Source organism: Hydrogenophaga aquatica, assembly GCF_054780915.1.
In genome coordinates this window covers 1-56,786 of the sequence record NZ_BAAGVK010000004.1, presented here as the reverse complement: position 1 = coordinate 56,786, position 56,786 = coordinate 1, and the positions used below count along the sequence as shown (strand labels likewise).

The following is a 56,786-nucleotide window of genomic DNA, read 5'->3' as shown; positions in this document are numbered from 1 at the left end:
TGCAGGCCCAGCAGAGCCGAGGCGGCGATCACCGAGAAGGCGCTGAACGCTGCGATCATCACCGTGCGGCGCTTTTGCTTGTCGGAAAAGCCCTGTGTGTAGTGGATGAAGAAGGGCACGATGGCCAGCGGGTTGACGATGGCCAGCAGTGTGACGAGGGGTTTGAGGTCCATGGCGCGGATTGTGCGCGATTGGCGGCGCCTCAGCGACCCCCGGCCACGTCCAGCACGGCGCCAGTGGCGTAAGACGCCTCGTCGCCCAGCAGCCAGAGGATGGCGTTGGCGATTTCCTGCGCGGTGCCCGGGCGCTGCATGGGAATGTTCGGTGCCAGCCGCCAGGCACGGTCGGGCTGGCCGCCGCTGGCGTGGATGTCGGTGTCGATCACGCCCGGGCGCACCGCGTTCACGCGGATGCCGTCGCCCGCCACCTCGTGCGCCAGGCCCAGCGTGAAGGTGTCGATGGCGGCTTTGCTGGCCGCGTAGTCCACGTACTGGTTGGCGGAGCCCAGCTTGGCGGCCACGCTGGACACGTTGACGATGGCGCCGCCCCGCCCGCCATGGCGCGTGCTCATGCGGCGCACGGCCTCGCGCGCACACGTGAAGGCGCCGATCACATTGGTGGCGAACTGGCGCTGCCAGCGTGCCACGCTCATGTCCTCGATGCGCTGCGCGCGATCCACCACCCCCGCGTTGTTCACCAGTGCATCCAGGCGGCCCAGCGCCTCGTCCACCTGGGCGAACATGCGCAGCACCTGTGCCTCATCGGCAACATCTGCCTGCACGGCCGTGGCGCGGCCGCCGGCTTCGCGGATCTGCCGTACCACGGCCTCGGCCGCTTCGGCGTTGTTCTGGTAGTTCACGGCCACGGCGTAGCCGCGTTGGGCGGCCAGCAAGGCGGTGGCGGCGCCAATGCCGCGCGAGCCGCCGGTCACGAGCAGGATGCGTTCCATGGGTCTCCTGGAGGGTTGTTTGGCATGTGTCACACAGTGCAACGCCATTACAGCAGAATGCGGTTTTTTCTCACTCAAACGCACAACAGGAGATCAAGCATGGGCAACATGGTGGAACTCAAGTCCGCTGACGGTCAGGCCATTCCGGCTTACGTGGCTACGCCCGCAGGCCAGCCGCGCGGCGCGGTGGTGGTGCTGCAGGAAATCTTTGGCGTCAACAGCCACATCCGCTCGGTGGCGGACGGCTACGCCGCCGAAGGCTATGTGGCTGTGGCACCTTCCACGTTCCACCGGGTCAAGGCCGGTGTGGAGCTGGGCTATGCCGACAACGACATGAAAGACGGCTTCGCCCTGAAGATGGCCGTCGAAGGCCTGCCGGAGCCCGGCGTGATGGCCGACATCCAGGCCGCCATCCACGAGGCTGCCCGCCTGGGCGGCGGCCGCGTCGGCATCGTCGGTTACTGCTGGGGCGGGCTGCTCACCTGGCGCAGCGCCTGCCTGCTCGACGGGCTGGCCGCTGCGGCGCCTTACTATGGCGGCGGCATGACGTCCGACGCCGAAGCCGCGCGCGTGCCCAAGTGCCCGGTCATGGCGCACTTCGGCGACCAGGACCACTGGATTCCGCTGGAATCGGTCGAGGCCTTCAAGGCCCGCCAGCCGAAGGTGGAGGTTCACATCTACGCCGCCAACCACGGGTTCAACTGCGATCAGCGCGGCTCCTACGACGCCACCGCAGCCAAGCTGGCGCGCGAGCGCACGCTGGCGTTCTTCGCCGAACACGTGGGCTGAAGGGCCCGCTTCAGGCCTGCGCGGGGCTGGCGGGCGGGCGGGCGCGAAGCCACGCCGCCAGTGCGTCCGCAGGCAGGGCCTTGCTGTAGAGCCAGCCCTGAAAGACGTCGCAGCCGTGGCGCTGCAGGAAGTCGCGTTGCGCCGGGGTTTCCACGCCCTCGGCCACCACGTGCAGGCCCAGGTCGTGTGCCATGGACAAGGTCGCGCGGATGATGGCCTCGTCTTCCGCGTCACCAGGCACGTCCATCACGAACGAGCGGTCTATCTTCAACTTGCTCAGGGGCAGGCGCTTCAGGTAGCCCAGGCTGGAATAGCCGGTGCCAAAGTCGTCCAGCGCCAGGCTGATGCCCATGTCCGTGATCGCCTGCAGCCGCTCGATCAGGTCAGGGCCCGCCTGCACCAGCAAGCTCTCGGTGATCTCCAGCTCCAGCCGGTGTGCGGGCGCCGACATGGTGGCCAGCGCCTCGCGCAGGTGCAAAAGAAAGTTCGGTTTGTTGAACTCCATCGCCGACACGTTGACCGACACCGTGATCTGCGACAGCCATGGGGCGTCGGGGCTGCGCTCCCAGGCCTCTATCTGACGGCATGCCTCGCTCACCACCCACTGGCCGAGCGCATCGATCATGCCGGTCTCCTCCGCCACGGGGATGAAACGGGTCGGGGTGATCTCGCCCAGCTCGGGGTGATTCCAACGCAGCAGGGCTTCGACGTTGAGCACCTGCCCGGTCCGGGCATCCACCTGCGGCTGGTACTCCAGATACAGTTCGTTGGCGCCCGGGGCCAGGGCGCGCCTGAGCCCCGCTTCCACGATGAGCCGTTGCGACACGTGCTCGTGCATTTCCGGCGAGAAGAAACGCCAGTTGTTGCGGCCCGACGCCTTGACGGAATACATCGCCGTGTCCGCGTGCCTCAGCAGCGCTTCGGCCGTGTGGCCGTCGTCGGGGTACAGGGCCACGCCCAGGCTCGCCGTCACGGTGATCTCGTGCGGTTCCATCTCCACCGGGATGGACAGCGCGCGCGTGATCTTCTTGGCCACCACGGCAGCGCCGTCCCGGCCTTTCACCCAGGGCAGCAGCACCACGAACTCGTCACCGCCGATGCGCGCCAGCACGTCGCGGGAACGCAGGCAGGCCTGCATGCGTGCGGCCACTGTGCGCAGCAGGTGGTCTCCCTGGCTGTGGCCCAGGCTGTCGTTCACGTGTTTGAAGCGGTCAAGGTCCAGGAACACCACGGCCACGTTCTTGCCGTTCTGGTGCGCGGCGGCCAACGTGGCCTCTGCCTGCTCCATCCAGAACGTCCGGTTGGCCATGCCCGTGAGCGGGTCGAAGTGCGCCAGCTGGACCAGGCTGGCATTACTGCGCGCCAGCTCCTGCGTCCGCTCCTCCACCAGGCGTGCCGTTCGCCGCCCCTGCCCGGTGATGACCAGCAGGAACGCTCCCAGGAGTGCCACGGCCACCAGCCCGGTGACGGACGTGGCGAGTGCGTTGTTCTGCCCTGCCGCGCCCCAGAATGCCGGGCCTGCCTGCAGGCGCAGCACCCACTCACGGTCTCCCATCTTCAGCGGCCACAGCTTGGCCCAGCGCTGCTCTTGCGCGGTTGGCGCCGTTGCTGTCTCGCAGCCCTGCTTGCCCGCCAATCTGCGGTTGCCGGGGGGCGCCGCGGGGTCGATGAGGCACAGGCTGATGGAGTCCTCGTCAAGCTTGCCCAGCACCGCATGGATGACGTCGTCCATGCGGAACACCGCCGACACCACGCCCTTGAGCGTGCGTGTGCCTACGTTGGTCACATCCTGTGCGTCGCGTTGCTCGTACACGGCAAGGTACATCACCACGCCGCGCTGCTCCCCGGATTCCTGTACCAGCCTGATGCCTTCTGTGACCTCCGGGCGCCTGCTCTGCATCGTCGCCAGAACGGTGGCACTGGTGGCGGGCAGGACGCTCACGTCCAGCCCCAGGACCGAGCGGTTGGTTTCCAGCGGCTCCACCCAGGTCAGCGGCAGGTACCCTTCGGCGTCCCGGGCGCGGGAGGTCCTGCCCGCGCTGTCCCGGCCCTTGATCTCGATGCCGGGCATCCCCGAGCCGTCCTGGCCCTGTTCGTAGGCCAGCCGCTGTGCGTGGGGGATGTAGGGGCTCCAGCCGAAATTCTGCGTTCCTGCGTAGCGCCGCAGCCAGGGCTGCGTGGCCGATTCGAAGTCGGGCTGCGCCATGCGTGGCGCAAGCTCCATCAGCTTGCCGATCGAGACCACACTGTCCGTCTGGGCCTGCAGGCGGCGTTCCAGCCGCAGGGCCAGATCCTGGCCCGCCTTGTCGAACTGCTCCTGCAGCGCCCGCTGGTGGCTTTGGTTGAGCTGGTGGAACATGGCCCCGATCAGGGCCATGGCCACCACCATGGGCAGCGCCACGGTCTTGATGCGCGGGCGCCAGGCTTCGGCAGGCTGGCCGCAGCACACCAGCACCAGCGGGGTGAACAGCACCGCGCCCAGGGTATCACCCAGCCACCACGTCAGCCACGCGCCTGGGGCCTCCCGCCAGGGCATGGAGCCGTCAAACACCAGTGCGGGTACGGACAGGCTCGCATTCACCGCAGATCCCACCGGCAGGCAGAGGAACAGGAAGACGACCACCTGCATGGGGTGGTCCAGCGCCGATGGCATGTGCACCTGCCGGCGGGCCCAGGCTGCGGTGGCCCAGGCTTGCAGGGTGGCGCCCAAGGGCGCCATCAGAAAGACCCAGCCACCGGGCGTGAGCCCCGCCTGCCGGTGCGCCAGCCACTGCACGGCCAGTGCGCCGAGCAGAACGCCGGGGAGGACGTGGTTGCCCCGCGTCAGCACCGCGCCCACGGCCACGCCCGCCGCAATGAAGATGACCGATATGTAATCCGGCGGCACGGCGGCCTGCAGGGACACCCAGCCGCTGGCGGTGTATGCCAAGGCTGTCATAAGTATCTGAAGCAGTCGTTGGGCCAAGGTGCGGGCGTTTCCGGTCAAGTCAAATGGGCTGCACTGTATCAGTTCCCGCTTGCGTTGCGCCGACGGCCCGGCGCAGATTCATTTGCGCAGGTGCGCCAGTGGCAGGGCCCCTGCGGCCTTCACCTCGCCCAGAGAAAAGCTGGTGTGCAGGTCCTTCACGTTGGGCAGGTTGATCAAGCGCTGCAAGGCGAAGCGTGAAAAGCTGTCCAGGTCCTGCGCCACCACCTGCAGCTCGAACGTTCCCGCACCGCTGATGTAGTGGCAGGAGGTGACTTCCGGCAGCTGGCGGATCGCATCCTCCAGCACCCGCGTAGCGTCACCGGTGTTGCGCTCGGCGTCCAGCCGCACGAAGGCCAGTACGCCTAGGCCAATCTTGCGCCGGTCGATCACGGCACGGTAGCCGGTGATGAACCCAGCTTCTTCCAGCGCGCGCACCCGCCGCCAGCACGGCGCGGGTGACAGGCCCACGCGTTGCGCAAGTTCCGTGTTGGTCAGGCGGCCGTCGGCCTGCAGTTGTTCCAGGATAGCGAGGTCGAACTTGTCGAGTGTTTCCATAAATTGGCATTGTAAGAAATAGTCTTTCAAAAAACGCCAAATTCAAGACATCAAAAGCAAAGACATATCAGCACTCAGGGCATACACTTTGCTTCACAAAGTTTTCGACGATCCGGCGGCGATCCCGCGGGGTTGCTCGCGGGCCCCCGGTTCTTTTTGGCGGGCCCATTCCACCGGCTTACCCAGCCGCTCACGCAACAGTCAGTACAAGACAGGAGACATGCATCATGAACGCCCCACTGCCCGAACACATTCGCAAGGCGCTGGAAACCGTCAGCCTTGACGACAAGTACACCCTGGACCATGGCCGTGCGTTCATGAGCGGGGTGCAGGCCCTGGTGAAGCTGCCCATGCTGCAGCGCCAGCGCGACGCCCTGGTGGGCAAGAACACGGCGGGCTTCATCAGCGGTTACCGTGGCTCCCCGCTGGGCGGCTACGACCAGGCGCTGTGGAAAGCCAAGAAGCATCTGGCCGCGCAGAACATCGTCTTCCAGCCCGGCGTGAACGAGGAACTGGCCGCCACCGCGTTGTGGGGCGCGCAGCAACTGGGCTTCGCCCCGCAGGGCAGCAACCGTTTTGACGGCGTCTTCGGCATCTGGTACGGCAAGGGGCCGGGCGTGGACCGCTGCTCCGACGTCTTCAAGCACGCCAACATGGCGGGCACCACGCCCTGGGGCGGCGTCATTGCCGTGGCGGGCGACGACCACGTGGCCAAAAGCTCCACAGCCGCCCACCAGAGCGACCACATCTTCAAGGCCTGCGGCCTGCCGGTGTTCTTCCCGGCCAGCGTGCAGGAAATCCTGGACCTGGGCCTGCACGCCTGGGCCATGAGCCGCTTTGCCGGCGTGTGGGCAGGCATGAAGACCATCCAGGAGATCGTCGAATCCAGCGCCACCGCCGAGATCGATCCCGAACGCGTCAACATCGTCCTGCCTGACTTTGAAATGCCGCCCGGCGGCGTGCACATCCGCTGGCCCGACACCGCGCTGGAGCAGGAAGCCCGTCTGATGGACTACAAGTGGTACGCTGCCCTGGCCTACGTGCGTGCCAACCGGCTCAACCACAACGTTGTCGAGACGGCGCACGACCGCTATGGCGTCATTGCCAGCGGCAAGGCCTACAACGACACGCGCCAGGCCCTGGCCGACCTGGGGCTGGACGACGACACCTGCCGCCAGCTCGGCATCCGCCTGCACAAGGTGGCCGTGGTGTGGCCGCTGGAGGCCCAGACCACCCGCGAATTCGCCACCGGTCTGCGTGAAATCCTGGTGGTGGAGGAAAAGCGCCAGGTCATCGAATACCAGCTCAAGGAAGAGCTGTACAACTGGCGTTCCGACGTGCGCCCCGACGTGCTGGGCAAGTTCGACGAAGTGGGTGGCGACCACAGCGGCGGCGAATGGTCCATGCCCAACCCCAGTGCCAACCAGCTGCTGCGCGCCAACGCCGACCTGTCGCCCGCCATCATCGCGCGCGCGCTGGCGGCCCGGCTGAAGAAGCGCGGCATCCTGCCCGAAGGCAGCGACGTGGCCGCCCGGGTGGATGCCCAGCTGGCCATCCTGGACGCCAAGGAGCGCGCGCAGCAGGTGCTCAACGCCAGCGCGCCACAGGCCGACCGCCAGCCCTGGTTCTGTTCCGGCTGCCCGCACAACACCAGCACCCGCGTGCCTGAAGGTTCGCGCGCCATGGCGGGCATCGGCTGCCACTTCATGACCATCTGGATGGACCGTTCCACCAACGGCTTCACGCAGATGGGCGGGGAGGGCGTGCCCTGGGTGGGCCAGCAGCCCTTCAGCAACGAAAAGCACATGTTCGCCAACCTGGGCGACGGCACCTACTTCCACAGCGGCCTGCTGGCCATCCGGCAGAGCATTGCAGCGGGGGTCAACATCACCTACAAGCTGCTCTACAACGACGCCGTGGCCATGACCGGCGGACAGCCCGTAGGCGAACGGCCCGAGGGGCACAGCGTCATCCAGATCGCGCAGAGCCTGCAGGCCGAGGGCGTGAGCCGCATCACCATCGTCACCGACGAGCCCGAGAAGTACCACGGTGCCCACCACACCACTGTGGGCGGCGTCACGCTCAAGCTGCCCGAAGGCATCCAGGTGCAGCACCGCGACGAGCTGGACCGCGTGCAGCGCGAGTTCCGCGAGCTGCCCGGCACCACCATCATCATCTACGACCAGACCTGCGCCACCGAAAAGCGCCGCCGCCGCAAGCGCGGCACGCTGGTGGACCCGGCCAAGCGCGTCGTCATCAACGAGGCGGTGTGCGAAGGCTGTGGCGATTGCGGCGTGCAGAGCAACTGCCTGAGCGTGGAGCCGCTGGAGACCGAGTTCGGCCGCAAGCGCACCATCAACCAGAGCACCTGCAACAAGGACTACTCCTGTACCAAGGGCTTCTGCCCCAGCTTCGTCACCGTGGAAGGCGGCCAGCTGCGCAAGAAGGCCAAGGGCGCGGGCGCACCGTCTCCCTATGCCCTGGGTGAACTGCCCGAACCCGCGCTGCCCAGCGCTGCTTCGGCCTACGGCATCGTGGTGGCGGGCGTGGGCGGCACAGGCGTCATCACCATCGGCCAGCTGCTGGGCGTGGCCGCCCACATGGAAGGCAAGGGCATAGTCACGCAGGATGCTGCCGGCCTGGCGCAAAAGGGCGGCGCCACCTGGAGCCATGTGCTCATCGCCGACCGCCAGGACGACATCCTCACCACCCGCGTGAGCATGGCCGGGGCCGACCTCATCATCGGCTGCGACCCGCTCGTGGCGGCGGGCAAGGAAACCACGCTGCGCATGCTGCAGGGGCGCACCCGCGTGGCGCTCAACACCCACGCCACGCCTACGGCGGCCTTTGTGCGCAACGGCGGCTGGCAGAACCCCGCCGAGGCCTGTGTGGCCGCCATCGCGCAGGCCGTGGGCGTGCCGGGTGTGGGCACCTTTGACGCCGACGCCGTGGCCACCAAGCTCATGGGGGACACGCTTTTCATCAACCCGATGATCCTGGGCTACGCCTGGCAGAAAGGCTGGGTGCCGCTGACGCACGAGTCGCTGATGCGTGCCATCGAACTCAACGCCGTGGCTGTGGAGCAGAACAAGACTGCCTTCGAGTGGGGCCGCCAGGCCGCGCACGACTGGGCACGCGTGCAGGCGCTGCTGGCGCCGTCGCAGGTCATCGAATTCAAGCCGCGCGAAACGCTGGCCCACCTGCTGCAGCGCCGGGTGGAATTCCTCACGGCCTACCAGAACGCAGCTTACGCTCAGCGTTACGAAGCCTTCGTGCGCCGCGTGCAGGAAGCCGAGGCCCGCCAGACCGGCAAGACCACGCTGGCCGAAACAGTGGCGCGCCACCTGTTCCAGCTCATGGCCTACAAGGACGAGTACGAAGTGGCCCGCCTGTACACCGACGGTGCGTTCCAGCAGAAAGTCGCGTCCATGTTCGAAGGTAACGTGCAGCTCAAATTCCACCTGGCCCCGCCGCTGCTGGCCCGCAAGAACGACCGTGGCGAGCTGCTCAAGCAGACCTATGGGCCCTGGATGATGAAGGCCTTCGGCCTGCTGGCCAAGCTCAAGGGCCTGCGCGGCACGGCGTTCGACGTCTTCGGCCGCACCGAGGAGCGCCGTACCGAGCGCGCCCTGATCGGTGAGTACCAGGACATGATCGAGGAACTGCTGCTCAGCCTGAGTGCAGACAACCACGCTCTGGCGCTGGACATTGCGCGAGTGCCCGAGCAGATCAAGGGCTTTGGCCACGTGAAGGAACGCAACCTGCGTGCCGCGCGCGAGCGCTGGCAGGCACTGCTGGCGCGCTGGCGCCAGCCTGACGCGCCTCAGGGCGCGCGCCAGGCGGCCTGAGCGCCATGCGAGGGGTGCCGGAGCAATTCGAACACGCCACCGACGTGGCCGAGTTCGCCCCGGTGCCGCACCGCGAGGGCGTGGAGTTGTACCGCGCCCGCATCGTGCGCCACGCGTTCGAGCCTCACACGCACGACGGTTTCGGCCTCGGGGCCATCGAGGCCGGCGTGGAGCGCTTCCGTTATGGCGGTGCCGAGCACCTGGCTGCGCCGGGTGCGCTGGTCACGATGAACCCGGGTGAGCCGCACACCGGCCGCGCCGAGACGCAGGAGGGCTGGCGCTACCACATGGTCTACGTGGCGCCGGACACCTGGGCCGAACTGGCGGGCGGAAGTGGCCACTGGTTCCCCGACGCCGTGCGTCACCACAGCGGGCGTGCCCAGCGTGTGGCCGGGTTGTTGCGGGCCCTGTGGCTGGCCGACGAACCGCTGGCCTTCGACAGCCTGATGGCAGAGTTGGCCGCAGCCTTCGCTCCCGACATGCGCCAGGGGCGCCCCAGCGGTCAGGTGGCGGCGGTGCGCCTGACCGGCGTGCTGGACTTCATGCGCGAGCACCACGCCCAGCGCCTCACGCTGGACAATCTGGCCGCCGTGGCCGGGCTCAGCCCCTTTCACTTCCTGCGGGTCTTCCGGGCGCAGCACGGCGTCACCCCGCAGCAGATGCTGATGGCCTGCCGCCTGGCACAGGCCAAGCGCCTGCTGGCCCGCGGCGAGCCGCCCGCCGACGTTGCCGCCGCCACCGGCCTGACCGACCAGGCCCACCTCACCCGCGCCTTTCGCGTTCGCTACGGCGTCACGCCCGGCCGCTACCAAAGCCAGCTGGGTTTGCGTCCGCGCTGAGTCGCAAGCACCACACCGCAATCTCGTACAAGACGGACGCTGCCCGCAGGCCCTAGACTTGCGCCTTTTGCGCGAGAGCGGAGTAAATCATGTGGTTGGGTGTGGCGTTCGCCCTGGCGGCGGGCTTGATGTGGGGTCTGGTGTTCGTGGCGCCCCTGATCCTGCCGGAATACCCGGCGGCCTTGCAGTCGGTGGCGCGCTACCTGGCGTTCGGCCTGCTGTGCATTCCCCTGGCCTGGCCGGACCGGCACGCGCTGCGCCAGCTCACCCGCGCCGACTGGCTGGAAGCCTTCAAGCTTGCCGCCGTGGGCAACCTCATGTACTACCTGCTGCTGGCCAGTTCCATCCAGCGCACCGGCGGGCCGCTCACCACCATGCTCATCGGGACACTGCCCGTGGTCATCGCCATTTCTGCCAACCTGCGCAACGCCCGCCGCGACGGGCACCTGCCCTGGCAGCGCCTGACGCCTTCCCTCGCCCTCATCGGGCTGGGCATCGGCCTGGTCAACCATGCCGAGATGGCCATGCTGACCACGCGGGAGGGCTTTGACCTGGGCAGCTACGCCATCGGGGCGCTGCTCGGGGTGGGTGCCGTGGTCTGCTGGACCTGGTACCCCTTGCGCAACGCCGACTGGCTGCGCCACCACCCTGGCCGCAGCCCACGCGCCTGGGCCACCGCCCAGGGCCTGGCCACCTTGCCGATGGCCTTGGCGGGCTACGTGTTGCTGTGGGCGGTGATGGCACTGCGCGGCGACCCGTTCAGCATGCCCTTCGGCCCCCGCCCCGAGCTGTTCGTCGCGCTCATGGTCTCGGTCGGGCTGCTCGCGTCGTGGCTGGGCACGCTGTGCTGGAACGAGTCCAGTCAGCGTCTTCCCACCGCACTGGCCGGGCAACTGATCGTCTTCGAAACCCTGGCCGCACTGGCCTATGCCTTCATCTGGCGGGGGCAGTGGCCCGAGGCGACGACGCTGGCCGGCATCGCCCTGCTGGTGGCAGGGGTTCTTTGGGCGGTGCGGATCAAGCCGGTTCCCGTGGTTGCCGAGGGGCATCCGAACTGAAGCGCTCAGCCGTTTAGAATGTCCGGTTACCAAGCGCCCGCATGGACGGGCGCGCATGACAACCCCTAGACAGGAACGAGAGACCGTGTTCATTTCCAACGCATACGCCCAAGCCGCCGCTGGCGGCGACACCTCCTCCACCCTGATGAGCCTGCTGCCGCTGGTTCTGATGTTCGTGGTGCTGTATTTCGTCATGATCCGCCCCCAGATGAAACGCCAGAAAGAGCACAAGGCGATGGTCGAGGCGCTGGCCAAGGGTGACGAAGTGGTGACGGCCGGCGGTTTGCTGGGCAAGGTGTCCAAGGTCGGTGAAAGCTACATCGGCGTGGAACTTGCCGATGGCGTCGAAGTCCAGCTGCAACGCACGGCCGTCGTGCAGGTGTTGCCCAAGGGCACCATCAAGTAAGTCCTGACCCGAGAGTCATCCCGGGCATGTGATCGGCTGGGCCAGTGGCCCGGCCGTTTGGTTTTTATTGCGGAGCCTTTCGCTCATGAACCGTTACCCGCTGTGGAAGTACGTGACCATCGTGGTCGCGCTGCTGATTGCCGCTATTTACACCCTGCCCAACTTCTTCGGCGAGGCGCCAGCGGTTCAGGTTTCGTCGGGCAAGGCGACGGTGCGTGTTGACGCAGCCACCGTCACGCGGGTGGAAGAGGCGCTTGCTGCGCAGAACATCACGCCCGCGGCCGTCCAGTTCGACGGCCAGTCGGTCAAGGTCCGCTTCGACTCCACCGACACCCAGATCCAGGCTCGCGACGCCATCGACCACGCCCTCAACCCGGACCGTGCCGATCCGTCGCATGTGGTGGCGCTCAACCTGCTCCCGCGCACCCCGGCCTGGCTGCAGGCCTTCCATGCCAAGCCCATGTACCTGGGCCTGGACCTGCGCGGCGGTGTGCACTTCCTGCTGCAGGTGGACATGCCGGGTGCGCTCGACAAGCGTGCCGAGATCATCGCCAGCGACCTGCGGGGCGCGCTGCGCGACAAGAACATCCGCCATGGCGGTATTCGCCGGGAAGGGCAGTCCGTCGAGTTGCGCTTCCGCGACGCGGCGGCCCAGCAGGCGGCCGACAAGCTCCTGGCCGAGCAGTTCCCCGATCTGATCGTGGTGCCTTCCGAGCAGTCGGGCGAGTTCAAGCTTGCCGCTTCGTTGCGCCCCGAGGCGGCCCGCCGCATCCAGGAGCAGGCGCTCAAGCAGAACATCACCACCCTCAACAACCGCATCAACGAGCTGGGTGTCGCCGAACCGGTGATCCAGCAGCAGGGGCTGGACCGCATCGTCGTGCAGCTGCCTGGCGTTCAGGACACCGCCAAGGCCAAGGACATCCTGGGGCGCACCGCCACACTGGAGGTGCGCATGGTCGACGAAAGCGCCGAAGGCCAGGCCGCCGAGCGAGGCGCCGGCCCGGTGCCCTTCGGTTCGGAGCGGCACCTGGACCGCAACGGTCAGCCGGTCATCACCAAGCGCGAGGTCGTCCTCACGGGCGAAAACCTGACGGACGCGCAGGCGGGCTTCGACAACCAGACGCAGGAAGCCGCCGTGCACCTGACGCTCGATGCCAAGGGCGCGCGCATCTTCCGCGACGTCACGCGTGAGAACGTCGGCAAGCGCATGGCCATCCTGCTGTTCGAAAAGGGCAAGGGCGAAGTGGTCACGGCACCCGTCATCCGCACCGAGATCGGTGGGGGCCGGGTGCAGATTTCCGGCCGCATGACGACGTCCGAGGCCAACGACACCGCGCTGCTGCTGCGCGCCGGTTCGTTGGCGGCCCCCATGGAAATCGTGGAGGAGCGCACCATCGGCCCGAGCCTGGGTGCCGAGAACATCAAGATGGGCTTTGACAGCGTCACCTGGGGCTTCATCGCCGTGGTGGTCTTCATGTGCGTGTACTACATGATGTTCGGCGTGTTCTCCAGCCTGGCCCTGGGCTTCAACCTGATGCTGCTGGTGGCGGTGCTTTCGATGCTGCAGGCCACGTTGACGCTGCCCGGCATGGCCGCGATGGCGCTGGCGCTGGGCATGGCCATCGACGCCAACGTGCTGATCAATGAACGGGTGCGCGAAGAGCTGCGCAACGGCAGTGCCCCGCAGACGGCCATCAACGCCGGTTACGACCATGCGTGGGGAACCATCCTCGACTCCAACATCACGTCGCTGCTGGCGGGTCTGGCACTGCTGGCGTTCGGCTCCGGCCCGGTTCGCGGTTTCGCCGTGGTGCACTGCCTGGGTATTCTCACCAGCATGTTCTCGGCGGTCTTCTTCTCGCGCGGCCTCGTCAACTTCTGGTACGGCCGCCAGAAAAAGCTGAAATCCGTGTCCATCGGCACGGTGTGGGCGCAAGGTCAGAAAACGCTGGCCAAAGACTGAACGGGAGAGGCAACATGGAGTTTTTCCGCATCAAAAAAGACATCCCGTTCATGCGGCACGCGCTGCTGCTGAACGCCATTTCCTTCATCACCTTCCTGGCCGCGGTGTTCTTCCTGGTCACGCGGGGGCTGAACCTGTCGGTGGAGTTCACCGGCGGCACCGTGATGGAGGTGTCCTACGAGCAGCCCGCCGATCTGGAGGCGGTGCGCAAGGTCATCAGCGGCCTGGGCTACACCGAGGTGCCGGTGCAGAACTTTGGCACGTCCCGCGACGTGCTGATGCGGCTCCCCCTGGCAGAGGGGCAGACCTCCGGGCAACAGAGCGAAACCGTGCTGGCGGCGCTCAAGGCGCAGAACCCGGCGGTCGAGCTGCGCCGCACGGAATTTGTCGGCCCGCAGGTCGGCAAGGAGCTGATGGAGGACGGCCTCAAGGCGCTGGCCTTCGTGATCGGCGGGATCATGGTCTACCTGGCCTTCCGCTTCGAGTGGAAGTACGCGGTGGCCGCCATCATCGCCAACCTGCACGACGTCATCATCATCCTCGGCTTCTTCGCCTTCTTCCAGTGGGAGTTCTCGCTGGCGGTGCTGGCGGCGGTGCTGGCTGTGCTGGGGTACTCGGTCAACGAATCGGTGGTGATCTTCGATCGCATCCGTGAAACCTTCCGGCGGCAGCGCAAGATGACCACCGTCGAGGTGATCGACCGTGCCATCACCTCCACCATGAGCCGGACCGTGATCACCCACGGGTCCACCGAGGTGATGGTGCTGTCCATGCTGCTGTTCGGCGGCCCCACGCTGCACTACTTTGCGCTGGCGCTGACCATCGGCATCCTGTTCGGCATCTATTCCTCGGTGTTCGTGGCAGCAGCGGTTGCCATGTGGCTGGGCATCCGCCGGGAGGACCTGGTCAAGGCGCCCAAGAAGACGGAAGACCCTGACGACCCCAACGCAGGCGCAGCCATCTGACGGCTGGCATGACGGCCGCGGCCTTGCCTGCGGCCGGGGGGCGCTGCACCGTTGGTTGCAGGGCTCCGGTGGCATACTCGTCAGGTGGAAACCGGCATACAGACTCCTCGCGGCACGGCCCGGCAGGCGCGGCAGGTTTTCCTGCGCCAAGTCACGGCTGGCCTGCCGCAGGTTGCCGCTCAGCTCCATGAATACCTGGCCGCCCAGCTGGACCTGACGGGCACGATGGCCGAGGTTCAGGAGCGGCGCGACCTGTACCAGCTTTTCCAGAAGCAGCGTGACCCCTGGCTGGCCGGGGCGCAGCGCCGTCTGGACAGCTTGCTCCACGCGCCCGTGGAAGCCACCGTGCAGCGCCAGCAGGCCCTGAGCGAGGACGAGCTGGTGCTCGTGGAAGAGGCCGCCGTCGAGACCCAGATTCTGGCGGCCCGCGCGGCGCTGGCTGCCATCGACAAAGGCAGCGGCGAATTCAACGACCTGCGCCTGCGCCTGCAACACTTGGAAGGAACGACGGAACTCGACAAAGGCGATGCGGTGCAGGCCTTGCGTGTGGCCGAGGCCGTGGTGGATGCCTGGCTGGAGGCGGGTTTCTCGCGCGAGCACTGGGAGTCCTGCCAGGCGGTTCTGCTCCCGCCGTTTGCCTTGGCGGTGGCCGACGCCTACCAGGAGGCGAACCGCTTCCTGCTGGAGCACGGCGTGCTGCCCGAGATCGACCTGCGCGGCCTGGTCAGACGGACGCCAAGCCTTTTGACGGCCCGCCAGGTGTCTCAGGGCCAGACCGTGCCTGAGGGCGCGCCGGGCACACAGGCCGTGGCTGGGGCAGGGCATGTGCCTGGCGCCAGCGGCGGCGTATCCCAGGCCGTGCCCGGCAGCCGCCTCATGCGGTTGCTGAGCGAGCGTGTGCCTGCTGCCGCCCATTGGGCCGGGACGGCCGCCCATGACGGCGAGCCCCTGCCCGCAGTGGTCACCGACTGGGCCGTGCTGGAGGCTGCCTTGCGGGCGCTGCCGCCCGTGGACTGGACTTCACTGGAAGCCGGTGCCGCAGGGCTGCATGCGCAGACGCGCGCCTTGAAGGAGCGGGTTGGTTCGGACCAGGAGAAGGCGGTCATCGAGATCGTGGCGCTCATTTTCGACAGCATCCTGACCGAGGAGCGCATACCCCCCAGCCTGCGGGTGTGGTTTGCCCGGCTGCAGATGCCGGTGCTGCGCCACGCCATGAGCGACCCGGGCTTTCTGGCATCTGAGCAACACCCGGCGCGTCTGCTGATCGACCGCATGGGTTCGTGCGTCATGGGCTTCGATCCGGCGATTTCCCTGGCGCCCCTGGAGCAGGAAATCAAGCGCATCGTGCAAGTCATCGAGCAGTACCCCGAGACGGGGCGCCGCGTCTTTGAACTCATGTACAAGGAGTTTCAGGTCTTTTTGGGTGAGCATCTCAGCCAGTCCCAGGGCCTGCGCAAGATCGCAGATGTCGCTCAGCAGCTGGAACAGAAAGAGGCGCTGACGGTCCAGTACACCATCGAGTTGCGCAAGTTGCTGGGGCAGGCGCCCTTGAGGGACGCCCTGCGAGACTTTTTCTACCATGTGTGGGCCGAGGTCATGGCGCAGGCCGCCGTCACCTATGGCGCGGGCGATCCGCGCGCGCAGCGCCTTCAGCAGGCCTCTGGCGACCTGCTGTGGGCCGCCAGTGCCAAGTCCACGCGCCATGAGCGCGCGCAGGTCATCGCCCGGGTGCCCGCGCTGCTGGCTGTGCTGCGCGACGGCATGGCCTTGCTGGGCTACGACAAGGCCCGGCAGGATGCGGCGCTCAAGCCGGTGAACGACACGCTGGCCGACGCCTTCATGTCACGCACCGCCGTGGTTGACCCCGGCTGGATCGGCACCATCACGCAGACCCTGGCTGGGGTGGAGGATCTGCTGCCCGCGCAAGATGCCGAAGACCTGCCGCTGAATCGCGACAGCCTGGAGCTGATCACGGGGGCCGACGCCTCGTCCATCACCGTGCTGCCCGACACCGGGGCCGCCGTGCGCCAGGAAACCCGGGCGCAGGTGCGCGGGCTGCCGCTGGGCGGGTGGTTCCGTCTGGAGCACAACGGCCAGGCCGTGTCGGCCCAGTTGGCATGGCAAAGCCCGCGCAAGCAGCTCTACCTGTTCGCCACGGCCGCCCAACATGCCTTTCTGATGCAGCAGGGGCGGGTTGCGCAGTACCTCCAGGCCGGGCTGTTACGCCCTGTGGAAGGTGAAGGGTTGTTCGAGCGCGCCACGCGCAGTGCCATCGAGAAGCTCGACGCCAACCCCGAGCGGCTGCTCTCCTGATTCAACCGAGGTTGCAGCGCTGGAAAAGCCCGCCGGGCAGCCGTTGCACCTGGCCGGCCAGTTCCAGTTCCAGCAGCCGGGCCTGCAGGGCCGCCGTGTCCAGTCCTGTCCGCGCCTGCAGGGCATCCAGGCCCGCCGGGTCGTAGCCCAGGGCCTGCAGCACGCCGTCCTGCTCGGGCGGCCGTGGCTCGGCGGTGTCTGCGTCCTTCGGCGGCATGGCCAGGCGCAGGTCTTCCAGAATGTCCTGGGCCGACTCCACCAGCTTGGCGCCCTGGCGGATGAGCGCATGGCAGCCGCGCGATTGCGGCGCGTGGATGGAGCCTGGGATGGCAAATACCTCGCGCCCCTGCTCGATGGCCAGCCGCGCCGTGATCAGCGAGCCCGATTGCAGCGCGGCTTCCACCACCAGGGTGCCCAGCGACATCCCGGCGATGATGCGGTTGCGTTTGGGAAAGTTGGGGGCCAGCGGCGGCGTGCCCAGCGGGTATTCGCTGATCAACGCGCCCTGTTCGGCAATGCGGTGAGCCAAGGCCAGGTGGCGCCTGGGGTAGACGCGGTCCAGCCCCGTGCCCACCACGGCGATCGTCTGGCCGTTGCCTTCCAGCGCGCCCAGGTGTGCGGCGCCGTCAACCCCCAGCGCCAGGCCCGACACGACGCACACACCGGCTTCGGCCAGCGCCCGGGCGAAGCGCTGCGCGTTTTCCTGGCCCTGCGGCGTCGGGTTGCGGCTGCCCACCACGGCGATCCGCCGTGGATGGCTCAGGCACGCCTTCTGTCCCAGCAGGTGCAGCAGCAGCGGGGGGTCTTCGGTCTGCAACAGTTCGGCCGGGTAGGCCGGGTCGCCCAGGGTCAGCAGGTGATGCCGGGGCGATGCGTCCAGCCAGCGCCGGGTGGTGTCGCACAGCGCGGTCCAGCCCTCAGGCTCCTGTTGGAGCGTCTGCGCCAGTTTGTGGCCAACCACCGCCGCCAGTGCGTCGGTGGATTGGCTGAAGATGGCATCGGGAAGGCCAAAGGCTGCCAGCAGCTGGCGGGCAGCGCGGTTGCCCACGCCAGGCGTGAGCATCAGGCGCAGCCAGGCGCCCAGTTCGGCATCGCGCATGCAGGAAGACGCTTCAGGGGTTGACGAAGCGGTCACCCACCTTCACGCCATCGGCAATTTGCAGCACCAGGGCGTAGGACATGCTGTCAAAGGTCCGGAAGACCATCATCAGGCCGTTGCGCTCCCCGGGCAGGTGCAGGTTGGGGCGTGCGCCGTCGGTGGTGTCGGGCACCACGTTGGCGTCCCGCAGGATGGCGAGCACATGGCCGCGCTCCAGGCCATCCTTGGCCCCACGGTTGATGATGACCACCTGGTTCTGACCAGCGAACTGCACGGCGTTGCCGTGGACCTTGACGATCTGGCCGTTCTGCGGCGAGCCAGGTTTGTGCGGGATGTAGGTGGGCACATCGCGCTGGGGCTCGGGCAGCAGGCGGTCGCCAACGCGCATTTCTTCCTTGGCCAGGACGATGTCGATGGTTGCGGGAACGATCGTCTGGGTGGCCTTGCCGTCGGCGCCGGCGGTCTGGCGCAACTCTTCGGGGCGGGCCAGTTCGGCCTTGCCCACGAACTGTGCTTCGTAACCCAGCAGCTCGCCCGTGGAGGGGTCCTTCAGCGGGTCTGCTTCGCGGTAGACGCGGAACTGGCGCGGCTGGCCCTTGTCCATGCTCAGGACCACACCTTGCAGGTTGTCGCCGTTGCCGTACTGGCCGCGCGCATAGGCACGGTCCCCGCGGCTGAGCAGCACACGGTTTTCCTGGGTCGCGGCGATGCGGGGGGCGCGGTCGTGCACCGGCCCGTCCACCAGCATGGAGTCTGTCAGGAAGGGGTCGATGACGTGCAGCGGGATGGGGGCGATGGCTGTGTCGGCCAGGCTCTCCGAGCGCACGCGCGGAGACAGCTTGACCGTGGGCACCCCGCCTGCGGCGCCCGCGCCGCCGAGCGACAGGTAGGCGCGGTCACCCACCTTGGTGAGGACCAGGACCTGCCCAGGGAAGATGAGGTGGGGGTTGCGGATCTGTTGCAGGTTCATGCCCCACAGTTCCGGCCAACGCCACGGGCGCTGGAGGAAGATGCCCGAGATGCCCCAGAGCGTGTCGCCGCGTTTGACCGTGTAGGCGTCCGGGGCGTTGGGGGCCAGTTCGCTCAGCGGCACGCCTTTTTCGGCCACCTGCTGCGCGGTGCTGCGTTGGCCAGACGTGACAGGGTAGTTCGGCGTGGTCTGGGCTGCCACGGCCAGGCAGGCCAGGGCCACGGTGCCCAGCAGGCCCGCCCGCAGAGCGCGCAGGGCGGGGAGGGTGGGGAGGGTGGGGCGCAGGTGGGCGCGAGCGTGCGGCTGAACTGCCTGGGGAGCGGTGGAAGGTGTGGTCATGGACATCTCGTCTCGTTGGCTCCGGAACCTGTCGCGCCGGGATGGGCGTGGTCGCACGCTCCCCCTCCCTGGCCGGACGTTGCTTGAAATGAACGTCTGGACATTTTGCGTTTAAGCCCCAGCTATGGCAATGATATCGTCTCCGTCACCGTGCTGGATAGCTCGAAAGTGGCGAAAATAGCGACATGGGCCGGAACACCCCTTCCGCATGCCCGCCAGACAGACCCAATCCATGACCTCCAGCGACCTTCTGCCCATCCTCCGTTACCCCGATCCCCGCCTGCACACGGTGGCCCGTCCGATTGCCGTCGTGGACGACCGCGTCCGCGCCATCATTCCGCGCATGCTGGCCACCATGTACGCCGCTCAGGGCATTGGCCTCGCCGCCACGCAGGTGGACATCCACGAGCGGCTGATCGTCATTGACGTGAGCGAGGAGCGCGACCAGCCTCTGGTGCTCATCAACCCCGAGCTGGAATGGGCCAGCGACGAAAAGCGCAAGGGCGAGGAGGGCTGCCTCTCCGTGCCCGGCATCTACGACGGCGTGGAGCGCTCCACGGCCGTGCGCGTGCGTGCGCTCGACGGCGACGGCAAGAGCCGCGTGATCGAGGCCGAGGGCCTGCTGGCCGTGTGCATCCAGCACGAGATGGACCACCTCATGGGCAAGGTGTTCGTGGAATACCTGTCTCCGCTCAAGCGCAACCGCATCAAGACCAAGCTGCTCAAGGCCGAGCGCGATCTGCAGCGCGCCTGAGGAGCCGGTCATGCGAGTGGTTTTTGCCGGCACGCCGGAATTCGCGGCGGTGGCCCTGGACGCGCTGGGCCGCGCCGGGTTCACCATTCCCCTGGTTCTGACCCAGCCCGACCGCCCTGCCGGCCGGGGCATGAAGCTGCAGGCTTCGCCCGTGAAGCAATGGGCGCAAGCCCATGGCGTGCCGGTGGCGCAGCCGCGCAGCCTGCGGCTGGACGGCAAGTTTCCCGAAGATGCCGAGGCGGCGCGCCAGGCATTGCTGGACGCGCAGGCCGACGTCATGGTGGTGGCGGCCTACGGCCTCATCCTGCCGCGCTGGGTGCTGGACCTGCCCCGGCTGGGCTGCCTGAACATCCACGCCTCGCTGCTGCCGCGCTGGCGCGGTGCAGCGCCCATTCATCGCGCCATCGAGGCCGGTGACGCGCAGACCGGCGTGACCATCATGCAGATGGACGAAGGCCTGGACACGGGCGACATGCTGCTTGAGGAGCGTGTGCACATCGGTCCCCACGAAACCACGGGCCAGTTGCATGACCGCCTGGCAGCGCTGGGCGGGCGGCTCATCGTGGAGGCGCTGGAGCTGGCCGCATGCGGCGGCCTGACGCGCCAGCCGCAACCGGCTGAAGGCATCACCTACGCCCACAAGATCGACAAGGCCGAGGCCCGCATCGACTGGGCCCTGGATGCGGCCCTGCTGGCGCGCCGGGTGCGGGCGTTCGACCCTTTCCCCGGTGCCGTGACTTCGGCGAACGGTGAAGCCGTCAAGGTGTGGGCGGCACAGGCCGAGGGCGACGCCCCGCCCGCCGCAGGCACCGCGCCCGGCACTGTGCTGGAGGCGGGCCCGCAGGGCCTGCGGGTGCAGGCGGGCCGGGGTGTGTTGCGCCTGACCGAACTGCAGCGTGCCGGGGGCAAGCGTTTGCCGGTGGCCGACTTCCTGCGGGGCGCCAACGCGCCCGCCGCTGGCGTGTGCATGGGACAGGAACCGGGTGAGGGCGCATGTTCCTGAAAGCGGCTTACCGGCGCCTGCCCGAATTCCGCGAGGGCATGCTTGACCAGGGCAGCGTGGCCACGGGCATTGCCGCCTGGGGGCTGATGACCGGTGTGGCCATGGTCAAGTCGGGCATGAGTGCCTTCGAGGCCGTGGCCATGACCCTGCTGGTGTACGCGGGCAGCGCCCAGCTCACGGCAGTGCCCCTGATCGCGTCCGGTGCCCCGCTGTGGGTCATCCTGGCCGCTGCGTTCTGCGTCAACCTGCGTTTCGTGGTGTTCTCGGCGCACCTGCGGCCCTACCTGCGGCACCTGCCCTGGCGCGAACGCGTGATCACCGGTTACGTCACGGGTGACCTGAGCTACGTGTTCTTTGCCAAGCGTTACCCGCACCCGGGCCAGACACCCGACGAGCAGCTGCGCCAGGAGGCCTACCTGGCGGGCAACTGCGCCATCAACTACGGTTTCTGGATGGTGGCCAGCCTTGTCGGCATTGCGCTGGCGAACGTGATTCCGCCCGAGTGGGGGCTGGGGTTTGCCGGCATCCTGGCGCTGCTGGGCGTGGGCTGTTCGCTGGCCACGTCGCGCCTGCGGGTGCTGTCTGCGGGCGTGGCGGGGGCCGCCGCCGTGGTGGCGTGGGCCTTGCCGCTCAAGCTCAATATTCTGGTGGCGATCGCGTCAGCCGTTGCGGTGTGCCTGGTGGCCGAAGCCCATGGCCCGCGCTGGCTGCGCGGCGCGCCCATTCCGCCAGTGAGGCACCATGATTGACACAGATCCCTGGACGCTGCTGACCATCGTCGCGCTGGCGGTGGTGACCGTGATCACCCGCAGCTTCTTCCTGTTTTCCGACAAGCCCTGGCACATGCCTCACTGGGCCGAGCGGGGGCTGCAGTATGCGCCGATTGCGGCGCTGGCTGCCGTGGTGCTGCCCGAGATTTTCACCGACCACGGCCAGTGGATACGCACCTGGCAGGACGCGCGTCTGTTCTCTGCCGCAGCTGGCGCGGCGTGGTTCTTCTGGCGTGGCGGGGTGCTGGGAACCATCGTCTGCGGTATGGCGGTCTACCTGCCGCTGCGCCTGGGCCTGGGCTGGTAAGGCCCCTTGCCTTAGTGGCGGTGCTGCCCGGCCCAGCGGGTCAAGGCTGCCAGCAGCAGGTCTTTCTGTACGGGCTTGGACAGGAATTCGTTGACACCGGCGTTGGTGGCGCGTTCTTCAGCGTCGTTCATCACGTCGGCAGTCAATGCCACGATGGGAATGCGGGCCCGGTCACCCGGCAACGCGCGGATCAGTTCGGTGCTGGTCAGACCGTCCATCTCGGGCATGTGAATGTCCATGAACACCAGGTCGAAGTCCTGTTGCTGAACCAGTTCGTAGGCCTGCCGGCCGTTCTCCGCGAACGTGACCGCGTGCCCCAGCTTGTTGAGCAGTGCGCCCATGAACTTCCGGTTGACCGGGTGGTCTTCCGCGACCAGAACGGACCACTCCACGCTTTCCGCATGCCGAGTGGAGGGAGGCTGGATGGCAGCGGTGGATGGGGGCGATGGTGTGGCCGCCGCCGACGGTGGCGGCACCATCTGTGACGGGATGGCCTGGGGCACGGACTGCACCGCTGACACTGGCGTCGGCAATTCCAGCGTGAAGGTTGAGCCCTTGCCCAGCGTGCTTTGCACGGTGATGTCGCCACCCATCAGCCGCGCAAGCGTGCGGGAAATCTCCAGCCCCAGCCCACTGCCGCCGAAGCGCCGGGTGGCCGAACCGTCCACCTGGTGGAAGCGCTGGAACAGCTGGGCCTGCATCTGCTCGTCCAGGCCGATGCCGGTGTCCTCGACGGCCACGGTCCAGTGTGCTGTGTCGCCTTCCCGGACCCAGCCCACCTGCATGCTGACGGTGCCGTGTTCGGTGAACTTGACGGCGTTGCTCAGCAGGTTGAACAGAATCTGCCGCGTGCGAGTTGGGTCGGCCATGACCAGGCCCGGCGAATCGGCCGGCCATTTCAGCTGCATCGCGAGCTTCTTGCGCTGGCCCACCGGCGCCATCACGGCGTGAACCTCGCCGATCAGCCGCAACATGTCCACGGGTTCAGGCTGTATGGTCATCTTGCCGGCCTCCAGGGCCGACATGTCAAGAATGTCGTTGAGCAGGTTGAGCAGGTGCCTGGCGGAGTCGCGGGCCGTCAGCACATGGTCTCTCTGCTGGGGAGTCAGGGGCGACTCTTCCAGCACGTCGAGCATGCCCAGCAGCCCGTTGAAGGGGGTTCGCAGCTCATGGCTCATGTTGGCCAGGAAGCGGCTCTTCCCGCGGTTTGCGCTGTCCGCCTGGGTCTTCGCTTCCCGCAGTGCCTCGTTCAGCAGCTCCAGTTCGCGCTGTTCTCGCTGCTGGCGCCGGTGACGCTGCAGCAGACCGGTGGCCGCCAGCATCAGACCAAGCACCTGGGCCGCCACCAGCCAGGTGATGAGCCGGCTCTGTTCGTGGACAACGGTGACCTGTTGTTCAATCAGCCCGCTGACCAGTTGGTTCGATGCAAAGGAAAGTGCCTGGACTTCGGGGCCAAGGTCGTACAGGGCTTCAAGTATGCCCGCGAGCTCATTGAGGTGCTGCTGTGGCGTGCTCATGGCCGCATCCGTGCGCGCGACCATGGCTTCCAGGCGAGGCAGCAATTTGATGTATTCGGGTCGCTCACGCAGCCGGGAGGTACTGGGGCTGTCGCGCAACAGGTCTACCCGGCTGAGCAGGATGTCGTAGCGCAGTCCCAGTTGTTCCCAATCGGGTTCGTTGCGTGTTTGCAGCGCCTGCCCCAGTTCCGAGCGGAAGCGCAGAAACTCCCGTTCGAACTGGAAGGTCAGCGCGGTGATGGAGTCCGCCCGCAGGAGGCGTGCCGTTTCCTCCACGGACCGTGCCTGGCGCAGGAATACCGTCAGCATGGCCGCCAGGCCCACGGCCATCAGCGCAGTGGTGAGCGACAACCAGAGCAAGAAGCGGCGGTTGCCGGGGTTGTTGCGCATGGGTTGTCAGTCGATGTCGAGGCTCTTGAGCTGCCAGATCGAGCGTTCGTAATAGACGTTGGAACGCAATTCCCTGCGGCTGTCGAAGGGGTAGACGATGAACAGCGGTCCACGGGTGCGAATCGGAATCGGCTGGTCGTTCATGCGGTGGGCCAGCACCATGTCGAAACGCCTGGCGTCTTCAATGGGGATGGTGATGCGGTAGTCGTTGAGCGCGACCGCCCTGAGTTGGCTGCCCTGCGCCTTGACGGCCGCCAGCACGTCGCGCAGCAGCGGACCGGTGAATTTGATGGTGCCGTTGTCCCAGGGGGTCTGGGTGGTGAAGCTGTGCTGCGGCAGGGCTTCCAGCATGGCCAGGTCGAACTGCGCCTGGCGCTCGGCATTGGTTTCGCCGATGTTGCCGGTGATGGTGAGAATGACCCTTCCCTGGGGCGCATCCAATGCATATGCTGAAAACTGCACTCCGGCCCATGCGCATAGGCTGGCAGTGATTGCGATGAACGCTTTGCGTCGGGTGTTCATTATCACTTATCGCCTTTAAAGCAGTTGTTGAGAGCGATCAATGATATTCGATGCGATTGGCGGGGAACAGCCCCTGAATGGCACCGCCTATCCATTGGGCGTGGCTGCCTGTCCGGCCCGTTGGGCGAACTCTTCGCGCAGTGCGCGCAGCTTGGCCCGAGGGTCCTCCTTCGCGGTGGTTTTGTCCAGCCCCATTTCCTCGATGAAGCGGCTGGGCTGCCCAGGCACCATTTCGCGGCCCTTCTTGCGGCGCTTGAGCCAGCTCACCACCAAGGTGTGCTGCGCGCGGGTGATGCCCACGTACATCAGGCGGCGCTCTTCCTGGATGCGCAGTGCCAGCGCGTCGGCGTTGTCGTCCTCGTCTGGCTTGAAGGGCAGCAGGCCCTCGTTCACCCCGGCAAGCACCACGTGCGGCCACTCCAGCCCCTTGGAGGCATGCAGGGTGGACAGGGTCACCACGTCCTGGTCCTGTTCGCGCTCCGAGATGGTGGAGATGAGTGCAATGGTCTGCGCCACTTCCAGCATGGTCTTGGGTTCGCGCTCGGTGGTGATACCGCCGGTGTCATCGATCTGGCCGCCGCAGCGCTGAGCCACCCAGTCGCAGAAGTCCATGACGTTGCCCCAGCGGGCGGCGGCCACCTTGTCGCTTTCTTCGCTGTCGAGCAGGAATTGCTCGTAGCCAATGTCCTTGAGCCAGTCGGTGAGGAAGGCTTTGGCGGCCTCGTGGCCCGTGGTGTGGCGGGCGCGGTGTTCCAGGTCGTTCACGTAGCGGCCGAATTCGTGCAGGCCGTGCAGGGCGCGCTGCGGCAGGGCTGCGGGCAGCGAGTGCGAAAACAGTGCCTCGAACAGGCTGAGTTTGTACTGCGTGGCGAAGGCGCCGAGCGAGGCCAGCGTCTGGTGGCCAATGCCGCGCTTGGGCGTGGTGACGGCGCGCAGGAAGGCGGGGTCGTCGTCGTTGTTGACGAGCAGGCGCAGCCAGGCGCAGAGGTCCTTGATCTCGGCGCGGTCGAAGAAGCTGGTGCCGCCCGAGACCTTGTAGGGGATCTGCGCCTTGCGCAGGGCGGTTTCCAGTGCACGCGCCTGGTGGTTGGCGCGGTAGAGGATGGCGAAGTCCTTGAACGCCTTGTACTTGGCGCCGCTGGTGCCCGCCGCCACCGAACCGGCGCGGATGCTCTGGATGCGCGCCACGGCACGTTCGGCTTCGTGGTCCTCGTTGTCGCAGGCCTGCACGCGCACGGGCTCGCCCTCGCCCAGCTCGCTCCACAGCGTTTTGGGAAAGAGCTTGGGGTTGGGGCCGATGACGTTGTTGGCCGCGCGCAGGATGGCGCTGGTGGAACGGTAGTTCTGCTCCAGCTTCACCACCTTGAGGGCAGGGAAGTCCTGTGGCAGCCGTTTGAGGTTGTCGAGCGTGGCGCCACGCCAGCCGTAGATGGACTGGTCGTCGTCGCCCACGGCGGTGAAACGCCCGTTTTCGCCCACCAGCAGCTTGAGCAGCTCGTACTGGGTGGCGTTGGTGTCCTGGTACTCGTCCACCAGCACGTGGCCGAGCTTCTTCTGCCACTTGGCGCGCACCTCCTCGTGCTGTTGCAGCAGCTTCAGGGGCAGGGCGATCAGATCGTCAAAGTCCACGCTCTGGTAGGCGCTCAGGCGTTCCTGGTACTTGGCCATCACCAGGGCAATCACGCGCTCGTTCTCGTCGCGAGCCTGGGCCAGGGCCTGCTCGGCGGTCAGCCCGGCGCCCTTCCAGCCGCTGATGGTCCATTGCCAGCCGCGCGCGGTGGCCGCGTCGGTGGTGCCGCCGCAGTCCTTGAGGATGGAGGTGATGTCGTCGCTGTCCAGAATGGAGAACTGGCTCTTGAGGCCGAGCACCGCGCCGTCTTCACGCAGCAGGCGCACGCCCAGGGAGTGGAAGGTGCAGATCAGCACGTCCTTGGCAGGCTTGCCCACCAGCTGGCGGGCGCGCTCGCGCATTTCGGCGGCGGCCTTGTTGGTGAAGGTGATGGCGGCAATGCGGTTGGCCACCAGACCCGCCTGGATGAGGCGGGCGATCTTGTGGGTGATGACGCGCGTCTTGCCGGAACCCGCGCCCGCCAGCACCAGGCAGGGGCCGGCCAGGTGGTTCACGGCTTCGAGCTGGGCAAAGTTCAGACCGGCGGACATGTCGTGTCGGGGACGGGGCGCAAAGCGGTCGATGATAACGGGTGAGAGAATCGCGGGCGTGCTGAATATTCTGCTCGTCACTTTCCCTTTCTTCGCCCTGGTGCTAGGCGGTTTCGTTGCCGCCCGCCGCCGCATGCTGCCGCTGGAGGCCATTCCTGGTCTCAACAGCTTCGTGCTGTATTTCGCGCTGCCGGCCATGCTTTACCGTTTCGGCTCCACCACGCCCATCGCCCAGTTGCTGGACGCGTCGGTGTTCGGCGTGTACCTGCTGTGCGCGCTCATCATGGTGGGGTTTGCGATTGCCATGACCAAAGGGGGGCGCATCGGCTGGAACGACGCCTCCATGGGCGCGCTGGTGGCTGCCTTCCCGAACACCGGCTTCATGGGCGTGCCGCTGCTGGCGGCGCTGCTGGGCCCGCAGAGCGCGGGGCCGGTGATCGTGCTCATCGTGGTGGACATGGTGGTCACCAGTTCGCTGTGCATTGCCCTGTCGCGGCTGGACGGGGGCGAGGGTGGTGCTGCCGCCGCGGCGGGCAAGGCACTCAGCGGTGTGGTGCGCAACCCCATGCCCTGGGCCATCATCCTGGGGGCGGCGGCCTCGGCGCTGCAGTTCACCTTGCCGGTGCCCATCGAGAAAACCGTCTGGCTGCTGGCCGACGCGGCGTCACCCGTGGCGCTTTTCACCATTGGCGCGGTGCTGGCGCGCTCGCAGATGCAGGCCGACCACCCCATGCCACTGAGCGATTACGTGCCGGTGGCGGTAATGAAACTGGTGCTGCACCCGGTGCTGGTGCTGCTGGCGGGCTCGGCCGCCATCCAGCTGGGGGTGCCGTTGAATCCGTTTGCGCTGACGGTGATGGTGCTGGTGGCGGCGCTGCCCAGCGCCAGCAACGTCTCGCTGCTGGCGGAGCGTTTCGGGGCGGACAACGGCCGCATCGCGCGCATCATCCTGGTGTCCACGGCGTTGGCGTTTTTCTCGTTCTCGGGGGCAGTGGCGCTGCTGCGCTGATAGCCAGTTTTGGCAAACGCGTGCGTTTGCGGTATTCGCGCTACACCACCACCGGTTTGGCACGGGCTTGTGCCACCATCAGGGCATGGACGGTGCCCAGGTTCCTGACCGCATTCCGCCACGCCCAACCTGGGGGTGGCTGTTTGGCTTCGTGCGTCCGCGCAGCCGGGCCATGGTGCTGGTGCTGGGGTTGTCGCTGCTGGCGTCCGGTCTGGTGCTGGTTCAGCCTATCCTGGTCAAACACCTGATCGACGATGGCCTGATTGCACGCAACCAGACGGTTTTGTGGACCACCGTGCTCCTGATGTTGGGCGTGGGGCTGGCGGCCACGCTGTTGGCCGGTCTGAACCGCTACCTGCACACCCGGCTGTCGGCTGCGGTGCTGTTTGACCTGCGGCGGGACGTATTCGACCATTTGCAGAAGCTGTCACCGTCCGCGTTGAGTCGTTGGCGCACAGGGGACGTGCTGTCGCGGCTGGACGGCGATGTGTCAGAGATACAGCGGTTTGCCGTGGACAGCTTGTTTGCCCTGCTGACGAACATTCTTGGGTTGCTGGGGGCGTTGGCTTGGCTGGTTTGGTTGTCTTGGGAGCTGGCGCTGATGGTTCTGGTGTTGTTGCCGCTGGAGTGGTGGTGGCTTTACCGCTTGCGGCCCAGGGTCGCCGAGCGCACCCGTGAATTGCGGGAGCGGGGCAGCGATGTTTCCAGTTTCTTCGTGGAAGTGTTGCCGGTCTTGAAGTTTGTGCAGGCCAGCGGGCAGGAGGCCCGCGAGGCGCGCCGGCTTGATCGCGTGCACGGACACTACCTGTCGGCCTTGCTGCGCCTGCAGGTTCTGGAGTTCGTGACCCACGCAGTCCCTGGGCAGTTGACGGCGTGGACGAGGGCTCTGTCCTTCCTGGTCGGAGGTCTGTGGGTCATCGACGGCCAGTGGGCGCTGGGGTCGCTGGTGGCCTTCTCTACCTACCTGGGCATGGCCAGTGGCCCGCTCAACAGTTTGCTGGGCTGGTATGTGGGCTTGCAGAAAGTGCGTGTCAGCCTGGACCGGGTGGCCACCCTGCGACAGGAGCCCGTCACGGTGGTCGACGCTGCCGATGCGCGGCCTTTGCCGTCACCCGTCAGGGGTGAGTTTCGCCTCGACGGCGTTCGCTTCAGCCACCCCGGACGGGAAGGAATGGTATTGGACGGTGTGAGCGTGTGCATACCTGCAGGCCGGAAAGCCGTCATATCGGGTGCGTCAGGCGTGGGCAAGAGCACGTTGATCGACCTGCTGTTGCGGCACAGCGACCCCGACGCGGGAGCCGTCCTGCTGGACGGGGTGGATTTGCGCCGCTTGCGCCTGAAGGACTTGCGGCAGTCCGTGGCGGTGGTGAGTCAGGACATCGTGTTGTTTCGGGCCTCCTTGCGGGACAACGTGCGCTACGCACGCCCGCAAGCCGACGACGAACAGGTGGCAAAGGCGGTGGAGCGCGCTGGCTTGACAGCCTGGGTGAACAGCCTGCCTGAAGGCCTGGACACTTGGTTGGGTGAGCGTGGGCAGACAGCATCGGGGGGGCAGCGGCAGCGCATCGCCATTGCCCGGGCACTGCTCCAGAACCCTGCCGTGTTGATACTGGATGAGGCCACCAGTGCGCTGGATGATGCCCTGGAGGCCGAGGTGCTCGCACAGATCGAAGACGCTTTCGGTGACAGGACCCGTATCGTTGTCAGTCACCGCAACAGTGCCTGGACGGGGGCCGCGTTGCGCCTTCATCTGGAGCGTGGTCAACTGACAGTGCACACAGGCACCTTGGAGGAGGCGCATGGCTGAAGGCGTCTTGGTCCGCGTGGGTGTCGTGGACAGCGGCTACCCCATGCACCTGGCTGACCGCGTGCTGCATTCACGCGTGTTTGTGCAGGACGGAGTGGGGCGCGATGTACAGGGGCACGGTTCGCGGGTCATGGATGCGATTGCCCTGCAGGCCCCCTGCGCCCGCTTCTGCGTGGCGCAGGTGTTTGGCGCGCAACTGCGCACCGACGGCGACACCGTGGCGAACGCACTTCACTGGGTGATCGATCAGGGCGCGGCTGTGGTCAACCTGAGCCTCGGTGTGCGGCAGGACTATCCGGCCCTGCGCGCGGTCTGTGAGCGCGCCCTGGCGCAAGGTTGTGTGCTGCTGGCTTCTGCACCAGCGCGGGGTGGGGCGGTGTTTCCAGCCAGTTATCCCGGTGTTATCCGCGTGATGGGCGATGCCCGTTGTGGCCCAGGCCAGCATTCCGCGCTGGGTTTGCCTCATGCCGATTTTGGCGCCTGCGTCCTGCCACCGGACGGTGACAGGCGTCACGCGGGGGCAAGCATGGCCAGCGCTCACCTGGCCGGGCGTGTGGCAGCTTGGTGTGCTGCAGGTTTGACGCCACGGCTTGACGCGGTGTGGCAAGCCCTGGTGAATCAGGCCGACTTCCGTGGCCCGGAAAGGCGGACCGGCTGATGGAGCAGGAGCGTCCCATCGTGGTGTTGGGGGCCGGACCTGCCGGGGTGGCCGCGGCGCTGGGACTGCAGCGCCTGGGCCATGCGGTGACAGTGGTCGGCGTGCCCAGGTCGTTTGACGCGATCGAAGGCGTCTCGGATCGGGTGGTGGCGGGTTTGCAGAGCGTGGGCATCCGGGTCGCCTTGGATGCCATCCAGGTTCCTTCACCCAGGCAAGCCGAATGGGCAGACAAACAGACGGCGGTGAACCGCGAGCGTCTGGTGGACCGCACCCGGTTCGATGCCCTGCTGTGGGCCGAGTTGCCGTCTCACGGCATTGAGCGCTGGGCAGCACGCGTGACGCGGTGGCAACGCGCCAGCGGGGGGCACGAGCTTGTGTTGCAGCCGGCCGACGGGGGCCCAGCCATGGTCGTGCGCGCCGGGTTTGTGGTGGAGGCGCGGGGGCGGCAGGCCCCGCACCCGCCCGAAGGGGTGTTGCGCGGGCCCGAAACCGTGGCCTTGCTGTGCCACAGCCAGGGCGTGGCTGGTGGCCCGCCCGGTAGTGCGGTGGTCAGCCTGGAGGACGGCTGGGCCTGGATGGCCCGTTTGCCCAGCGGGGCAACCAGTTGGCAGTGGACCATTGACCCGGATGCCACCCGGTTTCCACCCCGTGCAGATTTGACTCACTGGGTGTTGGAGCGGCTGGCGCCGATCGCACGGGCCCGCGGGTTTGGCGTGCATGCCGGGGCTGCATGGCGTACCCATGCGCGTACCAGCACTGCGTGGATGGCGCCGGAAGTGTGTGGCGACGACTGGATAAGGGTGGGAGACGCCGCCATGGCGGCCGACCCGTTGTCCGGCAACGGCATGTTCCAGTCCTTGTCGTCTGCCCTGCAGGCGCCCATGGTGGTTCATACCCTGTTGCGCCATCCGGGCGACGCTGCCGTGGCCCGGCGTTTCCACCAGGAGCGGGTGGCGGGGCTGTTTGACCGGTTCGCCCGCATCGGCCGCGACTTTTACGCGCAGGAAAGTCGCTGGCCCGAGTCGCCGTTCTGGGCCAAACGGCGAAGTTGGCCGGATACTCTGCCCGCCCATGCACCTAATGGGCTGGCCAGGCCTCAGGTGGCGTGGCGGCCAGTGATCGACCGGGACCGTATCCGCCTGGCGGAGGTGGTGGTCACCGAGGCGCAACCGCTGGGGGTCTGGCACGTGGATGGGATGCTTGCCGCAGACGCGTGGCGTGCGGTGCAGGGAGCATCGGATGCCCCCGCTGCCATCGCAGCGATCTGCCACTGTTCGCTGTCGCGCGCGCAGGCTGTCCTGGACTGGATGCGGGCACAGGGATGGCTGCCCTTGCCCTGACTCAGTGGGACAACGCCGAACGCAGGGTCTGCGACGGCAATTCGCCAAACAGCGATTTGTATTCCGACGCAAAGCGCGACGGGTGCCAGAAACCTCAACGCGCGGCGATGTCCGCGAGAGCGGTCTGGTCGTCGGTCTGGCGCCGGATGTCCCGGCGCGCACCGTTGAGGCGCATGGTCCGCAGGTAACGGGCCGGGTTGGTGCCCAGCACGTCCTGGAAGGCGTACTGCAAGGTACGCCGGGATACCCGGATGTGGGCGCACAGGTCGCTGACGGTGATGGGCGCGTCGATGTGTTCGCCCATGTAGTCGCGCGCCTTGTTGACGACGTACTGCCGGCAACTGGCCGTCAGGTCCTTGCCTACGGTTTCGGCTGGTCCGCACAGGTTGAGCAGGGTGCTGTGCAGGCTTTCAGTCAGGCAGTGCCGCAGGGTTGGGTGGTTCAGCATGTCGGGTGTGTGGCGCAGGCTGCTCAGCAGGCTCCGCAGCAGGCCGGCCAGATCGTCTGACGGGCGTTGTGGCAACAGACCATTGTCCACACAGGCACCGGGGGGCGGCAATTCACCCACGCGTTCACAGTACTCCCCAAACGCCTGCAAGTCGACAGAAACGGCAGTCACCTCAATCTGCAGTGGGGTGCGAAAGTGGAACTCCTTGCCGCCGCGAAGGAAAAAATAGTGACCTTGCTTGAGAGGCAGGCCGCAGAAATAGCCGTTGCTGTCGCTGCCCTGCACGGCGGCCACCGTCATGCAGCCGGATTGTGGCTGCCCGTACTGTTGGATGACTTGATTGGATCGTTCGCAGAACAGCTCGATACCGTCAAACCGGTAGGACTCGAAATGTCCGTCGAACGCACCGCTGCTCATCTGCTCGTAACACTGGCCCCAGCCTGCAAGACACGCAGCCTGTTCGTCCGCATCATGGGTGTCGCTCACCCGAATCGAGACCTGAGGGGCGTCCAACGGTCGCGGTGTGGCAAATCCAGTGAAACGGTTCATGGTCGGGCAGAAAGCGAAGCCATCGAGGGCGGGCACTGAAACGGGGCGGGGGTCAGGGAGCGTTGTCCGATCTGCAAAAAACATGCCGCCGCCCGAAGGCCGTAGCGTTTGCCAAAAATGGCTATGGCGCCATCGGGATTCTCCCTAGCATGAAACCGTGCCGCTGAGGAGCGGTTCGTTGCCATGAGGAGAATCCATGACGCCATTTGCCCGACTCAGGGGGCAACTCGTTCCGCTGGCGGTGTTCGCATCGCTCGCGGGCATGTTTGCCCATAGCGCCGCCGCGCAGTCCGCGACGGAGATCATTGACACCAAGTGCATGACCTGCCACACCAGCCAGGCAGGGCAGATCAACCGCTTCCAGCATCGAAAGTCGCCCGAAGGGTGGCTGATGACGGTCACACGCATGCGGGTGGTGCACGGCGCACCTTTGTCGTCCGACGAGGTGCGCACCGTGGTCAAGCATCTGGCCGACACCCAGGGGCTGGCCCCGGCGGAAACGCAAGGCGCGCGTTACGCCATGGAGCGGCGCATGAATACCATCGAGAGCCACAAGACCGAACTTTTCGGCCAGATGTGCGCGCGCTGCCACTCCGGTGCCCGGGTGGAGTTGCAGCGCCGCCCGCTTGCCGAGTGGGAGCACCTGGTGCATTTCCATGTGGGGCAATACCCCACGATCGAATACCAGGCCATGGCCCGTGACCGTGACTGGGTCAACATTGCGTTCAAGGAGATGGTGCCGTGGCTGGCCAAGCAGTACCCCTACGAATCCAAGGCCTGGGCTGACTGGAAGGCCAAGCCTGCGGTAAGCCCGGTGGGTACCTGGAGCTTCGCGGGCCGCTGGCCCGGTAGGGGCGACTATGCCGGACAGATGGAGGTGAAGGCCGGTCCGGTACCGGACCGGTACGATTTGTCCGTGCAAGCCAGCTTTGCCGACGGCACGCCCCTTTCGGGTATGGGGCAGGCCATCGTCTACACTGGTTTTGAATGGCGTGCCGACCTGGAGTTGGGGGGCGTCAAGATGCGGCAGGTGCTGGCCCTGGACGGTGACCGTCTCAGCGGCCGCCTTTTCGAGCGCGAGCACGATGAGAACGGCGGGGACCTGACCGCGGCACGCCAGGGCGGCGCAGCGCAGGTGGTGGGGTTGCAGCCCGCCCACATCCGCGTGGGTGAAACGGCCACACTGCGCATCGTCGGCGCGGGGCTGGATGGTCCACTGACCCTGCCCAAGGGCCTGACGCTGGTGGAAGCCGTGTCGCGCGACAGCCAGCAATGGGTGCTCAAGGTGGCCGCCGCCAAGTCGGCCGCGCGAGGGGTGAAAGCCCTGGCGGTAGGACAGGCTGCGCCAGTGCCGCTGGCTGTGTTTGACCGCGTCGACTACGTCACCGTGACGCCCGGCTATGCCATTGGCCGCGTGGGTGGCAATGGCGGCTCCACGCCGGTGGTGCACGGCCGGTTCGAAGCCATCGCCCACTCGGCCGGGCCCGATCGCAAGCGGGGCACCAAGGACGACTACGCGATCGGCCCCGTGCCTGCCCAGTGGTCGGTGGAACCGTTCGACGACACCGCGAAGCATGACCGTGACGTGGAGTTCGCTGGTGCCATGAACGCCGATACAGGGGTATTCACCCCAGGCGGAGCCGGGCCCAACCCCCTGCGCCGCATGAGCACCAACAACGCCGGCAACCTCAACGCCGTCGCCAAGGTGAAGGATGGCGCCCGTACCCTGGTGGGCAAAGGCCACTTCATCGTGACCGTGCAGCGCTGGAACAACCCGCCCTTGCCCTGAAGAACGCACCAAGGAGCACACCATGAGTGACACACTGACCTTGCGTGAACACAACCTGCACCGGGTGCGGGTGGGTGAGCGCACCATGATGTTGCACATCCCCACCAACGCGCTGTACGGTATCGACGAGTTGACCGACACCGTGCTGGAGCGGGTACGCACGCAGTCCATCAACGCCGACCAGCTGGTGCAGCAACTGCGCGGGCGGTTCGACGAGCAGGACCTGCGCGAGACCGTCGGAGAACTGCTGACGCTGGACCTGTTGAGCGATGGCCGCCCTGCACCGGTGGCCAAGCCGGTATCCACCCTGGGCAACTTGGCCATCAACACGGTGGTGCTGAACGTCAACACCGGCTGCAATCTCAGTTGCACCTATTGCTACAAGGAAGACCTGGACACCCCCGACAAGGGGCGGCGCATGTCGCTGGAGACGGCGCAGCAGTCGATTGAGCTGATGCTGGCCGAGTCACCGGACGAGCAACGCTTCAGTGTGGTGTTCTTCGGTGGCGAGCCCTTGTCCAACTACAGGCTGATCCGCCAGGTGGTGGAGTTCTGTGAGGCCCGCTTCGCCCAGCTGGGCAAGAAGGTGGACTTCGTGATGACGACCAACGCCACCCTGCTGACAGACGAGATCGTGGACTGGCTGGACGAGCACCGCTTCGGCCTCTCCATCAGCATGGACGGTCCGCAGGCGATCCACGACCGCAACCGGCGCACTGTAGGTGGCAAAGGCACCTACCGTACCGTGAGCGACAAGGCTCGCAAGCTGTTGGCACGTTACACGTCGCGGCCCATCGGCGCGCGCGTCACGCTCACCCACGGGACCACCGAGGTCGAGCGTATCTGGGACCACCTGTTCAACGAACTGGGTTTTGCCGAGGTCGGCTTTGCGCCCGTGACGTCGGGCGACATCGACACCTTCAACCTCACGCCGGAGGAATTGCAGGCGGTGTTCGACGGCTTCAAAAAACTGGGGGAGCGTTACCTCAACGAGGCGCTTCAAGGCCGCACCACCGGGTTTTCCAATCTGCACCAACTCATCACCGATCTGCACGAAGGCCAGCGCAAGGCGCTGCCCTGTGGTGCGGGGTTGAAGATGCTGGCGGTGGACCACAGCGGCGGGCTCAACCTGTGCCACCGGTTCACTGGCTCGTCCCTGCCGACCTTTGGCGACGTTCGGGCAGGGATAGAGAAACAAGCCTTGGGCGAGTTCCTTGACCAGCGGCTGGACCGTACCGGCACGGGCTGCGAGACCTGCCGCATACGCAACTTCTGCGCTGGCGGCTGTTACCACGAGAGCTACGCCCGCTACCAGGACCCGATCCACCCAACCTACCACTACTGCAACCTGATGCGCGACTGGGTGGACTTCGGCATCGGCGTGTACAGCCAGATCATGGCGAACAACCCCTCTTTCATCGACCGATTCATCTCTCCGCGAAAGGTGCACTGAAATGAAACACCTACAAGCCATCAACCAGAAGGCCCAGCTGCTGGACCAGGCGGCCGAACAGAACAAGGTCGAAGACGTTGTAGCCATGCAGAGCGTGGCGGGTTGCACGAGCACGTTCGACCCCGGCTGGGAGGTCGATGCCTTCGGCGGCGTCGCATCGCTGTGTCAACCGATGGAGGCCGACCTGTATGGCTGCGCCGATCCCTGCTGGTGGCCGGCCCAGGTGCCCGACACCATGAACACCTACCCGGACTGGAACAAAAACGCCCACAGCACCCGCGACGACTGGCGCAACCTGGGCACCGTCTTTCCCAAAGACTGACACAGACACGGAGTTTTCCCATGAAGAATACTTTTGCGCTTGCATGGTGCGGCCTGGCTTTGGCCCTGGCCGCCCCAACCCTGGCCGGTGCCGCGCCGCTGAACGCCGACAAACCCTTGGTGAAGGGGGATGAGTACTACGTGGTGGGCAACTACCCCGACAACCTCCACGTGCTGGACCTGAAGACCGATACGCTCTACAAGACCTGTGCCGTGCCAGGTACGGTGGGGCCGGCGACCTTGGTGATGTCGCCCGACAAGGCCGTGGCATACCTGGTCACCAACCGCTTCGATCAGGTCCACGGCATTGAGCTTGACACCTGCAAGGTGGTGTTCCAGGCTGCCATGTCGCAGCAGAGCACCGAGCGGGCCAAAGCCCTTTTCGCGCTGGCGCTGAGCAACGACAGCAAGCAGCTCTACGTGATCCAGACTCCCACCACTCTTAACGCTGACCACTACCGCATCGGAGAGCCGCGGCTGGCGGTGTACGACGCACGGGCAGGGGAAGGCGCGAAACCGGTGCGCACGCTGCCTGCACCGCGCCAGGTCTCGGTCATGGCGACGGGGCACGACGGATCGTTGTACATGGTGGGGCCGGACATCTACAAGTACGACCCGCAGACAGGTCAGCACACCGTAGCCATCGCATCGCGCAACTGGAAGCGGCCGCGTTATGCGCCGCCCGACGTGCTGAGCGTCTGGCCGATGAAGAACACCAACGACGACCTGACCATCCTTTACACCACGGCCAAGTTCAAGGGCAAGTCCGACGACCCGGCCACGGCAGACTGGATATACGGATTCTTCAATGTCAACCTGCGCACAGGCCAGACCGAGACGCGCGATTTCGGGCCGCTGACCGAGATTTACTTCACCGGGGTCCGTTCACCCAAGGATCCGAACCTGATCTACGGTGTCCTGAACCGGTTGGCGAAGTACGACATCAAGCAGAAGAAGCTGCTCGCCGCGGCCGAGATTCCCTACTCCTTCTACACCGTCTCGATGAACCGGGACGGCAGCAAGGTGTACCTCGGCGGTACCTGGAACAGCGTGGCGGTGTACGACGCCGGAAACCTCAAGCCGTTGACGATGGTGAACCTGCCCGGTGGAGACATGGGGGCGGCATCGCCGCAGGTGTTCACCCGCTGAATGGCGGCTGACGAACAACAACAGTATCCAGGAGACAAACCATGATCGCTGAAGCCCCCCGTCTGGGCATTGTGCCAAGCGGCGGACTCGCCCACGTGAGGGGAGCGGCGGATGTGCCGCTGTCCTTGCTGACCGTTGATGGCCTGTTGCGAGAGGCCGCCCGCCAGTGGCCAGACCGCTTGGCGGCAGTGTTCCGCGCCAGTGGAACACGCTGGACCTGGCGGGAGTTTGACAACGAGGTTGGCGCTTTCGCAGCCGGCTTGCAGGCCCTCGGGCTGCGCAAAGGGGACCGGCTGGGCATCTGGTCCCCCAACCGGGCAGAGTGGCTCTTGACCCAGTTTGCCACAGCCCGGCTGGGGGTGATCCTGGTTAACATCAACCCCGCCTATCGCCAGTCGGAACTGGAGCATGCGTTGCGTGTCTCCGGTTGCCGGGCGATCGTGCTGGCGGAGCGGCTGAAAACGTCTGACTACCTGCAGTTGCTGAAAGGATTGGTGCCCGAGCTGGACAAGGCCGAGCCAGGCGCGCTTCTGGCCACTCGTCTGCCCGACTTGCGGGTGGTTATCCGTATGGGGGCAGCCCCCTCCACGGGGATGTGCAATTTCGATACGGTGCTGGCGCAGGGCCGGGCCACGGCGGCCTTGCACATACCGGTCATGGATTGTCACGACCCCATCAACATCCAGTTCACCAGCGGGACCACCGGCAGCCCCAAGGGGGCCACGCTGACGCACCACAACATCGTCAACAACGCACGGTTTGTGGCGCGGGCCATGCGTTTCACCGAGCAGGACGTGTTGTGCATCCCAGTCCCGCTCTACCACTGCTTTGGCATGGTGCTATCGGTTCTGGCGTGCGTGGCGACCGGGGCGGCCATGGTATTCCCCGGCGAAGCCTTTGATCCGGTGGACACGTTGTCCGCCGTTCAGGAGGAGCGCTGCACCGCCCTGCACGGTGTGCCCACGATGTTCATTGCCGAGTTGGATCACCCCGAATTTGACCGTTTTGATCTGTCCACCTTGCGGACCGGGATCATGGCCGGCTCCCCCTGTCCCATCGAAACCATGAAACGTGTTGTGGCCGAAATGCACATGTCAGAGGTCACGATCGCCTACGGGATGACGGAAACCAGCCCCGTGTCGTTCCAGAGTTCGGCCGACGATCCGCTGGCGCGCCGGGTGACCACGGTGGGTCAGGTTCAGCCCCACCTGGAGGTCAAGCTGGTCGATCCGGAAGGACGCACGGTGGCGGTGGGTGAGAAGGGGGAGCTTTGCACCCGGGGTTATGCGGTCATGCGGGGCTACTGGGGGGATCCGTTGCGTACCGGCGAGGCCGTGCGCGATGGCTGGATGCATACCGGCGATCTGGCGGTGATCGATGCCGACGGGTACTGCAACATCGTTGGGCGGGTCAAGGACATGGTGATACGCGGGGGCGAAAATCTTTATCCCAGAGAGATCGAAGAGTTCCTGTTCAGGCATCCCAAGGTGCAATCTGTCCAAGTGTTCGGCGTGCCCGATGCGAGGTACGGCGAGGAATTGTGTGCCTGGATCATCGTCAAGCCCGGCATGGCATGCACGGAAGCCGAGGTTCGCGAATTCTGCCGCGATCAGATCGCGCACTACAAGGTGCCACGACACATCCGCTTCGTGCAGGAGATGCCCATGACGGTGACCGGCAAGGTGCAGAAATTCGTGATGCGGGAGCAAATGATGCGGGAGCTAGGCGTAGCCACGGCGGCGACGGCTTAGCAGAGTCCTGTGGGCCGATCCCGGCGTTCAGATCGCCAGCGGGTCCACGTCGATGGCCCATCGGATCACCCCACGGGTCTCGGGGAGCCCACGCAGGCTGTGCAGCGTGTCCTGCCAGGCGGCCAGGAAGGCCTGCAGAGCGGGGCGCGAGGTGCTTTCCACCAGCATCTGGGCGCGTTCCACATTGGCTACCCGCTGGATGGCCATGGGCACAGCGGGGTACAGCGTCAGCTGTTCACGCCCCGGCAGACCGTCGCCCGCCTGTGCCGCCAGGGTCAGCAGGGCTTGTGCGGCTTCCTGCGTGCGAGCCTCGGCGCGTACCAGAGCCTGGTAGGCGTAGGGCGGCATCTGGGCGGTTTCCCGTTCGCTCAGTTGCTGCTCGGCAAATGCCGGATAGTCGTGCCGGGCCAGGGCTGCGAACAGCGGGTGCTGGGGGTACCAGGTCTGCACCCACAGTTCCACACTGCTGCCTTGTTCGGCAACGAAGGCGGCGTCGCGGCCCGCCCGCCCTGCGGCCTGCAGCAACAACGAAAACAGGCGCTCCGGGGCACGGTAGTCGCTGGCGAACAGTCCGCTGTCGGTGTTCACGCTCGCTACCAGGGTGATGCGGCGAAAGTCATGGCCTTTGGCAATCATCTGCGTGCCCACCAGCACGTCCACTTCGCCCGCGTGCATGTCGGCCAGGCGGCTTTCCAGGCTGCCCTTGGCCCGGGTGGTGTCGGCGTCGATGCGTGCCACGCGTACCGGGCTGCCATCGGGGCGGCGCGCATCGGCCAGCAGGCCTGCAAGCTGCTCCTCGATCTGCTCGGTGCCGCGCCCCATGGGGGTGATGTCCAGGTTGCCGCATTCCGGGCAGGCGCGCGGCACGCGCGTGGTGTGGCCGCAGTGGTGGCAGCGCAGCGTGCGGTCGATCTTGTGAAAGACGGTGTGTGCGCTGCAATGCGGGCAATTGCTTTTCCAGCCGCAGTCGTGGCAGGCCAGCACGGGCGCGTAGCCCCGGCGGTTGAGCAGCACCATGCTCTGCTCGCCGCGCGCGGCGCGGTCGGCCATGGCCTGAACGAGTGCGGGCGCCAGCACGGTGTGCTTGGGCTGGTGGTTCATGTCCACCAGGCGCAGCCGCGGCCAGGCGCCGCCACCCACGCGCTGCGGCATGGTCAGGCGCAGGTAGCGGCCTTGCTGGGCGGCGTGCCAGCTTTCCAGTGAGGGTGTGGCCGAGCCCAGCAATACCTGGCAGGGGCCGTTGTCGGCGCCCAGGTGGGCGCGGTAGACGGCCAGGTCACGGGCTGAATATCGGGCACCCTCCTGGCTCTTGTAGCTGGGGTCGTGCTCCTCGTCCACCACGATCAGGCGCAGCCTTGGCAGGCTGGCCAGCACGGCCATGCGGGTGCCCAGCACAATGCGCGCCTGACCCAGGTGGGCTGCCAGCCAGCTGCTCAAACGTTGCGCAGGGGTGAGCCCGCTGTGCAGGGACACCACGCTGCCCGCCGGGAAGCGTTCGGCGAAGCGGGCCTCCAGTTGCGGCGTCAGGTTGATCTCGGGCACCATCACCAGCGCCTGAGCCTGCGGGTCGCGGGCCAGCATGTCCTGCACGGCGCGCAGGTAAACCTCGGTCTTGCCGCTGCCCGTGGCGCCGAAAAGCAGCACAGGCTTGCCAGCTTGCTCCAGCTTGTTCAGCGCATCTGCCTGTTCCGGGCTCAACGCCGGGCCTTGGGGCAACGCGGTGGTCGCCGTTTCAGTGGGCTTGCGCTTCTTCAGGCGGCGTTGCAGTTGTTCGCCGTTGAGTTCACGCAACTGGGGCGGCAGCGCCGCCAGGGCCAGTTCACCCAGGCTGCGCTGGTAGTAGCGCGCAGCAAAGGCGACAAGCTGGCGCCAGCGCTGGTCCAGGGGGGGCAACTCTTGGAACACCTGCTGCACCGGGCGCGCCAGTGCCTGCAGCTCTGGCGACGGCGGTTCAGCGGGGGCGTCCCAGACCATTCCAAGAACCTCGCGCGAGCCCAGCGGCACACGCACCAAGGTGCCCGGCGCAAGCGGCCGCTCACTCCAATAACCCAGTGTCGGTCCCAGCCCGCTGTGTGCTGGCGTGGTCACGACCACCTCGGTCCAGTGGCGCGGGTTTGCCAGCGTTTCCTCAGTCATTGTTGTGGAAATCCGGGTAAGTCATTGATTTGTAAAAAAATATGACACTTGCTCAGATTTTCTGTGGATAACTTTGTTGATAGTCTTTGAATCCGCCGCGCAAGGCCTTGAAAATCAAGGCCTTGATTGGCTTGCCTAGAAAATGAGCAGTTGTCATTGTTCAATGAAATCAATGACTTGCAATGTATTTCCGTAGCCGGTGCGTCCACATATGCGAAAAATCGCCATGCTGCGGTGCATTCAAAGAAATGTGCATAAGATGCACCTGTCAAGCGCCGGCACGCCTGTTTTTTGTGCTAGGCGCCCCGTGTTGGAGGGCGCTTCGCGAGGCTTGTTGCACCGTCACCGTGCGTTCTGGCGCAGTTGGCGGGAATGGGCGTGCACGGTGTCCACCAGCACCTGCACGTTCTCGGGCGGGGTGTGCTGGCTGATGCCATGGCCCAGGTTGAAGATGTGCGTCGGCCCGGACGTGCCGCGGTCTGTGTGCGGGGTGCCGAAACTGTCCAGCACGCGCCGCGCCTCGGCGGCCACCTGTTCGGCCGGGGCGAACAGCACGTTGGGGTCCAGGTTGCCTTGCAACGCCTTGCCCGGGCCGCCAGCCACGCCGCCCACCTGGGCACGCGCCTTGGCCAGGTTGACGGTCCAGTCCAGCCCCAGCACGTCGCAGTCCAGGCCGGCCATGTCGTCCAGCCACAGGCCGCCGCCCTTGGTGAAAACGATGCGCGGGATGACCTTGCCGTCGTGCTCGCGCGGCAGCTGGGCCAGCACGCGGCGCGTGTAGGCCAGGCTGAAGTCCTGGAAGTTGCCATCCGCCAGCACGCCGCCCCAGCTGTCGAACACCATCACTGCCTGGGCGCCGGCTTCGATCTGGGTGCGCAGGTACAGGGCCACGGCATCGGCGTTGATTTCCAGCACGCGGTGCATCAGGTCGGGGCGGCTGTACATCAGGGTCTTGACGTGGCGGTAGTCATCGGAGCCGCCGCCTTCGACCATGTAGCAGGCCAGCGTCCAGGGGCTGCCGGAGAACCCGATCAGCGGCACGCGCCCGTTGAGTGCCCGGCGGATGGAAGTCACCGCGTCGAACACGTAGCGCAGCTTGTCCATGTCGGGCACGGCCAGGGCGGCCACGTCGGTTTCGGTGCGGACCGTTTTTTCGAACTTGGGCCCCTCGCCTAGGGCGAAGCTGAGGCCCAGGCCCATGGCATCGGGTACGGTGAGGATGTCGGAGAACAGGATGGCCGCGTCCAGCGCGTAGCGGTCCAGTGGCTGCAGCGTCACCTCGGTGGCGTAATCCACGTTGGTGGCCAGTCCCATGAAACTGCCCGCCTTGGCGCGGGTGGCGCGGTATTCGGGCAGGTAACGCCCCGCCTGGCGCATCAGCCACAGGGGGGTGTAGTCGGTGGCCTGGCGCAGGCAGGCGCGCAGGAAGGTGTCGTTCTGCAGGGGTGCGAAGCTCATGGGGGTATCTTTCGAAATCTTCTGAACCCCCGGATTATCCCGCCACGGCCGGTTGCCCGGCCCAGGCGGCCGCTGGCTCAAACCTTGTATTTGATCGAGCAGCCGTAGGCCTGGCTGCCGGAACGGCTCAGCGGCTTGCCTGCCAGCAGCTCGTCCAACCCTTGCCGCACGTAGTTCGTGGCCCTTTCAATGTCGCCGACACGGGCCGAGGCGATGCTGTCGATCGCTCCTGCGTAGACCAGAAGGCCCTGCGCATCAATCAGGTACATGTGGGGTGTCACCCTGGCCGCGTAGCGGCGCCCGACGGTGCCGTCCGTGTCAAGCAACGTGGCCGTCGGCATGCCTTGCCGTTCGGTCATCCAGCGGCCCAGGGCGGCAGGTTCGAGGTAATCGGCACTGGTCTCGTCGGTGGAGTTGATGGCCAGCCAGGCTACGCCGCGCGCGGTGTAGTCGCGTTGCAGGGCCTGCATGTTGCCCTGGTAGTGCTTGCGCACGAACGGGCAGCCTGGGTTCACCCATTCCAGCACCACCGGCTTGCCCTTGAAATCCGACAGGCTCACCGCGCGCCCGGCGGTGTCCCTGAGCGTGAAGCCGGGCGCGGGCTGGCCAGGCGTGCCCGCGCGGGCGGGCGTCAGCCACATCATGGCCGGAGCAAGAAGGACGCCCGCACTCAACCGGGTCCATTCACGTCGTTTCATGTGCGCTTCTCCAATCCGTCGGTTGTTGGCTGGAGTCCGCCGGCGTCAGAGTCCGGCAATGGCTCCCCGAACCTCCTCCACCGTGAGGATTTCCGTCAGCACCACTGGCGGATATCCCTTTCTGTAGATGGCGTATGTGGGCACGCCATTGCGGTTCAGCCCGGCAAGGGCCTGCGTGACGGCGGGGTCGCGCCGTGTCCAGTCTGCCCGGAGCAAGGCCAGGTTCTTGGCGGCGGCATCCCGAAGAACCGCCGCGTCGGACAGGGTTGTGCGCTTGTTGTATTGGCAGGTGACGCACCAGGCCGCGGTGAAGTCCACGAGCACCGGCTGGCCGCCAGCCAGCAGGGTCTCCTGGCGTTGCGGCGTCCAGGCTTCCCATTCCAAACCGCTGACGCCGGTGGGCGTGCTGCCCGCCACGGCGTCCTGTTGCCGCGTTACGTTGGGGCCGATGGACCACAGCAGCCAGGCGAGCGCAGCGACCGACAGCGCACCCAGGATCGCGCGGGTCCGTCCGTGGCGGCCTAGTGCCCAGATGGTCAAGGCCAGTGCCACGAGCAGCATCAGCAGCGCAGCGGCGCCGTCGATGCCGCTTTGCTGGCCCAGCACCCACAGCAGCCACACCACGGTGGCAAACATCGGGAAGGCCATGAGCTGCCGGAAGGTTTCCATCCACGCGCCAGGCCGGGGCAGCGCCCGGGCAAAGGCCGGTATCCAGCTGGCGGCCAGGTAGGGCAGCGCCATGCCCAGCCCCAGCGCGGCGAACACGGCCAGTGCCTGTCCCGGGGGCAGCGCCACGGCCAGACCGAGCGACGCCCCCATGAACGGCGCGGTGCAGGGTGATGCCACTGCGGTGGCCAGCACACCGGTGAGGAAGGCGTCCGCCACGGGGTGGCGCAACTGGAGTCCGGCCAGCGAGCCGGGCAGCAGCGTGCCAAATTCGAACAGGCCAGCCAGATTCAGCCCGATGACCGTGAAGAGCACGGCCAGCGCGGCCACGATGGCTGGGTTTTGCAGCTGGAAGCCCCAGCCCAGCTGCTCGCCAGCGGCGCGCAGCGCCAGCAGGACCCCACCCAGCGCCATGAACGACAGGACGACACCGGCCGTATAGGCAAGCCCGCTGGCGCGGTGCGTGGCATGCTGGCCGCCCTGGCGGGCAAAGGCAAGTACCTTGATGGCCAGCACCGGAAACACGCAGGGCATCAGGTTGAGAATGATGCCCCCAGCGAGCGCGCCCAGCACGGCGATCCACAGCGAAAGCGGGCTGGTGGCCGGTGCATTTGCGGCCCGCTCGGCATTGCGTGCCAGCGCCGCAGTCAGCGCATCCGAGGCTCCCATGGGCGCCGCCGCCACGGCAGGCCAGCCGCCGGGAACCGGCACCGTCATGGCCACGCCGGCCAGTCCCGGGCCCTCGCCGGGCGGGTTGGCGGGCGTCACCACCAGTGCAACGTTTGCCGGACTGTCGCTGCGCTGCGGTGACAACGGGATGCTGGCACGCCACGTGTTGCCCGCCCACTCCTGCTGCCAGGCAGCCCCCGGGACGATCAAGCCCACGGCTTCAGGGAAAAACTCCAACGCCCGGCCCCGCCAGTCTGCGGGGAGGCCCTGCAGGCTCACGCTCAGCCGGTCTCCTTCGGCGGACAGCGTGCTCTGGCCGGCGGGAACGGCCTTGGGTGCGGCGCCCCGCGCTGCTTCAAAAGCCTGCGCATGCAGGGCAAAAGACCCATCCACCGGCAAACGCAGTTTCAGGTTGGCCTCTTCCGGAATGCACTCCTTGCGGCAGATCAGCCAGGTGGCATACAGGCTGATGTCCAGGTGTGTTCCCCGGAAATCCGGCCCCACGGTGACGGGGATGGGCAGCAGCACCGTGCCGTCATAGCCATAGTTGGCCAGTTCACCCAGCGGGAACTTGCGCGGCGTGGGCCAGACGATGTTGCCCGTCTGCAGCCCCTGCGGCAGCTGCCACTGCAGTTCCGTGGGTAGGCCCGAGTCGCCGGGGTTCTTCCAGTAGGAGTGCCAATCCGGTGCGTGCTCAATCTGCAGGCCAAGCCACAGCGGTTTGCCCGGGGCCACGCCTTCCGGCGCATGAACCAGCAGCTCGGCACGCGACTGCTCGCTGCGGGCCACGGCACCGGAGGCCGCGGTCTGGGCCTGGGCGGTCATGCTCAGCGCGAGGAAGGCCCACAACAGCCAGGAAGCAAGGGAGGATCGCATGTTGGAGGGGAGAGGGGGTATCGTGAATCAGACGATGCGAAGGGCCGCAAAGTTCCAGCATGCGATTTTGGCCGATCCTGGGTGATAGAAAAAATCTATGCCAAACAAGGGGTCTAAGGTCTTTTCAAATCTGCTTCGTGTGTGAAAAATGGGCTGCTTCTGTGGCGAACGCGAAGGAGGGCTGCGGCATGCTGATGTGGGACAAGGCATTGGATGGCTGGGTCGATCACCTGCGGCACAAAGTGAATCTGCCGCTGCGTGTTCGCTGGCACACCAGCGGCGCCGAGGACACGGCGCATTCGTGGATGCTGGGGGCGTTTGAACATCCCCTGGTGGAGGTTGATGTGCGGGACGCTTCTGCCCTGCCGGCCTTGTTGAGTCCGTCGCTCGACAGCCTGGGCGAGGCCTACGTAGAAGGACGCATCGACGTGCGCGGGGACATCGGCGACATCCTTGACATGGCCCACCACATGGCCGAACTGGGCGAAGCCGACACGGGCGGGGCGCTCAAGCGTCTGGTGCAAACCTTCACCCACAGCCGCAAGACCGACCAGCAGGCCATTCAGTACCACTACGACGTCTCCAACGAGTTCTACGCGGAGTGGCTGGACCCAGCGATGGTGTATTCCTGTGCGTATTTCGAGAACGGTGACGAACCCCTGGCCGAGGCGCAGCGCAAGAAGGTCGATCACATCCTGGCCAAGATCCAGTTGCGGCCCGGGCAGCGGCTGCTTGACATCGGGTGCGGCTGGGGGGCGCTGGTCATGCGCGCTGCGCAGAAGTTCGGCGCGCGCTGCGTCGGCATCACGCTGTCGCAGAACCAGTTCGACCTGGCCAGCGAGCGCGTGCGCGCCGCAGGCCTGCAAGACCAGGTCGAGATCCGCCTGCAGGACTACCGTGATGTCACTGGTCCGTTCGACCGTGTCACCAGCGTCGGCATGTTCGAGCACGTCGGGCTCAAACATCTTGCGGACTACTTCCGCATCATCCACGGCCTGCTCACGCCCGATGGCTGGTGCCTGAACCACGGCATCACATCCACCGACGCGCGTGACGGCGAAACCACCCATGGCGGCGGGCGCTTCATTGACAAATACGTCTTCCCGCAAGGGGAGCTGCCCCACATCGGCACCGTGCTGCGCACCATGCAGGAAGGCGGGTTGGAGGCCTTCGACGTGGAGAGCCTGCGCCGCCACTACGCCCGCACGCTGCGCTGCTGGAGCGACACCTTCGAGGCGCGCGCCGAACGTCTGAAGGCCCTGGTGGACGAACGCCGGTGGCGCATCTGGCGGGTCTATCTGGCGGGTTGTGCCTGGGCGTTCGAGCACGACCAGATATCGCTTTTCCAGGTGCTGTGCCGCCGTGCCGGCCGTTCGTCCGAGGAGCTGCCCTGGTCGCGCCGCTGGCTCTACGCAGGCCGCTAAGATGCGCTCATGACAGCGTCCACCTCCCTGCCCCGCTGGGGCGACCTCTGTACCACCGATTTCGCTGCGCTCGACCCCGGGCGCACCGTGGCCGTGCTGCCCGTGGCCGCCACGGAACAGCATGGCCCGCACCTGCCGCTGTCGGTTGACGCCGACCTGGTGGATGGCGTGCTGGCCGCCGCAGGCGCCCACATGGGCGAAGGCTGGCCTGTTTACGTTCTCCCCACGCAGGCCGTGGGGCTCAGCACCGAACATGAACGTTTCGCGGGCACGCTCACGCTGCGGCCCGAGACGCTGATCCGCCTCTGGTGCGACATCGGCGAGTCCGTGGCCCGCGCGGGTGTGCGCAAGCTGCTCATCTTCAACAGCCATGGCGGGCATGCCGGCATCATGGACGTGGTGGGGCGTGAACTGCGTGCCCGTTGCGACCTGCTGGTGTACAGCGCCAGCTGGTTCAACCTGCCTTTGCCGGACGAGCAGGGGCAAGACCTCAACCTGCTTTTCAGCGCAGACGAACACCGTTTCGGCATCCACGCCGGGCAGGTGGAAACTTCCATGATGCTGGCCTTGCGTCCGCATGCCGTGCGCATGGACCGGGCACGCGACTTCCCTTCAACGTCCCGTGACCGGGCGGGGAGCTGGCCCATCCTGGGCAATGGCCGCAGCGCCAAGCTGGCCTGGCAGATGCAGGACTACCACCCCGCAGGCGCTGTGGGCAATGCCGTGGCTGCCGATGCCGAGGTCGGGCAGGCGCTGGTGACGGCTGCTGGCCGGTCGCTGGCTGCGTTGCTGCGTGAAATCTGCCAGTTGCCGCTGTCTACCCTGGTGGACAAGCCAGACTTCTCCTGAGCGCCGCCATCCCGCTGGTGCGGTGGGCGTCCTCGCGGCTGGGCGGCTCAGGCGTGGGTGACCCAGTCCGCCAGATCTGCGCGTGCCAGGTGCGGCAACGCGTTGAAGCTCACCAGCGTGTGGCGCTTGGGGTTGTAGTCCACCTCGGTCACCGAGGTGTTGCGCATGCGCAGGTTCAGCTCAATGGTCGTTTCCGGCGAGGTGCCCAGCAGTTGCCCCACCACGGTGGAAATCGGCCCGCCGCTGGAGACGATCAGCACATTGCCCTGGTGGTGTGCCCGCACGTGGTCCAGGGCGGAAGTCACGCCCGCCACGAAGCCTTCGTAACTGGGCATGCCACGCGGGGTCAGCACGCCGGCCATCCACTGGCGCAAGGCGTCGCGCAGCAGGCGGAAGTGCTGGCGGTAGCCCTCCGGGGTGGTGGGCGGCTCGCTGGGGCGGGTGTGCAGCGCGTCGATCAGCGCGGCGCTGTCGTATTCGTTCAAACCCGGCCAGGCCAGTGGCTCGGCGCTCCATCCCATGCCTTTTGACAGACCCTCCCAGGTCTGCACGTGGCGCCGCAGCGTGCCGGTGATCACCGCCTCGAAGCGCAGGCCGTGCTCGCGGAAGTGCTCGCCCAGGCGCTCGCTCTGGCGCGCGCCCAGCGGGCTGAGCTGGTCATAGTCGTCCGCGCCGAACGAGGCCTGGCCGTGGCGCACGAGGTAAAGCGTTCCCATGGCGGGCGATTGTCCCGGCAGGCAAGCCGGGCAGCAGTCACCGCCGTGACCTCTTCGTCAGCGTCCGGCGTGTGGCGTCAGCACATCTGCGAACACGGCGGCATCCACGTTGCCCCCGCTCAGCGCGATGGCCACGGTCAGGCCTTGCAGCTGTTCGCGTTCCTTCATCGCTGCAGCCAAGCTGGCGGCTCCCGCACCTTCGGCCACGTTGTGCGTGTCCTGGTACAGCGCACGCATGGCCTGGGCGACTTCCGCGTCGCTCACCTGCACCAGGTGGTCCAGCCCTTGCGACAGAACGGCCAGCGCGTCTGCATCCGCCCGGCGGCAGGCCATGCCGTCGGCGAGCGCGGTGCTCACCGGCGCGTCCACCACACGGCCTGCGGCCAGCGAGTCGGCGTAGGTGGTGGCGTGCGAGCTGATCACACCGACAATGCGCGCGCGGTGCCCCAACGCCCGTTTGGCGGCAATCGCCGCGCATGCGCCAGAGCCCTGCCCGATGGGCACGTAGATCACATCCGCGTCAGGCACCGCCAGCATCAGCTCCCGCCAGTAGGTGGCCACGCCGGTGACCAGGTCGGGGTGAAAGCTCGGCACCATGTGGGCGCCTGTGGCCTCGGCCAGGGCCAGGGCATGTTCTCGGCTGGCCTGGAAGTCGTCGCCGTGTTCCACCAGCTCCACGCCCAAGGCCTGCATGGCCGCGTTCTTTTCGATGGAGTTGCCACGCGGCACGACGATGGTGCAGTGCACACCATGGGCGCGCGCCGCCCAGCCTATGCTCTGGCCATGGTTGCCCCGCGTTGCGCTGATCACCCGTTGTGGCAACTGGCCCTGGCTGGCCAGCCGGTGGAAGTAGTTCAACCCGCCGCGTATCTTGAAGGCGCCCACGGGCGTGTGGTTCTCGTGCTTGATCCAGCAGCGGGTGCCCAGTCGCTGTTCGATCAGCGGCCAGCGGTACTGTGGCGTGGCCTGGAATGCCTGGTAAACCACCCGCGCTGCGGCTTCGATGTCGGCCAGGGCCGGCAGCGCCGGGGCCGTCACAGGTGCACCTCGCCCTGGATACAGGTGACGGCATCTCCGCCGATCCAGAGGGTCCCGGTGCCGTCACGTTCAACGTGCACGCGCCCGGCCCGCCCCAGTGCGGTGCCCTGGGCCGCGACGTAGCGCTCGGGCGCCAGACCGGCGCCGATGAGCCACTGCGCCAGCGCGGCGTTGAGGCTGCCTGTCACCGGGTCTTCCGCCAGGCCGTTGTTGCCCGGGAAGAAGGCTCGCACCTCGAAGGCGGTGTCGTGCCCAGGTGTTTGGGGTGCCACCACGCCCACTTCCATGCCCGCCAGCAGCGCCGGGTCTGGGCGCAGCGAGCGCACGCGGTCTGCATCACCCAGCATCACCGACTGCCAGCCCGGGCCGTTGTCGCACCACGCGTGTGCCACGATCTCATCGCGCTGCAGTCCCAGGCCTTGTGCAATGCGCTGTACGCTGTCTTCATCCAGCGGGCCGCTGCGGCGCAGGGGCGGTGCGGCAAACGCCAGGCGCGTGTGCCCGTCTGCCACGGTCTGGCGGATGGACACCAGGCCCACGCCGCACTCCTGCACCACGGTTCCCGCGGCGCGTGGGCGGCCACCCGAGCGCAGCCAGGCGTGGCAGGTGCCCAGCGTGGGGTGGCCGGCGAATGGCAGTTCACGCCCCGGGCAGAAGATGCGCACACGGTAGTCCGCGCCCGCCGCGTGTCCTTCGGCCGTAGGCGGCAGCACAAAGGTGCATTCCGACAGGTTGGTCCAGTCGGTGAAGCGCTGCATTTCCTCCGTGCTCAGGCCGGTGCCGTCGAGCACCACTGCCAGCGGGTTGCCCTGGCAAGCGGTGCCGGTGAACACGTCCACCTGCTGGAAGGGGCGTGCGCGGCTCATCGTGTTTTCTCCAGCCGCTCGCGCACGGCCTGTGCCAGTGCGGCCACGCCAGTGTGAATCTGGTCAGCCGTGGCGGTCACGAAGGACAGGCGCAGCGTGCGCGGGTCAGCATGACCGGCGTAGAAGGCGGCACCGGGCACAAAAGCCACGCCCTTTTCAACGGCGTGCGGCAGCAGTTCGATGGCGTTCATGCCTTCGGGCAGGCGTGCCCACAGGAACATGCCCCCATCGGGCCGGTTCCAGGTCACGCCCAGCCCCCGCATTTCGTGGTCCAGCGCCTGCAACATGGCATCGCGCTGGGCTCGGTACAGGGCACGGATGGTGGGTACGTGCCGGTCCAGGAAGCCGTCCTTCAGCACCTCGGCCACCATGCGCTGGTTGAAGCTGGGGGTGTGCAGGTCGGCCGCCTGCTTGGCCTGCAGCAGCTTGGGGTACAGCGCGGGTGGCGCCACCAGAAAGCCCAGGCGCAGCCCGGGGGCCAGCACTTTCGAGAACGAGCCCAGGTACACGCAGCCTTCGGGGTGGCGGGCGGTCAGCGGCGCAGGCGGCGGGGTGTCGAACCACAGGTCGCCGTAGGGGTTGTCCTCCACAATGGGCAGACCCAGCCGCTGCGCCTCGGCGCTCAGGGCGGCACGGCGCCCTTCGCTCATGGTGCGGCCGGTCGGGTTCTGGAAGTTGGGCAACAGGTACATGAAGCGGGGGAAGTCCTTGGCCGGGTCCAGGTCCAGTTGCAGCAGGCGGCGGCGTTCCGGCGCCTCGGGCGCGTCTGCGGCATCGCCATCGGCGCCCAGCGCGTGCAGCAGGTCGCGCAGGTCCGGGCCTTCGTCGTCGCTGGATACGCTCACCACCTCGGGTTCCATCGGCGCAAAAGCCTGCAACGCGCCCAGGTAGGTGGGGGTCTCCACCAGCACACGGCTGCCCGGGTCGATCAGCACCTTGGCCACCAGGTCCAGGCCCTGTTGCGAGCCGGTCGTGATCAGCACGTTCGCCGGGTCCACGCTCCAAGGCAACATGGCTGCCACCTGCTCGCGCAGCGTGACCAGCCCCTCGCTGGCGGCGTACTGCAGGGCTGCGCGGCCATCGTCGCGCAGCACCTTGGTGCAGGCCTCGGCGAACACCTCCACGGGGAAGGTCTTGGGCGACGGCAATCCGCCCGCGAAGCTGATGATGCCGGGGCGCTCCGTCACTTTCAGGATCTCGCGGATCACCGACGGGTTCATCTTGTGCGCGCGTTGGGCCAGGGTCCAGTCCATGGTTCAGTTCTTTCCTTGTGTGGTGGTTTGTATCGAGGTGCGTTTGCCCAGCAGCACCGTCAGGGTCACGGCCAGGCCAAATGTCAGGGTGGCGGCGTCGAGCGTTTCGCCCAGCAGCGGCGCCGCGAATGTCAGGCTCAGGAAGGGTTGCAGCAGCTGCACCTGGCTCACGCGCACCGCGCCGCCGAGGGCCAGGCCGCGGTACCAGGCGAAGAAGCCCAGCCACATCGAGAACACGGCCACGTAGGCGAATGCCAGCCAGCTGGCTGCCGCCACGTCAGCCGTTGACACAGGCTGGTACCAGAGGGACAGCGGCAGTGTCACCGGCAGGGTCATCAGCAGCACCCAGCAGATCACCTGCTCGGCACCCAGCCGGGGTGTCAGGCGCGCCCCGCCCACGTACCCCAGTGCGGCGCTTGCCATCGCCACCAGCAGCCAGGCATCGGCCCCGCTCAGGTGCAGGCCTCCCGCTTGCCAGGCCATGAAGGTCAGCACCAGGGTCGTGCCCAGCAGGCTCAGCAACCAGAAAACCGGGCTGGGCCGCTGGCGCAGCCAAACGGTGGCCACGCAGGCGGTGGCCAGCGGCAGCAGGCCCGTCACCACCGCCGCGTGGGTGCTGGGCACCTCGCGCAGCGCCATCGCCAGCCCCAGGGGAAAGCCCAGTACCACCCCCAGCGCGGTGAACGCCAGCAGCGCCCACTCGGCAGGCCGCGGAACGTTCAACCGCCCCCGGCTGCGCAGCCAGGCCAGGTACAGCAAAGACAGGCAGCCCGCCACCGCCGCGCGCCCGAAAGTGACGAAGCTGGGGTGCAGCTGTGGCGCCGCGCTGTCGCCCACGGCCAGCCGTGTCATGGGCAGCGTCAGGGCGAAGATCGTCACGCCCAGCAGGCCCAGCCACAGGCCGCGCGTGGTCTGGTCCCTGGGCGGCGCAAGTGCCGGGGCGTTGGCCAGGCTCATGGGCTTCCCGTCCTGCCCAGGCCGGACACCAGCATCCACAGCGCCGTGAGCACCAGCGCCAGGGCCATGCCCCGGTTGAACCAGCGCAGGCGCTTGCCGCTGGGCTGGCCATTCACCAGTGGCCCAGCCAGCCAGCCGCGCAGCACAGACCCGATCAGCGCATAGGTCAGGTTGCTTGCAAACGCGTAAATCATCAGCACCGGCATGACCAGCCAGAAGCGCTGCAAGGCGTCCGGCTGGCCGGCAATCCATCCGGCAACGATGGACAGGGCCAGCATCCAGGCCTTGATGTTGAGGAACTGCAGGCCCACCCCGCGGACGAAGGTCACGTTCAGACTGGCTGGGTTAGCGTTGGAAAGTGTGCTGCTGCCCGCCAGGCGCCAGGCAAGCCACAACAGGTAGGCCACGCCGCCCGCCAGGATGGCGCCGCGCAGCAAGGGCATGGCCAGCACCAGCACACCCACGCCCGCTGCGCACAGCGTCAGCAGCAGGGTCCAGCCCACCGGCACGGCACACACGAAGCGCAGCGCCCGGCGCAGCCCGAAGTTGGCGGCCAGCGCTGTGGACAGCGTCGTGTTCGGCCCGGGCGTGAAGCTCGAGGCCGTGGCCAGCGTCAGCAGGGCGCCGAATTCACTGGCGTCCATGGCTTGCCCTCGCGGTGAAAAACGTGGTCATGTCATCAATATAGAGGTCAAAATCAATACACATGCAGTACAGTTAATCCGTTCACTGCATGAACTGTATGGTTCTTTCTGGCCACACACCAGTCACCTTGGCATCCATGACCGAACGTTCCTCATTTGCTGTCCCGCTCTCCGACAACGATGTGTCCGCGACGGCGGGCGCGCTCACCCGGGGTGGCGGGGTGCCCCTGGCGCAGCAACTGGCAGACCGCTTTGCCATACGCATCCGCGACCGCCTGCTGGCGCCCGGCACGCGCCTGCCCAGCGTCAGGCAGTGCGCCACACTGCACGGGCTGAGCCCATCCACCGTCGTGGCGGCCTACGATCAGCTTCTGGCACGCGGCCTGATCGAGGCGCGCCGCAACCGCGGTTTTTTTGTCCGTGAGCGCTCCGGTGCTTCCTCGGCGCACCAGCCGCCCCTGTCAGAGCGGGGTGGCGGCAACACCCCCAGGCCGCAAGCTCCGGTCAACGCCGCCGCCCTTATCCGCGGCATGTTTCACGGCTCTGACGACCGGCCGCAGCCCTGCATGGGTGTGCTGCCCCCGGACTGGCTGGCCTCCAGCTTCATGCCGGCTGCGCTGCGCCGCGTCACGGCCTCGCGCGCACTCACCGACGCATCCTTGCGCTATGGCGACCCCAAAGGGGATCCCCACTTGCGGCGCATACTGGCTGGACGGCTCCAGTCGCTAGGCTTGCCGGTGGACGACGAGCAGGTCATCACCACCGTGGGTGCCACACACGCGCTGGACATCATCAGCCGCACACTTCTGCGGCCAGGTGACTCGGTGATGGTCGAGGAGCCAGGCTGGGCGGTGGAGTTCGCCCGGCTCCAGGCGTTGGGCATGCGTCTGTTGCCCGTCCCGCGCGGGCCTGCCGGTCCCGATCTGGAAATCATGGCCCGCTATTGCGAGGCACACGCCCCCAAGCTGTTCGTCAGCGTCAGCGTGCTGCACAACCCCACGGGCTTCAGTCTTTCTCCCGCCAGTGCCCACCGGGTGCTCCAGCTGGCGCAGCGGCACGGCTTCTACGTGGTGGAAGACGACACCTACAGTCACATCGCAGCCGAACACGCCACACGCATGTGCATGCTAGACGGTTTGCAGCACACGTTCTACGTCAGCGGTTTTGCCAAGATACTCGCGCCCAACTGGCGTGTCGGCTACCTCGCGGCACCCGCTGCCTGGGTGGAGCGGCTGCTTGACACCAAGTTGCTGTCCACCCTCACCACGCCCAGCCTCATGGAGCGCGCGCTTGCCCTCTGCATTGAACAGGGCCAGCTGCGCCGCCATGCGGAGCGCATACGTGCGCGCCTCGATACGGCCCGCCAGCGCAGCGTGAAGCTGGCGCAGGCATCGGGCTGCCATTTCGTGTCTGAGCCTGCCGGCCTTTTTGGCTGGGTGGACACTGGCGTCGACACCGAGGTCCTTGCGCAGCGCCTGTTGGACGAAGGCATCCTCATCGCCCCGGGCACGTTGTTCCACGCCCATCGCACGCCCAGCACCCTGATGCGCATCAATTTCGCCACCACGCAATCGGCAGATTTCTGGCGTGCGCTCGACAAGGCCCGCCGGGCCATGGACTGAGCGGCCTAGCCCAGCTGGCTCAGGGCTTCCCAGCGCTCCAGCGCTTCCATCAGGGCCTCTTCAATCTCGCCATGCCGTGTGGCCAGTGCGGCTGCCTTGGCCGGGTCGGAGCCATAGAGCGTTCCGTCGGCCAGCGCTTCGTCAATCGTCTTCTGTTCGGCTTCCAGGGCCTCTATGCGCTGCGGCAACGCCTCCAGCTCACGTTGTTCTTTGTAGCTGAGCTTGCGCTTCGCATTGGCGGCGGGGCTCGCGGGGGGCGCCGCTGGTTTCTGGCTTTCGGCAGGCGCAAGCGGTTTCATCGCGGGCGTGCTGGTGTTTTGTTCCCGCAGCTCACGCGCGCGTGCCGCCTGGGTTTGCCAGTCCAGCACGCCGCCCTCGTATTCGCGCCACAGGCCGTTGCCTTCAAACACCAGCGTGCTCGTCACCACGTTGTCCAGGAAGCGCCGGTCGTGGCTCACCAGAAACACCGTGCCCTGGTACTCCGCCAACAGGGTCTCCAGCAACTCCAGCGTTTCAATGTCCAGGTCGTTGGTCGGCTCGTCCAGCACCAGCACGTTGGCCGGACGGGCAAACAGGCGGGCCAGCAGCAACCGGTTGCGCTCGCCACCCGAAAGGGACTTGACTGGCGAATGCGCGCGTGCCGGCGAGAACAGAAAGTCTCCCAGGTAACTTCTCACGTGGGTGCGCCGGCCATTGATCTCGATCCATTCGCTGCCAGGGCTGATGAAGTCTTCCAGCGTGGCGTCCAGGTCAAGCTGTTCGCGCAACTGGTCGAAGTAGGCCACCTGCAGTTGCGTGCCTCGCCGAACGGTACCCTCGTCGGGTGCCAATTCGCCCAGAATCAGCTTGAGCAGCGTGGTCTTGCCCGCCCCGTTCGGGCCGATCAGCCCGATCTTGTCGCCGCGCAACACCGTCGTGGTCAGCTGCCGCACCACCTCCTTGCGTTGCGGGCCTTCGCCAAAGGTCTTGCTGACCTGGGTCAGCTCGGCCACCAGCTTGCCACTGGACAGACTGCCGTCTACCTCCATGCGGACCTTGCCCACCACGTCCCGCCGTGCGGCTCGCTGCGCACGCAACTGCTTCAACCTCTCAATCCGGGCCTGGGCGCGCGTGCGGCGTGCCTCCACGCCCTTACGGATCCAGACTTCTTCCTGTGCCAGCAGTTTGTCCGCCTTCGCCTGGACGACCGCTTCCTGTGCCAACTGCTCTTCCTTCAGCACCTGGTAGCGCGAAAAATTGCCGAGGAAGCTGTTCAGCCTGCCTCGGTCCAGCTCCACCATCCTGGTCGCCACGGCGTCCAGAAACGCCCGGTCGTGGCTGATCACCACGACGCTGCCCTTGAACGTGGTCAGCAGTTCCTCCAGCCAGCCTATGGCTTCCAGGTCCAGATGGTTGGTCGGCTCATCCAGCAGCAGCACGTCCGGTTGCCTCACCAGTGCCTGTGCCAGCGCCACACGCTTGGCCGTCCCACCGGACAAACCCTGTACCGTCGCGCTGGCGTCCAGGCGCAGGCGCTCCAGTGTCTCGCTGACCCGCTGCTCCCATGTCCATCCGTCCAGTGCGTCAATGCGGCTGTGCAAAGAATCCAGATCGACGTTCCCTTGCGGGTGTTGGTACTGGTCCAGCAGCGCGCGCACGTCCGCCAGTCCTTCGGCCACGGCTTCGAACACCGTATGGCTGCTGTCCAGGTTCGCCTCCTGCGCCACGTAGGCGGTCTTCAGCCCGGTCTGGCGCTGCAGCAAGCCGTCGTCAGGCCGCTCCAGTTCCGCCAGGATGCGCAGCAGCGAGGACTTGCCCGTTCCATTGCGTCCAATCAATCCCACCCGTTCACGGGCCTCCAGCGCAAAGTCGCAGTGGTCGAGCAGCGGAACGTGTCCATAGGCCAAGCAGGCCTGTTGTAGAGTCAGAAGAGCCATGTTGCCGTGATTATCCCGGGTGTCGGTGCCGAACCCCGGCTCTATCTGCAACCGGGCTCTCTATCTATCTCTATATATAGAAGGGGGGCGCTTCTTGCGGGCGCACCTTCGCTCGGCTGCCGCCGCACACAAGGCAAGCTTGGCTGCAGCGGGGCTGTCCTCGGCGCTGCGCAAAATTTCTTCGTGATTTTTGACTTTGAGGTGGAAACCGGTATATACTTCAAGGCTCAGCTGATGACG

Annotated in this window: 46 protein-coding genes (1 of these 46 running past the window's edge); 25 read left to right on the top strand and 21 right to left on the bottom strand. The window is 66.7% G+C overall.

Annotated elements, in window-relative coordinates; translation table 11 throughout:
• Nucleotides 1-173, bottom strand: the start of a protein-coding gene (locus tag ACYVHH_RS04340) for a MarC family protein (RefSeq protein ID WP_460563852.1). The gene continues 448 nt to the left of window position 1, outside the view; only the first 173 of its 621 coding nucleotides appear in the window; it begins with the start codon at nt 171-173; its stop codon lies off the left edge, out of view.
• 29 nt (nt 174-202) lie between these two features.
• The gene (locus ACYVHH_RS04335; RefSeq protein WP_460563851.1) at nt 203-949 is read right to left on the bottom strand and encodes an SDR family oxidoreductase; all 747 of its coding nucleotides are present in this window, start codon (nt 947-949) and stop codon (nt 203-205) included.
• Nucleotides 950-1,048: 99 nt separating this feature from the next.
• Here ACYVHH_RS04335 and ACYVHH_RS04330 point away from each other — a divergent pair, with 99 nt between their 5' ends.
• Nucleotides 1,049-1,738, top strand: a complete 690-nt coding sequence (locus tag ACYVHH_RS04330; RefSeq protein WP_460563850.1) for a dienelactone hydrolase family protein — start codon at nt 1,049-1,051, stop codon at nt 1,736-1,738.
• A 10-nt stretch (nt 1,739-1,748) separates the two neighbouring features.
• Here ACYVHH_RS04330 and ACYVHH_RS04325 read toward each other — a convergent pair whose 3' ends face one another.
• Together ACYVHH_RS04325 and ACYVHH_RS04320 are read right to left on the bottom strand one after the other, a co-directional pair.
• On the bottom strand, nt 1,749-4,676 hold the full coding sequence (locus tag ACYVHH_RS04325; protein WP_460563849.1) for a putative bifunctional diguanylate cyclase/phosphodiesterase: 2,928 nt from the start codon (nt 4,674-4,676) through the stop codon (nt 1,749-1,751).
• A gap of 108 nt (nt 4,677-4,784) precedes the next feature.
• A complete protein-coding gene (locus ACYVHH_RS04320) occupies nt 4,785-5,261 on the bottom strand; it encodes an Lrp/AsnC family transcriptional regulator (RefSeq protein WP_460563848.1) in 477 nt (158 codons plus the stop codon).
• 227 nt (nt 5,262-5,488) lie between these two features.
• Here ACYVHH_RS04320 and ACYVHH_RS04315 point away from each other — a divergent pair, with 227 nt between their 5' ends.
• The 7 genes from ACYVHH_RS04315 (at nt 5,489) to ACYVHH_RS04285 (ending at nt 16,653) form a co-directional block, all read left to right on the top strand.
• On the top strand, nt 5,489-9,109 hold the full coding sequence (locus ACYVHH_RS04315; RefSeq protein ID WP_460563847.1) for an indolepyruvate ferredoxin oxidoreductase family protein: 3,621 nt from the start codon (nt 5,489-5,491) through the stop codon (nt 9,107-9,109).
• 5 nt (nt 9,110-9,114) lie between these two features.
• Nucleotides 9,115-9,948 carry an AraC family transcriptional regulator gene (locus ACYVHH_RS04310; RefSeq protein WP_460563846.1) on the top strand — a complete coding sequence of 278 codons (834 nt, stop codon included), beginning with the start codon at nt 9,115-9,117 and terminating at the stop codon, nt 9,946-9,948.
• An 89-nt stretch (nt 9,949-10,037) separates the two neighbouring features.
• Complete coding sequence (locus ACYVHH_RS04305) at nt 10,038-11,006, top strand: DMT family transporter (protein WP_460563845.1); 969 nt, start codon at nt 10,038-10,040, stop codon at nt 11,004-11,006.
• Between the two features lie 85 nt (nt 11,007-11,091).
• On the top strand, nt 11,092-11,412 hold the full coding sequence (gene yajC, locus ACYVHH_RS04300; protein WP_460563896.1) for a preprotein translocase subunit YajC: 321 nt from the start codon (nt 11,092-11,094) through the stop codon (nt 11,410-11,412).
• Nucleotides 11,413-11,497: 85 nt separating this feature from the next.
• Nucleotides 11,498-13,375: a protein translocase subunit SecD gene (secD, locus tag ACYVHH_RS04295; RefSeq protein ID WP_460563844.1), complete on the top strand. Its 1,878-nt coding sequence runs from the start codon at nt 11,498-11,500 to the stop codon at nt 13,373-13,375.
• Between the two features lie 14 nt (nt 13,376-13,389).
• Nucleotides 13,390-14,340, top strand: coding sequence for a protein translocase subunit SecF (secF, locus tag ACYVHH_RS04290; RefSeq protein ID WP_460563843.1), 951 nt, complete (start codon nt 13,390-13,392; stop codon nt 14,338-14,340).
• An 84-nt stretch (nt 14,341-14,424) separates the two neighbouring features.
• Entirely contained in the window at nt 14,425-16,653 is a 2,229-nt protein-coding gene (locus ACYVHH_RS04285; protein ID WP_460563842.1) for a DUF1631 family protein, read from the top strand.
• Between the two features lies 1 nt (nt 16,654).
• On the opposite strand, the gene dprA is transcribed toward ACYVHH_RS04285, so the two are convergent.
• Nucleotides 16,655-17,752 (bottom strand): DNA-processing protein DprA, encoded by a 1,098-nt coding sequence (dprA, locus tag ACYVHH_RS04280; RefSeq protein ID WP_460563841.1) that lies wholly within the window; start codon nt 17,750-17,752, stop codon nt 16,655-16,657.
• Between the two features lie 13 nt (nt 17,753-17,765).
• Entirely contained in the window at nt 17,766-19,061 is a 1,296-nt protein-coding gene (locus ACYVHH_RS04275) for a LysM peptidoglycan-binding domain-containing protein (protein ID WP_460563840.1), read from the bottom strand.
• Nucleotides 19,062-19,293: 232 nt separating this feature from the next.
• On the opposite strand from ACYVHH_RS04275, the gene def reads away from it, so the two are divergent.
• Genes def through ACYVHH_RS04255 form a run of 4 tightly spaced genes read left to right on the top strand, consistent with a single transcriptional unit; the run spans nt 19,294 to nt 21,895 of the window.
• Nucleotides 19,294-19,815, top strand: coding sequence for a peptide deformylase (gene def, locus ACYVHH_RS04270; protein ID WP_460563839.1), 522 nt, complete (start codon nt 19,294-19,296; stop codon nt 19,813-19,815).
• 10 nt (nt 19,816-19,825) lie between these two features.
• Complete coding sequence (fmt, locus tag ACYVHH_RS04265; protein WP_460563838.1) at nt 19,826-20,818, top strand: methionyl-tRNA formyltransferase; 993 nt, start codon at nt 19,826-19,828, stop codon at nt 20,816-20,818.
• The gene (locus tag ACYVHH_RS04260) at nt 20,809-21,567 is read left to right on the top strand and encodes an AzlC family ABC transporter permease (RefSeq protein ID WP_460563837.1); all 759 of its coding nucleotides are present in this window, start codon (nt 20,809-20,811) and stop codon (nt 21,565-21,567) included. Before fmt ends, ACYVHH_RS04260 begins: the two co-directional genes overlap by 10 nt.
• Nucleotides 21,560-21,895: an AzlD domain-containing protein gene (locus ACYVHH_RS04255; RefSeq protein ID WP_460563836.1), complete on the top strand. Its 336-nt coding sequence runs from the start codon at nt 21,560-21,562 to the stop codon at nt 21,893-21,895. The genes ACYVHH_RS04260 and ACYVHH_RS04255 overlap by 8 nt, the downstream gene beginning before the upstream one ends.
• An 11-nt stretch (nt 21,896-21,906) precedes the next feature.
• On the opposite strand, the gene ACYVHH_RS04250 is transcribed toward ACYVHH_RS04255, so the two are convergent.
• From ACYVHH_RS04250 to ACYVHH_RS04240, 3 genes are all read right to left on the bottom strand, one after another.
• Nucleotides 21,907-23,802: an ATP-binding protein gene (locus ACYVHH_RS04250; protein WP_460563835.1), complete on the bottom strand. Its 1,896-nt coding sequence runs from the start codon at nt 23,800-23,802 to the stop codon at nt 21,907-21,909.
• 6 nt (nt 23,803-23,808) lie between these two features.
• Nucleotides 23,809-24,243 (bottom strand): putative pterin-binding protein, encoded by a 435-nt coding sequence (locus ACYVHH_RS04245; RefSeq protein ID WP_460563834.1) that lies wholly within the window; start codon nt 24,241-24,243, stop codon nt 23,809-23,811.
• A gap of 168 nt (nt 24,244-24,411) precedes the next feature.
• The gene (locus ACYVHH_RS04240; RefSeq protein ID WP_460563833.1) at nt 24,412-26,484 is read right to left on the bottom strand and encodes an ATP-dependent helicase; all 2,073 of its coding nucleotides are present in this window, start codon (nt 26,482-26,484) and stop codon (nt 24,412-24,414) included.
• A gap of 58 nt (nt 26,485-26,542) precedes the next feature.
• Here ACYVHH_RS04240 and ACYVHH_RS04235 point away from each other — a divergent pair, with 58 nt between their 5' ends.
• The 4 genes from ACYVHH_RS04235 (at nt 26,543) to qhpG (ending at nt 31,298) form a co-directional block, all read left to right on the top strand.
• Nucleotides 26,543-27,493, top strand: a complete 951-nt coding sequence (locus tag ACYVHH_RS04235; protein WP_460563832.1) for an AEC family transporter — start codon at nt 26,543-26,545, stop codon at nt 27,491-27,493.
• A gap of 85 nt (nt 27,494-27,578) precedes the next feature.
• The gene (locus tag ACYVHH_RS04230) at nt 27,579-29,300 is read left to right on the top strand and encodes an ABC transporter ATP-binding protein (protein ID WP_460563831.1); all 1,722 of its coding nucleotides are present in this window, start codon (nt 27,579-27,581) and stop codon (nt 29,298-29,300) included.
• Complete coding sequence (gene qhpE / locus ACYVHH_RS04225; RefSeq protein WP_460563830.1) at nt 29,293-29,958, top strand: subtilisin-like serine protease QhpE; 666 nt, start codon at nt 29,293-29,295, stop codon at nt 29,956-29,958. Before ACYVHH_RS04230 ends, qhpE begins: the two co-directional genes overlap by 8 nt.
• Entirely contained in the window at nt 29,958-31,298 is a 1,341-nt protein-coding gene (gene qhpG / locus ACYVHH_RS04220) for a flavin-dependent monooxygenase QhpG (RefSeq protein ID WP_460563828.1), read from the top strand. Before qhpE ends, qhpG begins: the two co-directional genes overlap by 1 nt.
• 94 nt (nt 31,299-31,392) lie before the next feature.
• Here qhpG and ACYVHH_RS04215 read toward each other — a convergent pair whose 3' ends face one another.
• Nucleotides 31,393-32,232 (bottom strand): helix-turn-helix domain-containing protein, encoded by an 840-nt coding sequence (locus ACYVHH_RS04215; RefSeq protein ID WP_460563826.1) that lies wholly within the window; start codon nt 32,230-32,232, stop codon nt 31,393-31,395.
• 259 nt (nt 32,233-32,491) lie between these two features.
• On the opposite strand from ACYVHH_RS04215, the gene peaA reads away from it, so the two are divergent.
• From peaA to ACYVHH_RS04190, 5 genes are read left to right on the top strand one after another with little or no spacing between them, the layout of a single operon-like run.
• A complete protein-coding gene (gene peaA / locus ACYVHH_RS04210; protein WP_460563824.1) occupies nt 32,492-34,084 on the top strand; it encodes a quinohemoprotein amine dehydrogenase subunit alpha in 1,593 nt (530 codons plus the stop codon).
• A gap of 22 nt (nt 34,085-34,106) precedes the next feature.
• The gene (gene peaB, locus ACYVHH_RS04205) at nt 34,107-35,537 is read left to right on the top strand and encodes a quinohemoprotein amine dehydrogenase maturation protein (protein ID WP_460563823.1); all 1,431 of its coding nucleotides are present in this window, start codon (nt 34,107-34,109) and stop codon (nt 35,535-35,537) included.
• A 1-nt stretch (nt 35,538) separates the two neighbouring features.
• Nucleotides 35,539-35,859 (top strand): quinohemoprotein amine dehydrogenase subunit gamma, encoded by a 321-nt coding sequence (gene qhpC, locus ACYVHH_RS04200; protein ID WP_460563822.1) that lies wholly within the window; start codon nt 35,539-35,541, stop codon nt 35,857-35,859.
• 20 nt (nt 35,860-35,879) lie between these two features.
• Entirely contained in the window at nt 35,880-37,007 is a 1,128-nt protein-coding gene (peaD, locus tag ACYVHH_RS04195) for a quinohemoprotein amine dehydrogenase subunit beta (protein ID WP_460563821.1), read from the top strand.
• 41 nt (nt 37,008-37,048) lie between these two features.
• Nucleotides 37,049-38,758, top strand: coding sequence for an AMP-binding protein (locus tag ACYVHH_RS04190; protein WP_460563820.1), 1,710 nt, complete (start codon nt 37,049-37,051; stop codon nt 38,756-38,758).
• Between the two features lie 27 nt (nt 38,759-38,785).
• On the opposite strand, the gene priA is transcribed toward ACYVHH_RS04190, so the two are convergent.
• The 4 genes from priA to ACYVHH_RS04170 all read right to left on the bottom strand — a co-directional run bounded on the left by priA (nt 38,786) and on the right by ACYVHH_RS04170 (nt 45,261).
• On the bottom strand, nt 38,786-40,894 hold the full coding sequence (priA, locus tag ACYVHH_RS04185; protein WP_460563819.1) for a replication restart helicase PriA: 2,109 nt from the start codon (nt 40,892-40,894) through the stop codon (nt 38,786-38,788).
• A gap of 342 nt (nt 40,895-41,236) precedes the next feature.
• Complete coding sequence (gene hemE / locus ACYVHH_RS04180) at nt 41,237-42,352, bottom strand: uroporphyrinogen decarboxylase (RefSeq protein WP_460563818.1); 1,116 nt, start codon at nt 42,350-42,352, stop codon at nt 41,237-41,239.
• 77 nt (nt 42,353-42,429) lie between these two features.
• On the bottom strand, nt 42,430-43,050 hold the full coding sequence (locus ACYVHH_RS04175; RefSeq protein WP_460563817.1) for a thioredoxin family protein: 621 nt from the start codon (nt 43,048-43,050) through the stop codon (nt 42,430-42,432).
• A gap of 45 nt (nt 43,051-43,095) precedes the next feature.
• A complete protein-coding gene (locus ACYVHH_RS04170; protein WP_460563815.1) occupies nt 43,096-45,261 on the bottom strand; it encodes a protein-disulfide reductase DsbD family protein in 2,166 nt (721 codons plus the stop codon).
• A gap of 191 nt (nt 45,262-45,452) precedes the next feature.
• Between ACYVHH_RS04170 and ACYVHH_RS04165 the strand changes: the two genes are divergently transcribed.
• Both ACYVHH_RS04165 and ACYVHH_RS04160 read left to right on the top strand, forming a co-directional pair.
• On the top strand, nt 45,453-46,685 hold the full coding sequence (locus ACYVHH_RS04165) for a class I SAM-dependent methyltransferase (RefSeq protein WP_460563895.1): 1,233 nt from the start codon (nt 45,453-45,455) through the stop codon (nt 46,683-46,685).
• A 9-nt stretch (nt 46,686-46,694) separates the two neighbouring features.
• Nucleotides 46,695-47,534: a creatininase family protein gene (locus tag ACYVHH_RS04160; protein WP_460563814.1), complete on the top strand. Its 840-nt coding sequence runs from the start codon at nt 46,695-46,697 to the stop codon at nt 47,532-47,534.
• A gap of 47 nt (nt 47,535-47,581) precedes the next feature.
• Here ACYVHH_RS04160 and ACYVHH_RS04155 read toward each other — a convergent pair whose 3' ends face one another.
• The 6 genes from ACYVHH_RS04155 to ACYVHH_RS04130 are packed head-to-tail and all read right to left on the bottom strand — an operon-like array spanning nt 47,582 to nt 53,008.
• Complete coding sequence (locus tag ACYVHH_RS04155) at nt 47,582-48,250, bottom strand: histidine phosphatase family protein (RefSeq protein WP_460563812.1); 669 nt, start codon at nt 48,248-48,250, stop codon at nt 47,582-47,584.
• A 57-nt stretch (nt 48,251-48,307) separates the two neighbouring features.
• Nucleotides 48,308-49,288, bottom strand: a complete 981-nt coding sequence (locus tag ACYVHH_RS04150) for a threonine dehydratase (RefSeq protein WP_460563811.1) — start codon at nt 49,286-49,288, stop codon at nt 48,308-48,310.
• A complete protein-coding gene (locus tag ACYVHH_RS04145) occupies nt 49,285-50,154 on the bottom strand; it encodes a PhzF family phenazine biosynthesis protein (RefSeq protein ID WP_460563810.1) in 870 nt (289 codons plus the stop codon). The genes ACYVHH_RS04150 and ACYVHH_RS04145 overlap by 4 nt, the downstream gene beginning before the upstream one ends.
• Nucleotides 50,151-51,407, bottom strand: a complete 1,257-nt coding sequence (locus ACYVHH_RS04140; RefSeq protein WP_460563809.1) for an aminotransferase-like domain-containing protein — start codon at nt 51,405-51,407, stop codon at nt 50,151-50,153. Before ACYVHH_RS04140 ends, ACYVHH_RS04145 begins: the two co-directional genes overlap by 4 nt.
• 3 nt (nt 51,408-51,410) lie before the next feature.
• Nucleotides 51,411-52,364: a DMT family transporter gene (locus tag ACYVHH_RS04135; protein WP_460563808.1), complete on the bottom strand. Its 954-nt coding sequence runs from the start codon at nt 52,362-52,364 to the stop codon at nt 51,411-51,413.
• Entirely contained in the window at nt 52,361-53,008 is a 648-nt protein-coding gene (locus tag ACYVHH_RS04130; RefSeq protein ID WP_460563807.1) for a LysE family translocator, read from the bottom strand. The genes ACYVHH_RS04135 and ACYVHH_RS04130 overlap by 4 nt, the downstream gene beginning before the upstream one ends.
• 137 nt (nt 53,009-53,145) lie before the next feature.
• Between ACYVHH_RS04130 and ACYVHH_RS04125 the strand changes: the two genes are divergently transcribed.
• Nucleotides 53,146-54,630, top strand: coding sequence for an aminotransferase-like domain-containing protein (locus ACYVHH_RS04125; protein WP_460563806.1), 1,485 nt, complete (start codon nt 53,146-53,148; stop codon nt 54,628-54,630).
• Nucleotides 54,631-54,635: 5 nt separating this feature from the next.
• Here the strand turns inward: ACYVHH_RS04125 and ACYVHH_RS04120 are convergent, their stop codons facing one another.
• On the bottom strand, nt 54,636-56,546 hold the full coding sequence (locus ACYVHH_RS04120) for an ATP-binding cassette domain-containing protein (RefSeq protein WP_460563805.1): 1,911 nt from the start codon (nt 56,544-56,546) through the stop codon (nt 54,636-54,638).
• A 6-nt stretch (nt 56,547-56,552) separates the two neighbouring features.
• Here ACYVHH_RS04120 and ACYVHH_RS04115 point away from each other — a divergent pair.
• The coding region (locus ACYVHH_RS04115) for a hypothetical protein (RefSeq protein ID WP_460563804.1) at nt 56,553-56,786 on the top strand (234 nt) is incomplete at its 3' end.

What these genes read in the sequence shown, in the direction of transcription:
- ACYVHH_RS04335 (WP_460563851.1), bottom strand. Translation starts at nt 949, where the DNA reads ATGGAACGCATCCTGCTCGTGACCGGCGGCTCGCGCGGCATTGGCGCC.
- ACYVHH_RS04330 (WP_460563850.1), top strand. Translation starts at nt 1,049, where the DNA reads ATGGGCAACATGGTGGAACTCAAGTCCGCTGACGGTCAGGCCATTCCG.
- ACYVHH_RS04325 (WP_460563849.1), bottom strand. Translation starts at nt 4,676, where the DNA reads ATGACAGCCTTGGCATACACCGCCAGCGGCTGGGTGTCCCTGCAGGCC.
- ACYVHH_RS04320 (WP_460563848.1), bottom strand. Translation starts at nt 5,261, where the DNA reads ATGGAAACACTCGACAAGTTCGACCTCGCTATCCTGGAACAACTGCAG.
- ACYVHH_RS04315 (WP_460563847.1), top strand. Translation starts at nt 5,489, where the DNA reads ATGAACGCCCCACTGCCCGAACACATTCGCAAGGCGCTGGAAACCGTC.
- ACYVHH_RS04310 (WP_460563846.1), top strand. Translation starts at nt 9,115, where the DNA reads ATGCGAGGGGTGCCGGAGCAATTCGAACACGCCACCGACGTGGCCGAG.
- ACYVHH_RS04305 (WP_460563845.1), top strand. Translation starts at nt 10,038, where the DNA reads ATGTGGTTGGGTGTGGCGTTCGCCCTGGCGGCGGGCTTGATGTGGGGT.
- secD (WP_460563844.1), top strand. Translation starts at nt 11,498, where the DNA reads ATGAACCGTTACCCGCTGTGGAAGTACGTGACCATCGTGGTCGCGCTG.
- secF (WP_460563843.1), top strand. Translation starts at nt 13,390, where the DNA reads ATGGAGTTTTTCCGCATCAAAAAAGACATCCCGTTCATGCGGCACGCG.
- dprA (WP_460563841.1), bottom strand. Translation starts at nt 17,752, where the DNA reads ATGCGCGATGCCGAACTGGGCGCCTGGCTGCGCCTGATGCTCACGCCT.
- ACYVHH_RS04275 (WP_460563840.1), bottom strand. Translation starts at nt 19,061, where the DNA reads ATGACCACACCTTCCACCGCTCCCCAGGCAGTTCAGCCGCACGCTCGC.
- def (WP_460563839.1), top strand. Translation starts at nt 19,294, where the DNA reads ATGACCTCCAGCGACCTTCTGCCCATCCTCCGTTACCCCGATCCCCGC.
- fmt (WP_460563838.1), top strand. Translation starts at nt 19,826, where the DNA reads ATGCGAGTGGTTTTTGCCGGCACGCCGGAATTCGCGGCGGTGGCCCTG.
- ACYVHH_RS04260 (WP_460563837.1), top strand. Translation starts at nt 20,809, where the DNA reads ATGTTCCTGAAAGCGGCTTACCGGCGCCTGCCCGAATTCCGCGAGGGC.
- ACYVHH_RS04255 (WP_460563836.1), top strand. Translation starts at nt 21,560, where the DNA reads ATGATTGACACAGATCCCTGGACGCTGCTGACCATCGTCGCGCTGGCG.
- ACYVHH_RS04250 (WP_460563835.1), bottom strand. Translation starts at nt 23,802, where the DNA reads ATGCGCAACAACCCCGGCAACCGCCGCTTCTTGCTCTGGTTGTCGCTC.
- ACYVHH_RS04240 (WP_460563833.1), bottom strand. Translation starts at nt 26,484, where the DNA reads ATGTCCGCCGGTCTGAACTTTGCCCAGCTCGAAGCCGTGAACCACCTG.
- ACYVHH_RS04230 (WP_460563831.1), top strand. Translation starts at nt 27,579, where the DNA reads ATGGACGGTGCCCAGGTTCCTGACCGCATTCCGCCACGCCCAACCTGG.
- qhpE (WP_460563830.1), top strand. Translation starts at nt 29,293, where the DNA reads ATGGCTGAAGGCGTCTTGGTCCGCGTGGGTGTCGTGGACAGCGGCTAC.
- qhpG (WP_460563828.1), top strand. Translation starts at nt 29,958, where the DNA reads ATGGAGCAGGAGCGTCCCATCGTGGTGTTGGGGGCCGGACCTGCCGGG.
- peaA (WP_460563824.1), top strand. Translation starts at nt 32,492, where the DNA reads ATGACGCCATTTGCCCGACTCAGGGGGCAACTCGTTCCGCTGGCGGTG.
- peaB (WP_460563823.1), top strand. Translation starts at nt 34,107, where the DNA reads ATGAGTGACACACTGACCTTGCGTGAACACAACCTGCACCGGGTGCGG.
- qhpC (WP_460563822.1), top strand. Translation starts at nt 35,539, where the DNA reads ATGAAACACCTACAAGCCATCAACCAGAAGGCCCAGCTGCTGGACCAG.
- peaD (WP_460563821.1), top strand. Translation starts at nt 35,880, where the DNA reads ATGAAGAATACTTTTGCGCTTGCATGGTGCGGCCTGGCTTTGGCCCTG.
- ACYVHH_RS04190 (WP_460563820.1), top strand. Translation starts at nt 37,049, where the DNA reads ATGATCGCTGAAGCCCCCCGTCTGGGCATTGTGCCAAGCGGCGGACTC.
- priA (WP_460563819.1), bottom strand. Translation starts at nt 40,894, where the DNA reads ATGACTGAGGAAACGCTGGCAAACCCGCGCCACTGGACCGAGGTGGTC.
- hemE (WP_460563818.1), bottom strand. Translation starts at nt 42,352, where the DNA reads ATGAGCTTCGCACCCCTGCAGAACGACACCTTCCTGCGCGCCTGCCTG.
- ACYVHH_RS04175 (WP_460563817.1), bottom strand. Translation starts at nt 43,050, where the DNA reads ATGAAACGACGTGAATGGACCCGGTTGAGTGCGGGCGTCCTTCTTGCT.
- ACYVHH_RS04170 (WP_460563815.1), bottom strand. Translation starts at nt 45,261, where the DNA reads ATGCGATCCTCCCTTGCTTCCTGGCTGTTGTGGGCCTTCCTCGCGCTG.
- ACYVHH_RS04160 (WP_460563814.1), top strand. Translation starts at nt 46,695, where the DNA reads ATGACAGCGTCCACCTCCCTGCCCCGCTGGGGCGACCTCTGTACCACC.
- ACYVHH_RS04155 (WP_460563812.1), bottom strand. Translation starts at nt 48,250, where the DNA reads ATGGGAACGCTTTACCTCGTGCGCCACGGCCAGGCCTCGTTCGGCGCG.
- ACYVHH_RS04145 (WP_460563810.1), bottom strand. Translation starts at nt 50,154, where the DNA reads ATGAGCCGCGCACGCCCCTTCCAGCAGGTGGACGTGTTCACCGGCACC.
- ACYVHH_RS04140 (WP_460563809.1), bottom strand. Translation starts at nt 51,407, where the DNA reads ATGGACTGGACCCTGGCCCAACGCGCGCACAAGATGAACCCGTCGGTG.
- ACYVHH_RS04135 (WP_460563808.1), bottom strand. Translation starts at nt 52,364, where the DNA reads ATGAGCCTGGCCAACGCCCCGGCACTTGCGCCGCCCAGGGACCAGACC.
- ACYVHH_RS04130 (WP_460563807.1), bottom strand. Translation starts at nt 53,008, where the DNA reads ATGGACGCCAGTGAATTCGGCGCCCTGCTGACGCTGGCCACGGCCTCG.
- ACYVHH_RS04125 (WP_460563806.1), top strand. Translation starts at nt 53,146, where the DNA reads ATGACCGAACGTTCCTCATTTGCTGTCCCGCTCTCCGACAACGATGTG.
- ACYVHH_RS04120 (WP_460563805.1), bottom strand. Translation starts at nt 56,546, where the DNA reads ATGGCTCTTCTGACTCTACAACAGGCCTGCTTGGCCTATGGACACGTT.